This window comes from Nocardioides sp. JS614 (genome assembly GCF_000015265.1).
Classification (GTDB): domain Bacteria; phylum Actinomycetota; class Actinomycetes; order Propionibacteriales; family Nocardioidaceae; genus Nocardioides.
Map to the genome: position 1 here is coordinate 4,287,435 of NC_008699.1, position 56,458 is coordinate 4,343,892.

The following is a 56,458-nucleotide window of genomic DNA, read 5'->3' on the forward strand; positions in this document are numbered from 1 at the left end:
ATCAGCAACGGGACCGCGCGTGAGGACATCGTGCAACGCGCGGTGACGCTGGCGCCCCAGACCATCGACTGGCTCGAGGACCACGGCTTCGACTTCGCCCCAGAGACCCCTGTGCTGATGCACGAGCACGAGCCGTACTCCGTGCCGCGGACGTACTACGGCCGTGACGAGGGCCTCTCGATCCTGCGGGTCCTCACCAGGCTGCTCGACGAGGTCCCCGCCGACGCCGTCGAGCTACGCACGTCGACCGCCCTCACCGCTCTGCATGCTGACGACAGCGGTCGGGTCACCGGCGCCACGGTCACCGGTTTCAGCGGTGACCAACACGTGAGAACCGGGACGGTGGTCCTGGCTACCGGCGGCTTCGCCTCCGAGCCGGAGCTCTTCGAAGAGGTGGAGGGAGTGCCCCTGGTCAGCGCGGCCCGGCCGACGTCCACCGGAGACGGTCTGCTCATCGCACGGGAGTTGGGTGCGGGTTTGGCCGGTGTCGGCAGGTACCTGCCGACCTTCGGCGGCATGCCCGACGCGAGAAACCACCAGCGGACCAACCTGACCGAGCGGTCCAGCTTCTTCGTGAGCGAGCGGGCACCCTATGAGGTGTATGTCGACCGCGCCGGTAGGCGGTTCGTGGCAGAGGACCACCCCAGCATCGACGCCAAGGAGCGGGCCCTCCTGGCAACCGAGCAGATGACGTTCTGGATGGTGCTGGACGACGTCGCCCGACGCGAGTCGAACCCTCCTGTCGTCAGCGGCTGGTCTCCTGAGGATCTCAAGGACCGTGCGGGGAAGCACCCCGCCGTGCACTCCGCTGATGATCTCACCACGCTGGCCGAACTCGCCGGGATCGATCCCGAGGGACTCGAGGCCAGCGTCACTGAGTACAACGCGGCCCTCGCGGATGGCCGTCCGGACCCGCTCGGCAGGACCATCCGGCCGGCGCCGATCCAGGAGCCTCCGTTCTTCGCCTTGCGCAACCACGGCATCACGTTGCTCACCTTTGCCGGCTTGGCCGTCGACGCTGACCTGGCGGTGTGCCGACCGGATGGCCAGGTGATCCCGGGGCTGTACGCCGTCGGGGAGATCATCGGCAATGCCGCAACTGCCGGGAACTCGTTCTGCGGCGGCATGAGCGTCACCCCTGCCATCAGCCTGGGGCGCTGGCTGGGTCGCCGAGTGGGCGCGTTCACACATCCGGGCTAAGCCGTCTCACGCCCGACCGGCACGGGGCAGTCGTCTGGCGCCCTGACCCGATCTCACACGGTTCGTCGAACGTCCGGGTCAGAGGCGGCTCTGCACCCCGGCGAGGAGCTGGCGGGCCATCACGATCCGCTGGACCTGGTTGGTGCCCTCGTAGATCTGGGTGATCTTCGCGTCCCGCATCATCCGCTCGACCGGGTAGTCCCGGGTGTAGCCGTACCCGCCGAGGACCTGGACGGCGTTGGTGGTGACCTCCATGGCGACGTCGGAGGCGAAGCACTTCGCCGCGGCCCCGAAGAACGTCAGGTCGCTGTCGCCCCGCTCGGACTTCCCGGCCGCCGCGTAGGTCAGCTGCCGCGCCGCCTCGACCTTCATCCCCATGTCGGCCAGCAGGAACTGCAGCCCCTGGAAGTCGCTGATCGGCTTCCCGAACTGCTTGCGCTCCTGGGCGTAGCCCAGCGCGTAGTCCAACGCCCCCTGGGCGATGCCGACGGCCTGCGCCGCGATCGTGACCCGGGTGTGGTCCAGGGTGCGCATCGCGATCTCGAACCCGGCGCCCTCCGCCCCGATCATCCGGTCCGCACCGATGCGGACGTTGTCCAGGTAGACCTCCCGGGTCGGAGAGCCCTTGATGCCGAGCTTCTTCTCCGGGGCACCGAAGGAGACACCCTCGTCGCTCTTCTCCACCACGAACGCGCTGATCCCCCGGGAGCGCTTCTCGGGGTCCGTCACCGCCATCACCGTGTAGTACTCCGACTCGCCCGCGTTGGTGATCCAGCGCTTGACGCCGTTGAGCACCCAGGTGTCCCCGTCGCGCACGGCTCGGGCCTTCATCCCCACCGCGTCCGAGCCCGCGTCCGGCTCGGAGAGGCAGTAGGAGAACCCGCCCTCACCGCGCGCCAGCGCACCCAGGTACTTCGCCTTCAGCTCCTCCGAGCCGGCCAACTGGATCGGCAGCGACCCCAGCTTGTTCACCGCCGGGATCAGGCTGCTCGAGGCACACGCCCGGGCGACCCCCTCGATGATGATCACGGTGGCGAGCGCGTCGGCGCCGGCACCGCCGTACTGCTCCGGGATGTGCGGGGCGTGGAAGTCGGCGGCCAACAAGGCCTCGGCCGCCTCCCGCGGGTAGCGGGCGTGCTCGTCGACGTCGGCGGCGAACGGTGCGACCTTCGCGTCGCACACGGCTCGGGCCGCCTCGCGGACGGCCTGGTGCTCCTCAGACAGCGCGAACAAAGGGAACTCGGACACGGGCTCGCTCCTTCGAGTGATCGGTGACGGCGGACGATGCTTGGTCGAGCGTCCGGTCAGGCCAGGTAGATGTCGCGCAGACGCCGCAGGTGCGCGCGCATCGTCTCGCGTGCGCCGTCGGGGTCACCCGCGATGATGCGCTCGGCGATGTCGGCATGGTCGGAATCGACCCGATGCCACACGTCCTCGCCCAGCCCCGGCCGGGTGAGACGCTCCTGCAGCACCCGGAAGACGGGTTCGGTCATCAGTCCGAGGAGTCCGTTCTGAGCGGTCTCCAGCACGACGACATGGAAGTGCCGGTGCTCGGTGAACAGCGGCCCGCGCTCACGGATCTCCCCCTCGGACTCCAGGGCCTCCTGGAGCCGCCGCACGTGCTGCTCGGTGCGCCGGTCCGCGGCGAGGCCGGCTGCAGGGACCTCGAGCAGCTCGCGCGCCTCGAGGATCTCCTCGACGCTGAGATGGTGCCCACTCATCAGGCCGATGCTCGCCTCGAGGTAGTCGGCCACGCTGCTCGGCCGCACATGGGCGACGAAGCTGCCCCCCGTGGACCCGCGGGTGGTGATCACGAGATCACGGGAGGACAACGCGCGCAACGCCTCCCGCACGGTGCTCCTGCTTACCCCGAACAGGTCCGAGAGCTCGGCCTCGGAGGGGAGCCGGTCGCCGGGCGCGAGCTGCCCCCCGACGATCAGCGAGCGCAGCTGGTCGGCGACCTGTCGATACGCGGGCTGGACCCGCTCCACGAGGAGCCGGCGTCGCTCGGCTGCCGCGTCCAGACCGGTCACGGCATCAGTCTGACATATGCGCCAGGCGAGATCGACGGCGCCCGGCGGCCGGCTGGTCCTCCGGATCCTTCCGTCCTAACATTATCGGAACGGTGTTTCATTTTGGTTGACAACCATACATCAGACATTTAGGTTGGCGATGCACTCGACGCGGAAATGGCACCGACGTCGCACCCCGGCACGAGGAGCATCCATGGGCATCAAGGCGGGCTGGCAGGGCCGGTTCTTCGAGGACTTCGAGGTCGGCGACCTGTACCGGCACCCGCTCGGTCGCACCGTCACCGAGAACGACAACACGTGGTTCGCGCTGCTGACGATGAACACGAACCAGATGCACTTCAACAGCGCCTACGCGGCACGATCGGAGTTCGAGAAGCCGCTGGTCGTGTCCACCCTGACGGTCGCGATCGCGGTGGGGCAGAGCGTCACCGACATCACCCAGAACGCCTTCGCGAACCTGGGGTGGGACGAGATCCGAATGACGCATCCGGTCTTCGCGGGTGACACCTTGTTCAGCGAGTCCCTGGTGCTGGAGAAGCGCGAGTCGGCGAGCCGTCCGCACGCCGGCATCGTCACCGTGCGCACGCGGACCCTGAATCAGGACGGCGACGAGGTGTGCTCCTTCAAGCGGACCTTCTACGTCTACAAGCGGGGCGCCGAGCAGCTCGAGGGCATCTTCCCGGAGGCCAAGCACCCGCTCTCGCTCGAGGACTGAACGATGCGGATCACCTACGCTCCGTGGGGCGAGACGCTCGACGAGCTCGCCGACGCGGCGGCTCGCGCGGAGCGCGCCGGCGCCGAGACTCTCTGGGTTCCCGAGCTGCACCGCAGCGCGACGCTGAGCGCCGCCGCGATGATCGGCTCGACCAGCAGGGCGCGCATCGGGACGGCGATCGCGCTCGCGTTCACCCGGAGCCCGATGATCACCGCTCTGGAGGCGCTCGACCTCGACGAGCTCTCCGGCGGGCGCTTCGTCCTCGGCCTCGGGACCGGCGTGCAGCGACTCAACGAGGACTGGCACAACGCGCGCTTCGGCAAGCCGGTGAGGCACCTGTCCGAGGTGGTGCGCAACGTACGCCACTTCTGGGCCGCCTGTGGAGCCGGCGAGGAGATCGACCTGCCCGGTGACTGGGAGCCGATGCGGATCCGCGGCTACCAGCGACCGTTCCCCCAGGTCCGGGAGCGGATCCCCATCTACCTGGCGGCCATGGGGCCGGCCATGACCCGGCTCGCCGGACGCATCGCCGAGGGCTGGATCAGCCATGAGCTCTGCTCCCCGGCCTACCTCCAGGACCGGATCCTCCCCGAGCTCGAGGCGGGCATCGCGGCGGTCGAGGGGCGCGCCCGCGGCGATCTCGACGTGGTCGTCTCCGCGTGCTGCTCGGTGGACCCGGATCCGAGGCGCGCCGCCCGCCGGGTGGCCGGCCTGGTCGGGTTCTACGCCAGCGTCCGCACCTACGCCGACTTCTTCGACTTCCACGGCCTGGCAGAGGACCAGCGGCGCATCATCGACGCGTTCCGATCGGGGCGCGGCGCCGACCACCTGGCCGATGCCGTCTCCGACGAGATGGTCGACGCCCTGACCCTGAACGGCGACCCCGACCGGGTCGCCGAGCAGCTCGGGGCCTATGAGGGGAAGGCCGACGCGGTGAAGCTGAGCCCACCGACACACGGTATCGACGCGGCCGAGACGCGCGCCGCCCAGGACTCGATCATCGCACTCATCGCCACGGTCACGGGAGGCCGCTTATGAGACCACTTGCGGACGTCCGGATCATCGCGATCGAGCAGTACGGCGCCGGCCCGTTCGGCAGCGTCCACCTCGCCGACCTCGGTGCCGAGGTGCTCAAGATCGAGGATCCTCGAGTGGGTGGGGACGTGGGCCGCTACGTGCCGCCGTACACGGAGGGCGAGGACTCGCTGTTCTTCGAGACCTTCAACCGGAACAAGCGAAGCCTGTCGCTCGACCTCTCGACAGAGGCGGGCCGCGAGGTCTTCCACGAGCTGGTCCGGGTCTCGGACGCGGTCTACTCGAACCTGCGCGGTGACGTGCCGAGCAAGATCGGCATCACCTACGACGACCTGAAGCACCTCAACCCTCGGATCGTGTGCTGCTCGCTCACCGGCTTCGGCATGACTGGTCCGCGCAGGTCCGAGCCGGGTTACGACTACGTCCTCCAGGGGCTGGCCGGATGGATGGACCTCACCGGCGAGCCCGACGGCCCGCCGACCAAGTCCGGCCTCTCCCTCGTGGACTTCTCCGGCGGCTTCGTCGCGGCGATCTCGATGTTGGCCGGCATCCACGCGGCCCGCCGCGACGGCGTCGGGATGGACTGCGACGTCAGCCTGTACGACACGGCGATGACCATGCTCACCTACCCGGCCACGTGGCATCTCAACGCCGGGTTCACGCCGGTGCGCACCCGGCACTCCGCCCACCCCTCGCTGGTACCGTTCCAGGCATTCGAGGCCTCGGACGGTTGGCTGGTCGTCGGCTGCGCCAAGGAGAAGTTCTGGGCGCGGCTGGCCGTCGTGGTGGGCCGGCCGGAGTGGGCCGAGGCCGGCTCGCCGTACGCCACGTTCTCCGGGCGCCGGGAGCACAGCGGGGAGCTGCTCGCCGAGCTGGAGAGGATCTTCCGGGGCCGCACCGTGGACGAGTGGCTCTCGGTGCTCTACCCGGCGTCGATCCCGTGCGGCCCGATCAACGACGTCGCGGCCGCCCTGCAGGAGGAGCACACGATCGCGCGGGAGCTGATCGTCGAGACCGAGCACCCGGTGTACGGCACGGTCAAGCAGCTCGCCTCGCCCGTGCGGGTCGGCAACGAGCGTCCCCAGTACCGCCGGGCACCGCGGAGGAACGAGGACTTCGACCACGTGCTGCGGGAGACGATCGGGTGGACCGACGACCGGGTCGCGGAGCTGATCCGCGCCGGCGCCTTCGGAACGGTCGCCGACCAGGAGCTGGCCGACCAGGCATGACTGCTCGAACCCTCGCCCGCTGGATCACCTCGGAGCTCGCCCTACCCGGAGAGGTCGAGGAGGCGGCCCTGCGCCACCTCCTCGACGGGCTGGGGACCGCGGTGGCCGCAGCCCGGACCGGCGCGGCCGACCCCGCGGTCGCCGTGGCCACGAGGCTCGCCGGACCTCCCGAGGCGACGATCCTCGGGGGCACCACCCAGGTGAGTGCTCCCGCCGCCGCGCTGGCGAACGGGACCCTCGTGCACGCCCTGGACTTCGACGACACCCACGCGGGCGGTCTGGTGCACGCGACGGCCGTGGTGCTGCCCGCCGCGCTCGCGGTCGGCGAAGAGGTCGGTGCCAGCGGGCGCCGGGTCCTCGACGCCGCGGTCGTCGGCTACGAGGTGGCCTGCCGGGTCGCCGCGGCCGCACCCCACGGCTTCCACGCCCGAGGACTGCACGCCACCATGGTGGCCGGCGTCTTCTCATCCGCGGCGACGGCTGCCCGTCTCTACCGTCTCGACGCGGACACCACGACCCAGGCACTCGGCATCGCCGGCAGCCAGGCCGGCGGGCTCCTGGCCTTCCTCGGCACCGGCGCCAGCACCAAGCAGCTGCACCCGGGCTTCGCCTCCCAGGCCGGGATCCTCGCCGCGCGGCTGGCGGCGGCCGGCGCGACCGGACCCGAGACCGTGTTCGACGGCCCGCACGGCATCTACGACGCACTGGCCACCGGTGACGTCGATCGCTCCGTCATCCTCGGTGGCCTGGGCCGGACCTGGGAGACCACCCGGATCGGCATCAAGCCCTGGCCGGCCTGCCAGCTCTCGCACGCGACCATGGCGGCCGCACGCGATGCCCTGTCGCGGGCCGGGGTGTCCGCGGACGCCGTCGTCTCGGTGCGTGCGCGGGTTCACCCGGACTCCGCCGCGGTCGTCTGCGCCGAGGACCGCGACCTGGCCCACCCGGCCAGCCCGTACGCCGCGAAGTTCTCCCTCCCCTGGACGGTGGCGGCCATGCTGCTCGACGGCCGGGTCGACGTCACCACCTACGCGCCGGGCCAGCTCGGCCGCCGCGACGTCTCGGAACTGGCGGCGCGGGTCGCGTGGGACGTGGTCGACCCCGGCGCCGTCGCGGCGGACAGTCCCGGCGACGTGGTCCTGACCCTGGTGGACGGTCGCGAGGTCGCCGGGCACGTCGACCGGAGCCCCGGAGGGGGGTCGGCACCGCTCGCCGACACCGACCTGATGGCCAAGCTGACCGGCAACGTCGGGCCGCTCGCGTCCCGGCTCACGGCCGCCGTGCGCCGGCTCCCCACTGCGACCGACCTGGCCGCCGTTCTGCACCTGGTCGCGGCGGCGTCCGCACCCGAGGGCGTCCGCGGTGCCGAACCGTCCCGACCGATCGAACCTCCGGAGGCCTGATCATGACCCTGTCCGCCATCAAGCCCGCGTCCTTCCCCTGGTTTCCCTACGAGGGCTTCACCTTCTGCCTGGGCCTGAGCGAGGGTGAGCACGCCTGGACCTCGGGACACACCGCAGCCAGCCTGGACGCCTCCCTGGGGAAGATGACGGTGGGCGGCACGATGCGCGAGCAGGCCCGCACGGCGTACGAGAAGGTGCTGACGATCGTCGAGGGCGCCGGGCTGTCCCTAGAAGACGTCACGCACATCACCGAGAACGTGACGCTGTCCGGTCTCGAGCACTACGAGGACGCGGTCGCGGTGCGTCGCGAGCTCTTTGGCGACCACGAACCGGCCATCACCACGATCATCGTCCAGCGTCTGGTGCGGTCCGCGGCGTTCCTCGAGGTGGAGCTGCGGGCCTCGCGCGGCGGCGGCACCGTGTTGCTGTCGAGCGAGGGACGGCGCCCTGGCACCTGGACGCCGTCGCCGGTCACACAGGGCCATGACGGCGCCGTGCACCTGCCGACGCTCGTGCCGATCGACGAGCACGGGGACCTGGTCGCGCCCGACGACCTGGTCGGCCAGTACCGGTACTGCCTCGAGCAGGCCGACGTGCTCCTCCGCCGGGCGGGCCTCTCGCTCGACAACGCCGTCACGACCTACGACTACTCGACTCCGCCGACTCGTCGCGACTACCGCCGTACCCACGAGGTCCGGCAGGAGCTGCTCGGCGGGGCCGGGGTCTACCCAGGGGCGGGCGGGATCCTGATGGGCCGCCTGCACCGCGAGGGACAGCTCGTGGCCATCGACGTCACCGCCTCGCGCCACCCGCTCGAGCTGGTCAACCCGGGCTGGTCGCGCTACGACAGCCTGACCTACTCACCGGGGGTGAAGGCGGGACGGACCCTCTACATGTCCGGCTTCGCGTCGCTGGACATGGAGACCCAAGAGGCCCTGCACCCCGGTGACCTGGGTGCGCAGGCGGAGGTCACCTACGGCGCGATCGGGCACCTGCTCGAGCACGCCGGGCTCAGGCCCTCCGACCTGCTCTCGACCGTCGAGTTCTGCGTGGAGCGGGAGCTGCCGAACTACCGGGTGGTCGCGGGTGTGCGCGAGCGCCTGCTGGCCCCGCCCTGGCCCGCGTCGACCGGCGCGATCTGCCTCGGCCTCCTCCGCCCGGAGTTCCTCATCGAGGTGTTCCCGACGGCGCTGTACCCCGCGTCGGAGGCCGACGCATGAGCCTGCTGACCCCCGAGATCGCCGCACTCGTCGGCACCACCCGGGTCTACGTCGCACCCGAGCCGGTCGGCGCGGCGGCCGGACGCTACTTCGGCCTGGCCATCGGGGACGACAACCCGCTGTACTTCGACGCGACGTTCGCTCGGGCACACGGCCTCGCCGGGGTGACTGCGCCACCGACCCTGATCTGCGAGACCAACCAGTACGCCGGTCTCCCGATGGACCGCGAGGGCTACGCCGGCCACACGTGGGGGCTCGACATCCCGGGCACCCGCCAGGTGCGCGGCGGCAACAGGTACACCTTCCACCGCCGGATCCGACCCGAGGACGTCGTCACGGCCACCTGGCGCATCGAGGATGCCACCGAGAAGGTGACCTCCTCCGGCAGCGAGATGCTGATCATCACCTCGCGCGCGACCTACACCGAGCAGAGCGGCGAGGTGCTCGCCGAGAACGAGGAGACGATCATCTTCGTGAGCCTGGAGAAGCCCGCATGACGGCCCCGGTCACACCACGCGTCGGCGACCCGGTCCCCGCACTGCAGCGCACGATCACGCTCACCGACATGGTGGCCTACGCCGGCGCGACCTGGGACTGGCACCGACTGCACTACGACCAGGACTACGCCGCCGAGAAGGGGCTGCCGGGGCCGGTCGTCGACGGTCAGGTCTTCGGCGCCCTGCTCGTCGAGCAGGTCCAGGACTGGTTGGGCCCGCGGTCCTTCGTCCGCCGTCTCGACTTCACCTTCCGCAACCTCGTGTTCGCCGGCGAGACGGTGCGCTGCGAGGGCACGGTCACGGAGGCGACCGGCGACCGGATCGAGCTCGCGCTGACGGTCGTCGTCGTGGGCCCGGACGGTGCGCCCGGCCGGCCCGCGGTCGCACCCGCCCACGCCAGCGTGCTCCTCGGGCAGCCCGACGGGCCGGGAGCACGATGACCACCGGCGCGGCGATCGTCGGGGCCGCGGAGTCCGACCTGGGCGTCACCGGCAAGTCCATCCTGACCCTGCAGGCCCAGGCCGTGTCCCGGGCACTGGCCGACGCCGGCCTCACCGTCGCCGACGTCGACGGGATCGCCACCACCGGCATCTCCCGCTTCTCCGCCACCCAGCTCGCCGACTACCTCAGTCTCCGGCCCACCTGGACCGACTCCACCTTCGCGGGAGGGTCGGCGTTCGAGATGTACGTCGCCCGGGCCGCGCAGGCGATCGCGGCCGGGCAAGCGACCACGGTCGTCATCTCGTTCGCATCCAACCAGCGGTCCGCGAGGTCCCGGAGGCTGGGCGGGGTGCACGAGCCCTGGATCCCCGAGGCCCAGTTCGAGGAGCCGTACGACCCGCTCTATCCCGTGTCGTACTACGCCATGGCCGCCCAGCAGTACTTCCATCGGTTCGGCGGCACCCGCGAGCAGCTCGCGGAGATCGCGGTCGCGGCACGTGACTGGGCGCTGCTGAACCCGCGGGCGTTCCGCTACGGCGCCGGCCGGCTCTCCGTCGAGGACGTGACCGGGTCGACGATGATCTCCAGCCCCCTCGGCGTCGCCGACTGCTGCCTGGTGACCGATGGCGGCGGTGCCGTCGTCCTGACCTCGCTGGAGCGCGCCCGGGACCTGGCCCGACCTCCCGTCGAGGTCCTCGGGTACGGCGAGCGGACCACCAACACCTCGTTCACCACTGTCCGCGACCTGACCGCCCCCGGCGCAGCGGAGTCGGCGGCGGACGCGTACGCGCGAGCCGGGATCACCGCGGCCGACGTGGACGTCGTCGAGGTGTACGACTCCTTCACCATCACCGCCGCGCTCAGCGTCGAGGCGCTCGGGTTCTGTGGACGCGGGGAGGTGCTCGACTTCATCCAGGACGGCCGGATCCGGCCCGGCGGGTCCCTGCCGCTCAACACCAACGGCGGCGGGCTCTCCTACTGCCACCCCGGCCAGTACGGCGTGCTGCTGCTCGTCGAGGCCGTCCGTCAGCTGCGGGGCGAGTGCGCGGAACGGCAGGTCGCGGGCGCCGAGGTCGCGGTCGCGCACGGCACCGGCGGGATCATGTCCACCCACGCGACCGTCGTCTTGGGAGTGGCCCGATGAGCGGCTTCGTACCGGGCGAGGTGCCCGCGGCCGACGAGGTCACCGGCGGATGGTGGGAGGCCACCCGCGAGCACCGCCTGACCGTGCAGTCCTGCACTGCCTGCGGGCACCTCCAGCACCCGCCTCGTGCGCTCTGCACGAGCTGCGGGTCGCTCGAGCACCTGGAGCTCGTCCCCGCCGCCGGCACCGGCACGGTGGACACCTTCACGACGGTCCACCGGGCGCTACGTCCGGGGGTCCCCACGCCGTACGTCCTCGCCCGGGTGCGTCTCGACGAGGGCCCGCTCCTGCTGACCCGGTTGACCGGCGAGCGGGACTGGGCCATCGGCGACCTCGTGAGCATCGGCTGGGTCGACCTGGCCGACGGCCGCGCCCTGCCCGTCTTCCACTCCACCAACACCGAGCCAACCGAGGAGACCCCATGAAGTTCGAGCTGGACGAGGACCAGCGCGAGTTCAAGTCGCTGCTGCGCACGTTCGTCGACAAGGAGATCGTGCCGGTCGCGCGGGACTGGGAGCAGTCCGGCCGCTACCCGACCGAGATCGTCGACGGCATGAAGGCGATGGGACTCTTCGGCATCACCGTCCCCGAGGAGTACGGCGGGCTCGACCTCGACCCGGTCGCCTTCGCGCTGGTCTTCGAGGAGATCGCGCGCGGCTGGATGGGCATCGCCGGAATCCTGGGCAGCCACTCGCTGGCCTGCCGGCTCATCGCGATGCACGGCACGGAGGAGCAGCGGCAGATGTACCTCCCCGACCTCGCGACCGGCGCGCGGCGCACCGGCATCGGCCTGACCGAGGCCGACGCGGGCACCGACCTGCAGGGCATCCGCACGACCGCCCGGCTCGATGGCGACCACTACGTGGTCAACGGGGCCAAGATGTGGATCACCAACGCCAGGTACGCCGACCCACTGCCGGTGCTGGTCAAGACCGACCCCTCCGCGTCGCCCGCGCACCGCGGGATGAGCGTGCTGCTGATCGAGGCCGACACCCCTGGCTACGAGGTCACCAAGGACATCCCGAAGCTCGGCTACAAGGGCACCGAGTCCTGCGAGATCCGCCTCGACGACGTCCGGGTGCCGGTGTCGCAGCTGGTGGGCGGCGTCGAGGGCAGGGGCATGCAGCAGGTCCTCTCCGCGTTGGAGTGGGGCCGGGTTAACATCGCGGCCCGTTCGGTCGGGATCGCCCAGCGCGCCCATGACGAAGCGCTGGCCTACGCGCAGCAGCGCAAGGCGTTCGGCAAGCCGATCGCGGACTTCCAGGCCATCCAGCTGAAGCTCGGCGAGCTCGGCACCCAGGTGCAGGCCGCGCGGTTGATGGCCTACTGGGCGGCGGACGCGGTCCGCCAGGGTCGCGCCGACGGGGCCACCGGTATGGCGAAGATCTTCTGCTCCGAGGTCGCGCTCAACGCCGCCATCGACGCGATGAAGGTGCACGGCGGATACGGCTACTCGACCGAGTTCGAGGTCGAGCGGCTGTACCGCGACGCGATCTTGATGAGCATCGGCGAGGGCACCAACGACGTCTTGCGGACCGTCGTGGCGAAGTCGCTGGTCAAGGGCGAGACGGTGGTCGGCTGATGTCGGCGCCGGCAGCACGGGTCGGCGTCGTCGGCGCCGGGCTGATGGGCTCGGGCATCGTCGAGGTGTCCGCCCGGAGCGGTTGTGCGGTCGTGTCCTACGAGATCGACCGTCGCGCGTCCGACGCCGGCAGGACACGTCTCGAATCCTCGCTGGACCGCGCCGTGGCACGCGGCAAGATCGATGCCGGGGCCCGTGACGCCACGCTCGGGCGCATCCGCTTCACCACCGACCTGTCCGAGCTGGCCGACCGGCAGTTCGTCTTCGAGGCCGTGATCGAGGACGAGGGCGTCAAGCTCGACCTGTTCGGGCGGCTCGATGCCCTCCTCGAGGACCCCGACGCCGTCCTGGCGACGAACACCTCCTCCATACCGGTGATGAAGCTGGCGATGGCCACGCAGGCTCCCGAGCGGGTGGTCGGGGTGCACTTCTTCAACCCTGCGCCGGTCCAGCGACTCGTGGAGCTGGTCCCTTCGCTGCTGACCTCGGACGCCACCGTCGAGCGGGCCCGAGGCTTCGCCACCGAGGTGCTCGGCAAGAGCGTGATCCGCTCGCAGGACCGCGCAGGATTCATCGTGAACTCCCTGCTGGTGCCCTACATCCTCTCGGCGATCCGGATGTTCGACTCCGGCTTCGCCTCCGCCGAGGACATCGACCGCGGCATGGAGCTGGGCTGTGCCCACCCGATGGGTCCGCTCCGGCTGGCCGACCTGATCGGGCTGGACACCCTCGGCGCGATCGCGGAGGCGATGTACGAGGAGTTCAAGGAGCAGCTCTACTTCGCCCCACCGGTGCTGCTGCGGATGGTCGAGGCCGGCCTCCTGGGCCGCAAGACCGGCCGCGGGTTCTACGAGTACGCCTGAGCCCGCGCCTGCGCGTCGGCGAGCCTGGCGCCGAGGAGCCGACCGAAGGTCAGCGCCGGCGTCACCAGCATGCCCGAGCAGAAGCTGTTGCCGCACGTGGCGCCGGCGCCGATCACCTCACCGACGGCGTACAGCCCGGCGATCACCTCGCCGGCCTCGTCCCGGACGCCGAACGAGGCGTCGATGTCGAGCCCCTGGAAGGTCACCAGGGTGATCGCGTGGTTGCGGATCGCGTAGAAGGGTGGCGCGGCGATCGGCGCGGGGAGGTACGTGCGTCCGAAGTCCGGATCGTGCCCCTCGGCCACGGCCCGGTTGTAGCCGGCCACGGTCTGAACCAGGCCGGCCTCGTCGATGCCCGCGGCCCGCGCGAGCTCCTCGAGGGTGGCCGCGGAGTGCAGTCCGGGGCGGGTGTCGACCATGGCACGGACGTCGTCGGGTTCCTGACCGACGACCATCTGGTTCATGCCACCGGTGGACAACGACAGGGCGGCATCGTCGAAGACGGTCCAGAAGGTCTGTTCGGCGATCCGGGTGAGGGCGCGCTCCTTCTCGTCGATGGACTCCTCGTCCTCGGCCACCCAGCGACGGCCGTGCCTGTCGACGTAGATCTCCCGGGGCGGACGCTCGCTGGTCAGCCGCTGCCGGTCCGACCAGTTGGCGCGGTTCGGGTTCCGCGGGTCGGGCAGGCCGCCGAAGGTCGGGAGGTGCGTTCCCGCGCCCTGGAGGCGAGCACCCGCGGCGAGCCCGAGATGCAGCCCGTCGCCGGTGGACGTGCGGGCGGCGGCCGACACGAGAGGCGCGTGCTCGAGCTCCTCGAAGAGCTCGGCGTCGGCGGCGTAGCCGCCGGTCGCCAGGACGACCGCGTCGGCGTCGACCTCGACCTCGCTCCCCGCCCGCAGCACCGAGACGCCGATCACCCCGCCGTCGTCACCGGTACGGAGCTCACCGACCACGGCGTCGGTCCAGACGGTGAGGTCGTAGCTCTCCTGGGTGCGCTCCAGCTCGGGCCGCAGGACCTCCAGGATGGAGAGTCCCTCGTCCTTGCCGTAGTAGGTGCGGGCGACGGTGTAGGGCTCGTGCCCGTAGACGATGCGCGGCGTCTCCGGAGCGAAGGCGAAGCCGCGCTCGGCCAGCCAGTCGACGGTGTCGGCGGCGTGCTCCGCGACGATCCGGATCAGGTCGTCGCGCGCCGTCCCCTGGCTGATCCGGCGGATGTCCTCGAGGTGGGCCTGCGGGCTGTCCTCGATGCCGTGCTCCGCCTGCCGCCGGGTGCCCGCCGCGGCCATGTGGCCGCCGGTCACGTGCAGGGTCCCGCCGATCTTGCTGTCCTTCTCCACGAGCAGGACCCGGGCTCCCCCCTGGGCGGCGTGCACCGCACAGGGGATCCCCGCCGTTCCGGCGCCGACGACCACGACGTCGTAGGTGGTGTCGCTCTGCATGCTGATGGCTGAACTCCTGACGGTGCGGGGTCGGTGTCCGGTCGCCCGGCGGCCGGGGTGGGTGGGTCGCGCGCGTCCCGAGCCGCGCGCACCGGGCGATCACATGCCGTCGCCGTCCCAGCGTCCGCGGGAGCGGCTGCGGACGGGGAGGCTGGACAGGATGGGGGCCGGGATGGGGTCGCCCTTCTTCCACTGTCGACCCGCACCCCAGCTGTGCGCGTGCTGGTCGGTGCGCTCGTCGGCGTGCTCGGTGTCCCGGCCGCTCCAGCCCCAGTCCAGGTTCGCGGGCTGGTGCACGTGCTCGTCCTCGTGGGTGTGGTCGTGGGTGTGGCCGCCGTGGCCACCCTGGAGGTTGAACGCGTCGAGGGCCTTGGCGATCGCGATGGCCGACCTGTCCGCACCCGACCCGTGGTGACGCACTGGCGCGTCGAACTGGCCCTGGTCCTTCTGGAACTGCCAGGACTTGGTCAGCTGACGCATGTCCTCGTCGGTCCGCCACGGCTGAGCCAGGTCGTGACTCGAGTGCGCCCAGCGCGCCGCGGGGTGCGGAGACTCGTCGAGCCCGTCCGGGCCGTAGTTGACGCCCTCGCCTCCCCACCGCACCCACTCGTTCTGGGTGTACCAGTTGGCGAGCTCACCGTCCGAGCGGAGCAACCACGTCGCCCCACCCTCCATGGTCGTGAAGTGGCCGTGCTTGACCCGGGCCGGCCGGAAGAAGTACGTGCCCAGGTCCAGGGTGCCGAAGTTGTACTCCATGTGGCCCTGGGTCGTGTAGGCCTCCTCGTAGCAGGGGTGATGCGCCAGCCGGTGATCGGCCCATCCCTCCTGCGCGTGCACCAGCCGGGTGTAGAAGCCCGTGACCGGGTCGACGTGCAGGTACTTGATGAACAGGCCGGGCATCGGGCCGGGGTTCGGGACCGCGTCCCACTGCATCGCCTCGGAGTCGATCACGATGATCTCCTCCCTCGCGTCGTCCCATGCCGCGGCGCCGGCGAGCGACTCCACCTGGTCGAACCCGGCGTCGCCGTACTCCCGGTAGTGCAGCAGCTGGGTGCCCTCGGCGATCTTGATGTAGTCCGCGGGCACACCCTTGGGGGCGTAGACGTAGCCACCCGTGCCGATCTTCCGGCCGCCGTAGTCGATCTCCCCGTCGAGCACGTAGTACTCGGTGTTCGCGTGATGGATGCCCGGACCACGACCCCAGTCGGTGTGGAACGCCATCTTCAGCGACGAGGAGCCGTCCTCCTCGTCCACGGAGAGCCGGCGCTCGCTCGCGCGGCCCTCACCACCCGGCAGCTCAGCCGTGTGCCAGACGTAGTCATCTTCCTGGATCAGCTCGACGTGCGGTCGCATGCGGTTCTCTTCTCTCTTGATGGAGGGATGGGGTGCCCGGTTCAACCGGCCTGGACGAAGGTCACGGGGAGGCCGTTCGGCGTGTCCATGAAGCAGACGCGGCGGCCGCCGAACAGCGCGTCGGGGCCTTCCCGGGGGGCCGTGAGGACCCGCCCGCCCCGCTCGGCGGCGCGGGCCACGGCCGCGCCGAGATCGTGGACCTCGACCAGCCAACCCGAGTGGCCGAGGTGCCGTGCCGTCCGTTGCGTCGCCCGCAGGTCCGTCCCGAGGGTGCGGTCCTCCATGCGGGTGATCTCGATGCGAGCGGTCGTCGGACCGGCCAGGAAGGTGAGCCGCATGACTGTCCCCTCGGGCAGCGCGGCCATCTTGTCCAGGCCGGGGTGGGAGAAGGTGACGTCGTACCAGCTGGACAGCCCGAGGCCGTCCGCTCCCCAGAACGCCGCCTCCGCCGGGAAGTCCTCGACGTGACAGACCACCGAGGTCAGCTCGGTGTAGTGCCGGTCCGGGTCTCGGTCCCAGGCAGCGGTGCCCCGCGCCTGTGCGGGCTCGACGAACACGATGTCCGTCGACTCGGGAGCCAGCGCGAATCCCTGGGTGACCGTCACGAGCTTCTCGCCGAGCGGCACCTCCCAGGTCGCCGGAGGCGTGGCCCAGGGCGTTCCGGCCGCGGTGAGCACCCGGTGCGAGACCTGGATGTCTCGGGTGTACATGTTGATGGCGATCAGTCCGGTGTCCGCCTGCCGCGGGTGCGGGCCCGGCTCCTGCGGGGGGACCTCGAGCAGGACGATGCGTCCGTGGTCGGCGCCGGCGGCGGTCAGCACGGTGTAGGCGGTGTCGCCGACGCCCGGTCCCCACAGGCCGGATGCCTCGGCCGCCGTCAACAGACCCTCCTCGGCGATCTCCCACCCGAGCTGCCCCTGGTACAGGTCCAGGTGCGGCTTGCGGTCGTTGACACCCACGAACGCCGCGTTGACGCCGCCGACCAGGTACGGGTCACTCATCCGAGGTGCTCCTTGGGTTGTTGTCCGGATCCGGCCCCCACGCGTTCGCCGAGCAGCCGCCCGAGCGTGAGCGCCGGCGTGATGCTCATGCCGCCGACGTAGTTGTCGCCCGCGAACTTGTTGTTGCCGAGCACCTCCCCGACGGCATAGAGGCCGGCGATCGGGGATCCCATCCGGTCCAGCACCCGCAGGTCGGTGTCGACGGCCAGCCCGTCGCGGGACAGGATCGAGGCAGCGACCGTGGTGATGGCGTAGAACGGCGGCTGGTCGAGCCGGCGGGGCAGGTTCGCGCGACCGATCGGGTCGTGCCCGGTCTCGATCGCGGTGTGGTAGTCGCCCACCGTCGCGACCAGCGCCCCGGGATCGATGCCGAGGGCCCGCGCCAGCGCTTCCAGCGAGTCCGCTCGCGTCACCCAGGGGCTGGTCCGGCAGACCTCCGCGAACCGCTCCGGCTCCCACGGCCCGGCCGGATTCCGGATCAGGCCGGTCGGCGCGGCCGCGAGGGCACCGGCGTCGAAGATGATGTGCATCGTGCTCGACGGCTGGGCCATCAGGGCGCGCTCGCGCAGCTCGGGGCTGCGGGTGTCCTCCGGCACGAAGCGGCGGCCGTCGAGGTTCACCCAGATCTCCAGGGGCTCCCGGTACGCCGGGGCCATCTCGATGTACGCCTCGCGGTAGTCGACGGCGTGCCCGGGACGCGCGGGGTCGGGGATCATGCCCATCACGGGCAGGAACACGCCGTCCGAGGAGACGGCGGCACCGGCATCCTCGGCCATCAGGAGGCCGTCCCCCGTGGCGTGGTCGAGACAGCCGACGAGCACCGCGCAGCAATGCTCGGGCAGGAAGCGGTTGCGCAGCTCGACGTTCGCGTCGTACCCGCCGGTCGCGAGGACGACGGCATCGGCGCGGATGGTGTGATCGCCCTCGCCGGACGACACCTCGACCCCGACCACCCGGCCGTCCTCGATCGCGAGGGACCGCACGGTCGTCGCCGTGTGCACCTGGGCTCGGCCGGCCCGGACGTGGGCGGTCAGCTCGCGCTCGAGCACCTCGAGGACGGACCGGCCGTGGTCCTGCCCCCAGTAGGTGCGGGGCACCTCGTAGACCTCGTGACCGTGGATCAGGCCCGGGCAGTCCTCGTGGAAGGCGAACCCGTGGTCGTCGAGCCAGTCGACGGTCTCACCCTGGTGGCGGACCGACAGCCACGCGAGGTCGGCGTCGACACGGTCGTGGGAGAGCCTGCGCACCTCCTCGAAATGGCGCTGGGGCGAGTCCTCGATGCCGCGGGCCGCCTGTCGGCGACTGCCGGCTCCCGAGAACTCGCCGCTGGCGATGTGCAGCATGCCACCGAGGGTGTCCTGCTTCTCGATGAGGCGCACGCGGGCACCCTGTGCGGCGGCGTGGACGGCGACCGACAGGCCCGCCGCGCCCGCACCGACGACGGCGACCTCGATCATCGGGGTCTCGGTCACGCGCTGACCACCTCGATCACGACGCCTTCCGGACCGCGCACGACGAGGTCGGCGAGGGGTTCGGCCCCCGCGGACAGCAGGGCGGCGTACGACTCCGCCGGGTCGTCGGCGACGAACACCAGGCGCTGGATGCCGAGGACGTCGCCGGAGCGGTCCGCTGAATCCACGCCGGTGAACGACATGATCTCCAGGCGAGCGGCCTCCTGGCCCGGCCCGACCAGGAACGCCAGGCGCAGCCCCGCGTCGGCGGGGATGCCGACGAGCTCGTCGAACGGCGGTCCCGACAGCTCTCCGTCGAACGCTGCCTTCAGCCCGGCGGCCTCGAAGAAGGCGACCGCGCCGTCGTGGTCGGCGGTGACGAGCACGGCGGTGTGGAGCTCGGAGTGCATCCGCCGCGGCTCGGCCGCGTAGGCGGCGCTGGGGCGATGGGCGCCGGGAACGGCCTGGGGGATCGTCCACCACACGCCGTCGGCCCCCAGCCCGACGAGCTCGGAGAGGGATGCGGTGCCGTACGGGTAGGTCACCGGTCGGCGGGGGGTGCCCCCCGCTGCGGCCATGGCAGCGGCGGTGTGGTCCAGGTCGTGGGAGTAGATCCCGAGCAGCCGGGCGCCGGTGTCCCACACGCGCGGCGGATCGGAGGGCGTCGCGCCGTCATCCGCGGCGACCAGGCGCAAGCGCCCGCCGGGACTTCCCGGCACGCCGAGCAGTACCTCCTGGGCGGATTCGATCCCGTCCACCACCTCGAGCCCGAAGGCGCTCTGGTGGAAGGTCGCGGCGGTGCGCACGTCGGCGCTCGCGACCACGACCTCTCGGATGTAACGCAGGCTCATTCGGTCCCTCTCGTCCTTCGTCGTCACGCCTGATCGTCAGCGGGCGAGCGCGACCGTCCGCCGCGCGTTGCGGACCACGGCCTCGTCGATCATCCGGCCGTCCTCCCCGAGGATCACGCCCACCCCCCGGGCCACCGCCTCGTCGAAGGCGGCGATCAGCGCCCGGGCATGACCGACGTCCTCGGGCCGCGGGGTGAAGACCTCGTTCGCGACCGCGACCTGGGCCGGATGGATGCACGCCCGACCCACGAAGCCCCGGGCGGCGAGCGCCCGCGTCGATGCAGCGAACCCGTCCAGGTCGCGGAAGTCGGTGGAGACGGGAGCGACCGGCGCCTCGATCCCGGCGGCCGCGCTCACGATCACCGTCTGCGTGCGGATGGTGTCCCACGGTGCCTGGTCGTCCTGCCGCGCGAACCCGAGGTCGGCCGCGAGGTCGGCCTCCCCGACCTGCAGCCGCACCACGCCGGGAACGGCCGCGATCTCGGTCGCGGCGAGCAGGGCGCGCGCGGACTCCAGGAGCGGCACCAGCCCGAAGGCGCCCCGAGGCAGCTCGAGGCGGTCCTCCGCGGCTGCCGCCTCGGCGGCGAGCACCCGCAGCCCCTCGGCGGACTCGGTCTTCGCCGCGACGAGACCGCGCACCCGGGGCGCGAGGACCGCTCGAGCGTCCTGGAGGCCGAGGTCACCGGGGTTCACCCGCACCCAGATCTCCACGTCCGTGGCGGGCAGGGTGCTCAGCCAGCCGGTCACCAGCGCGCGGGCTTCGTCCTTCTTCGCCGGGGCGACCGCGTCCTCCAGGTCGACGATCAGCGCGTCGGCGCCTCGCGAGGTCGCCTTCTCCAGCTTCGCGGCATCGTCGCCGGGAACGTAGAGGTACGACCGAGGGATCACATCATCTCCAAATTGGAACAGCGTTTCGGCTAATGTAACGGCAGGCCCCGCCGCCGTCAACGGGGTCTTCGGCCGAGCGACGACGTCCGGTCTCGGCCGAGAAGCGGGCACGTCGGGTCCGTTCGTGTCCGGCCGAAGGGGAGAGATGCACGCCAGCAGCAGTCGGCACGGGAACGTCCGGAGGCCCCTCCGCCCGGTGACAGTCGCCTCGATCTGCGCCATCGCGCTGGCGTGCATGATGTTCGACCAGACCTCGCTCGTGGTATCGATCCCGACCATCGGTCGCGATCTGGACGCGGGCATCGCCGGACTGCAGTGGCTGAGCGCGCTGATGCCGCTGGTCGCGGCCAGCGCGCTTCCTGCGAGCGGCGTGCTCGCCTCGCGCTACGGCGCACGAGCGGTCCTGCGCTGCGGCCTGGTCGCGTTCGCCGCCGGTGCGACGGTCGCTGCCGTCTCCCCCGATCTGGCGATGCTGCTGGCAGCGCGGGTGCTCCAGGGCCTCGGGATGGCGATGGTGCTGCCGAACTGTCCGACCTTGCTGGCGGGCAACGTCCCGGCCGGGCGCCGCCGTCAGCGTGCCATCGGCCAGCTCCTGATGATCGGTTGCGTGGGACTGCTGCTGGGGCCGGTCGTCGGCGGCGCGCTGGTCGAGGCGCTCGGCTGGCGCGTGACGTTCGTGGCACTGGCCCCGGTCGCACTGGCCGGCGCCGTGGCTGCTGGCCTGCTGGAGGAGACGGCGCGTGCGGAGCCGGGGCGCCTCGACCTCGCCGGGATGGCGCTCGCTGCGCTCGCGCTCGGCACCTTGTCGTGGGCGTTGATCGAGACCGGCCGCGGCCACGCGTCGCCGGTCATGGTGCTGACCGGCTTCGGCGTGAGCGCCGCCCTCGTCGTCGCCTTCGTCCGAACGGAGCGTCGGGTGGTGAACCCGGTGCTCGACGTCGACCTGCTGCGCGTGCCCGCCGTGCGCACGCTGCTCCCCGCGACGTTCGGCTACAACGCCATGATCAACGGCACGGCGTTCGTGATCTCCCTGCAGCTCCAGCAGGGTCGCGGGGTCTCCGCCTCGGTGACCGGGCTCTTCATGCTCGTGGGCAACCTCGGCATGCCGATCGCGGGCCCCCTGTGCGCCTACCTGCGCCCCTTCGTCCGGCCGAGCACCCTCATGCTCGCGAGCATGCTCATCCTGGCTGCCGCCCTCCTGCTGCTCGCGGCGGTGGCGCAGGCGTCCTTGTGGCTGAGCCTGGGGCCACTGGCGGTCTTCGGCCTGTGCGCCGGGATCCTCTACTCGATCGACACCATGACCATGGTCGACGCGATCGAGGGCCCGCTCGCGGCGCGTGCGATGTCGGCGCTGACCCTGATGCGCCAGATCGGGAGCGTCGTGGGCATCGCCGCGCTGGCCTCGGTCGGACAGCTGTCGATCACGCTCGGGATCGCGACCCGGGGCGAGACCACCGCACTGCTGGTCTCGGGCGTACTGCTGGTGCTGGTCGCCCTCAGCACAGGGCCCAGCCTGCGGCGTCTCAGCTGAGTCGGTCCGGGTCCGCGACATGCTCGCGGATCAGTCCCGCAACCTCAGCGGTCCGGGTGATCATCATCTGGTGGCTCCAGCCGGGCAACCGGAGGAAGCGACCGCGCCTCAGGAGCCTCTCGGCCCGCAGCGTCGGCCCCTCGAGGTCGTCCTGAGGGCACAGCAGGAGGACCGGTTGCTCCACGCACGGCAGCTTCTCGGCGTGCTGGTAGGCGAACGCGGCCAGGTAGCCCCAGTGGGCGCGGGAGCCTCCCCGCTGCTGCTCGCCGAACTCGCGTTGGATCAGCGACAGCGGTGTGTCCCGGGGGCTCCACCGCACCAGCTCCCTGAACTGCCGGACCAGGTGCGAGCCGTCCGGCTCGAGGGTGCGCGGCACGGCGAGGGCCGCCGCCTGCTGCGCGAGCTCCTCCTCGGTGTAGACCGGCGCGGAGACCAGGACGAGGCTGTGCACCCGCGTGGGTGCGACGAGCGCCAGCTCGACCGCGATCTTGCTCCCGGTGTGGTAGCCGAGGACGTCCACCTCATCGATCCTGTAGTGGTCGAGCACGGCCAGCATCGACCGCGCGAAGGTGGCGATGGTCGGGGGCGCCGCAGAGGGGTCGCTGGCTCCGAAGCCGGGCGTGTCGGGGGCGATCGCGAACCGGTCCGTCGCCATCTCGACGAGCAGCTCCTCGTACATGCGTCCGGAGCCCGGACTCAGGTGGAGGCACAGCAGGGGCCGCTCCCCGATCCCTGCGGCACCCGCCCGGCGGACATGGATCTGCCCCTCCGGCCCGTCGACGTACTCCCTGCGCAGTCCCGTCACGCTCTCTCCTGGCTCTCGGTGGCCGTCCGCCGGGCCACGCGCCGTAGTGGGCGCCGACCCGGGGACGGACCCGGGTGCCGGGATGGACGATCCCATCCCGACACCTGGCCCATGCTGGTCGTGCTCGCGCTACTTGACGTCGAGCACGGTGTTCAGCCACAGGAGCCCGGAGGGCTCGTAGCCCACCAGGTCCTTGGACCATGCCTCGCTGACCTGAGCCGCGACGAGCTGGATGTTGCCCTGCGTCGCGACGTCACGCTCCTGGACCGCCTTCCAGGCCGCGGCCTGCTCCTCCTCGGTCTGGGCCGTCATGGCCGTGTCGAGGAGCCGATCCATCTCCGGGTCGTTGAACTTCGCGAAGTTGTTCGCCGCCTTGCTGTTCAGGCCACCGTTGACGTAGTCGGGAGCGAAGCCCGCCGACGTCGACGCCGGGCTGTCGAAGGCGATCAGGTCGTACTCCCCGGAGATGAGCGCCGAGTAGAAGCCGGCCACCTCCTGCGACTCGACGGTGGCGGTCACGCCGATCGCCTTGAGGTTGGCCTGCAGGATCGTCATCGCTCTCACCACGCTCGGCTTGTTCACCGCGATGATCTTCAGGGTGCGGCTCGTGTCGTAGCCCGACGCCTCGAGGTGCTCCTTCGCGGCCTCGATGTCGGGCGTCGAACCGAAGGTCATCCCGACCTCCTCGTCGTGGTAGAGCGATCCGTAGGTCAGGTAGGTGCTGTTCGGACGGCCCGCGCCGCCGTACACCTGGTCCACGATCCGCTGCCGGTCGGCCGCATAGGCGATCGCAAGCCGGAAGTCGACGTTCGAGGTCGGCCGGTCGGGGTTCATCGACGGGTAGAGGAACAGGCGGACGACGTTCTTCTCGACGATCGCGGCGTTCGCGCCGCGGTCCTTGATCAGCTCGACCTGGTCGGTGGGTACGTTCGGCAGGATGTGGGACTCACCGTTGAGCAGGCGAGCGATCCGGGAGGCGTCCTCCGGAACGACCTTGAAGGTGATGGTCTCGAAGGGCGGCTGGTCGCCGAAGTAGTCTCCGAACCGCGCCATCTCGATGGAGTCGCCGCGGTTGAGCTTCTCCAGCACGTACGGACCACTGCCGTTCTCGGTTGTGGCATAGGTGTCGTTGGTCTTGTACGGCGTCTCGTCCGACAGGATCGGTATCATCGCGAGCCGGCTACCCATGTAGGCGTACGGCTCGGTCAGCTTCAGCTCGACCGTGGTGTCGTCGACGGCCTTGACGGATTCCATGTAGCTCAGCGAGGAGAGCCAGACGGCACCGTTCTCGGGGTTCGCCGCGGCCTCGAACGTGAAGACCACGTCGTCGGCCGTCAGCGGTGTGCCGTCATGGAAGGTGACTCCGTCGCGGAGCGTGATCGTCCACGTCTTGCCGCCGTCGGTCACCTCGGGCAGCTCCGCCGCCAGGTCAGGGGCGAGCGAACCGTCCTCGTTCCACTTCAGGATGCTGCTGTAGGCCAGGCGGTAGAAGCGTTGCGCCTCCGCGGTGTTGCGGTAGAAGGGGTCCAGGGAGTCGGGCTCCTGACCGCTGTCGACCACCAGGTCGGTGATCTTCGTGGTCTCCGGCCCGTCGCTCTGGTTGCCACCCGAGCCTCCCCCGCACGCGGCGAGGAGGAGGGCGGCCGCTGCGGCGACCGCTACGAGCCCGGCCCGGGCTCGTGCCGAGCGACTACGTGCTGTGCTTGTCATGTCCGGACTCCCATCCGATCGGACGGCGGCTTGGATGTGCGAGGCGACACCCCCGATTGCCGGGCTGTTCCACCTACCGAAACGCCGTTCCTCTGCTTGGCGCACAACGTAGTGAGCACCGGTGGGCCCGGTCAAGAGAAATCCCGTGGGATGTTTGACGAGGCAGACCGGTGCCGTGTTTACTCTGACGGAAAGTTGTTCCATGAGTTGGAACAGACGGAGGGAGCGGCTGGGATGACACAGGGACCTCTCGCAGGCATCCGGGTCCTCGACGTATCGACGATCCTGGCGGGCCCCCTGGCGTGCCAGATCCTGGGCGACTTCGGTGCCGAGGTCATCAAGATCGAGCATCCGGTCGCGGGCGACGGCATGCGCGGGCACGGACCCACCAAGAACGGCGCGCCCCTGTGGTGGAAGGAGATCTCGCGCAACAAGCGGACCGTCGGCCTGAACCTGTCCGCACCCGAGGGCGCGGACGTCTTCCGGGAGCTGGTCAAGACCGCCGACGTCGTGGTCGAGAACTTCCGCCCCGGGACCTTCGAGCGCTGGGGCCTGTCCCCGGAAGTGCTGACCGCCCTCAATCCGCGCCTGGTCCTGGCCCGGGTGACCGGATTCGGCCAGTACGGGCCCTATGCCTCCCGACCCGGCTTCGGCACGATCGCGGAGGCGATGAGCGGCTTCGCCCACCTCACCGGATCCGCCGATGGCCCCCCGTCGCTGCCGGCGTTCGGCCTCGCCGACTCCATCTGCGGCATCGCGACATCCTCGGCCGTCTCCATGGCCCTGCTGGCGCGTGAACGCAACGGCGGGCGCGGTCAGGTCATCGACATGAACCTGCTCGAACCGATCATGACCGCCGTCGGCCCCGGGCCCACGGTCTACCAGCAGCTCGGCGTCGTCGGCATGCGCCACGGCAACCGGTCGACGAACAATGCGCCCCGCAACACCTACCGCACCAAGGACGACCAGTGGGTGGCGGTCTCCACCAGTGCCCAGCGCATCGCCGAGAGGGTCCTGCGCCTGGTCGGGCACCCGGAGGTGATCGACGAGCCGTGGTTCGCCGCCGGGCACAGCCGGGCCGAGCACGCGGACCTGCTCGACGAGTACGTCGGCGGGTGGATCGCCGAGCGCACCCGCGACGAGGTGCTGACGGCGTTCACCGACGCAGGCGCCGCCGTGGCCGCGGTCAACACGGCGCGCGACATCGTCGAGGACATCCACATTCGCGAGACCGAAATGCTGGTCGAGGTCGACGACCCCGACTTCGGTGCTCTGTTGCAGCACAACGTGATGTGGCGGATGTCGCAGACGCCCGGCGACGTCCGCTTCACCGGCCGGCCGCCAGGCCACGATACCGACGACGTCCTGACCGAGATCGGCATCGTTCCAGACGTCGTCGCCGACCTGCGTGCCCGCCAGATCGTCCGCTGACCCGACCACAGGCGCGATCGACACCCGGTCGCCACCCGATCGTCCAACGAGGAGCCCATGTCCATCGAACCCATGCCGACGACCGAGCCCCTGCTCACCGCTGTGCGCGCAGGCGTCCGCGTCATCGATCTCGGACGCACGTTGACCGTCGGGATGCCCCAGTCGCCCAACCACCCGGCGTACTGGCACTCGATGCCGCGTCGGCACGGCGACATGGTCCGTGCCGACGGGGCCTCGGCCGCCAACGACATGATCACCATGGGCACCCACGTCGGCACCCACATCGACGCGCTCTCACACGTCTCCCAGGACGGCAAGCTCTTCGGTGGCCTGGACGCCGCCGAGGCCCTCGTGGGCGGACGCTACATCGAGCTCGGTGCCCACACCATCGAGCCGATGGTGCGCCGCGGCCTGCTTCTCGACGTGCCCGGCACGCTGGGTGTGGCCTGCCTCGAGGCCGGCCAGGAGATCACCGTGCCTGACCTCGAGGCGACGTTAGAACGCCAGGGCCTGACCATCGGCGCGGGCGACGTGGTGCTCGTGCGGAGCGGCTGGGGCCAGCACTTCGACGCGGGCGACAGCGACACCTTCCGCGGCCTGTCCATCGGCGTGCCCGGCATCGGTGAGGCCGGGGCGGCCTGGCTGGCGGCCCACGGCGTGCACGCCGTGGGCGCCGACACCATCGCGTTCGAGCGGCTCGCGCCCGGCGCCGGCCACGGTCTGCTGCCCGCCCATCGGGTGCTGCTGGTCGAGCGCGGCATCTACATCATCGAGACGATGGATCTCGAGGAGCTCGCCCGCGAGGCCCTCCACGAGTTCCTGTTCATCCTCTCCCCCCTGCCACTCTTCGGCGCCACCGGCTCCCCGGTGCGACCGCTCGCGGTGGTCACCCGTGGCTGAGCCCGCGAGCCAGACCCTCGGCGAGCGGATCGCCGAGTTCGCGACCGACGCCGCCGCGAACGGCGTACCGAACGACGTCGCCGCCAGCGTCCAGCAGCGGACACTTGACGTCCTCGGCCTGTGCGTCGCGGCCCACCGGCTGGATACCAGCGCCGCGATCATCGAGCACGTGCTCGACCAGGGCGGCCACGAGCAGGCCAGCCTCGTCGGTCGCCCCGAGCGGGTGACCGCGGCGCAGGCGGCGCTCGTCAACGGGGTGCTCGCGCACTCGCTCGACTACGACGACACCCACCTGCCGTCGATCCTGCACCCGAGCGCCAGCGTGGTGCCCGCCGCCCTGGCCGCGGCCGAGCACGCCGGAGCGAGCGGGGAGCTCACGGTCCGCGCGATCGCGGTCGGGCTGGAGGTCGCCGTACGCCTCGGCATGGCGGGGTACGACGAGAAGCTCGGGAACTCGGTGTTCTTCGAGCATGGACAGCACGCCACCTCGATCACGGGCGCCATGGGCTCGGCGGTCGCGGCGTCGCTGGTCTACGGCGCCGACCGCGGCGCGGTCCTGCACGCGCTCGGGCTGACCGCGTCCATGGCGTCCGGGGTGATCGAGGCCAACCGCTCCGGCGGCACGGTCAAGCGCCTGCATTGCGGCCTGGCCGCGCAAGCCGGTGTCACCGCCGCTCAGCTCGTGCGCCGGGGCTTCACCGGCCCGGCCACCGTCTTGGAGGGCCGCTTCGGCTTCTTCCAGGCCTGGTTGCACGGCCAGTTCTTCCCGGTCGCCGTCACCGAGGGACTCGGCGAGGAGTGGTCGGTGCCCGGCATCTTCTTCAAGCCCTACCCGGCCAACCACTTCACCCACACCACGGTCGACGCCGGACGCGCCTTCCGCGACCGGGGCGTGCGCCCCGAGGACATCGCGTCGGTCACGATCGGAGCGCCGACAGCGGTGATCCGCACGATCGGCCAGCCGATCGACGTCAAGCGCGCACCGCAGACCGGATACCAGGCCCAGTTCTCGGGACCGTACGCGTTCGTCGCCGGCCTCTTCGGCGGCTCCGGCTTGGGCACCGGCCTCGACGACTACACGGACGCCCTCGCCCAGGACCCCGCCCGCCGCGCGGTGATGGCCAAGGTCGACGTCGTCCCCGACGAGCGCTGCGACGGGATCTACCCCTTCCAGTTCCCGGCGGTCGTCACGCTCCGCACCACGTCGGGCGAGGAGCTGGTCGAGGAGGTCCTCTCGAACCGCGGCGGCCCGGCCCGCCCGTTGAGCGACGACGAGCTCGCCACGAAGTTCCGCGACAACGTCGCCGGTCGCCTCGGGGCGGCCGCTGCCGACGCCGTGCGTCGTAGCGCCCTCGACCTGCGTCATGCCAGTGGCGTCGCCGACCTGCTGACCCCCCTTTCGAACCTGGAGGAGAACCGATGAGCGAGCTGGATCTGATCATCACCAACGTGTCGGTGGTCGTCGACGACGGGGCGGAGCCGCACCCCGTGGACATCGGGATCAAGGACGGGAAGATCGCTCGGCTCGAGGCAGGGCTGTCGCGCCAGAGCGCTGGCCGGGTGATCGACGGGGCCGGAAAGGTCGCGTTCCCAGGGGTGGTCGACGCCCACCAGCACTGGGGCATCTACAACCCGCTTCCCGAGGACGCAGTCAGCGAGAGCCGCGCATCGGCCCAGGGCGGCGTCACCACGGCGATCACCTACATGCGCACCGGCCAGTACTACCTGAACAAGGGCGGCGCCTACCGCGACTTCTTCCCCGAGGTCCTCTCGCTGACCGAGGGCAGGTCGGTCGTCGACTACGCCTTCCACCTCGCCCCGATGAGCGCCGGCCACATCGCCGAGATCCCGGCTCTGGTCGAAGAGCACGGCGTGACGTCGTTCAAGATCTTCATGTTCTACGGCGGGCACGGGCTCCACGGCCGCAGCGCCGACCAGAGCTCGTTCCTGATGACACCCGAGGGTGAGCGATACGACTATGCACACTTCGAGTTCGTCATGCGCGGCATCGAGGACGCGCGCAGGAAGTTCCCCGAGATCGCTGACCAGATCTCGCTCTCGCTGCACTGCGAGACCGCCGAGATCATGACGGCGTACACGAAGCTCGTCGAGGAGGACGGCACGCTCGCCGGCCTCCCGGCATACAACGCCTCCCGCCCGCCGCACTCGGAGGGCCTGGCGGTCACGATCGCGTCGTACCTGGCCCACGAGACCGAGCTGCCCACGATCAACCTGCTGCACCTGACCTCGCGGAAGGCGGTCGAGGCCGCGCTGACGATGGCCGACGCGTTCCCGCACATCGACTTCCGTCGCGAGGTCACCGTCGGCCACCTCCTCGCCGACTGCGACACCGCCCACGGCGTCGGTGGCAAGGTCAACCCGCCGCTGCGCCCCCGCGAGGACGTCGAAGCCCTGTGGGGCTACCTGCTCGACGGCAAGATCGACTGGGTCGTCTCGGACCACGCCTGCTGCAAGGAGGAGCTCAAGTTCGGCGACCCCGAAGACGACGTCTTCTTGGCCAAGTCCGGCTTCGGCGGCGCCGAGTACCTCCTCGCCGGCATGATCACCGAAGGCCGCAAGCGCGGTCTCGGCCTCGGCCGGATCGCCGCGCTCACCGCTACCAACCCCGCCGAGCGCTATGGTCTCGGTGCCACCAAGGGCTCCCTCCAGGTCGGCAAGGACGCCGACATCGCGCTCGTCGACCTCGACCACACCTGGACGGTCCGCGCCGAAGACTCCCCGTCCGCCCAGGAGTACACGCCCTTCGAGGGTCAGGAGCTCACGGCCAAGGTGACCGACACGTTCGTCCGGGGCCACCACGTGATGGCCGACGGCGTCGTGGGCGACGAGCCGGTGGGTCGGTACCTCGCCCGGCCCACGGCCTGACCACGCCCTGGCCACCCGGCCCGCAGCCGACGGCGCCCGTCCCTCCCCGGAGGGGCGGGCGCCGTCGTGTCGGCGGTGGCTCGCCTCAGGCGGAGTCGGCCGCCTCGCGCACGACCCACGCCGCATCGCGTCCCGCGCGAGCGTCCAGCGTCACGAACCGGACGCCCGGGAGCGCACTCGCCTCCCGGCTGCCGGCGAACAGCATGTCGGTGGGCTCGGCGCACGCGACGGTGGGAACACTCACCTGTCCGAGCCGGTCGAGCGAGGGATACCGGATCGCCGCCGCGTACGACGCACGGTAGGTGTTCCCGCTCTTGATGAACTCGACGACCAGCCGGTGCAGCGTCTCGGGGTCGGAGGGCCCGGTGGGGCGCCGGTGCTCGGCGTCCTGCCGGTACCAGGGCCACCACAGCTGGACGTCACGGATGGTGTGCCAGGCGCGCAGCAGGTGCTCGCCGTGGCGCTCCGGGGAGAGCGAGACGAAGTAGTTCTCGAGCAGGTCGGCCTGCTCCGCCTCTTCGAAGACGGGGAGGCCGTCTGCCACCACGGTCGCGACCAGGTCCGGCCGGCGGACGGCCAGCTCCAGGACGATGCAGGCACCCGTGTGGCTCCCGTAGGCGGTCACCGGCCCGAGTCCGAGCTGGGCGAGCACCTCGGCGACGGCGTCCGCGAACACGTCGATGCCGGGGTCCGTCCCGGGCGCCGGCTCGGAATAGCCGTTGCCTAGCGTGTCGGGTGCCACCACGAGATGGTCGCGCGACAGGTCGCGGATGAGCGGGTCGGAGCTGTCCGCCGATCCCGGTGACCCATGCACGAACAGCAGCGGAGGCGCACCGGGGTCGCCGTCGACGCGGACATGGACCTCGCCCGACGACGTCCGGACGTAGCGCCGGGTGGTCCCGCCCCCGTGCCGGGCCGGCCGCGGCGCTGGCGCGTCCGGGAGGCCGCAGGCACGGTCGAAGGCGGCCAGGACCGAGCTCAGGTGGTCCTCGTTGGCGACGCTCCGCACCTGCAGCATCGGCGTGTCCAGGCCCAGCCGCTCGAGGTGCTCGTGCAGTGGGTCGGCCTCCTTGGCGATCAACACGGCCGGGGAGGACAGGCGCGCGAGCGCTCGTCGCCCGTCGTACTGGAACGCGGCGCGGTAGGCCAGTCCCCAGTCGGGACGCGCACGGAGGGAGTCGAAGGCCATCTGCTGCAGGATGTCGAGGTCGGGGATGGCGTCGGCCAGCCGGCACTCCGCCTCCTGCCGATACCAAGGCCAGAACGTCCACATGTTGCGCAGCCGGTGCCAGACCTCGGTCAGGTGCCCACCGTGCCACACCGGCACGATGGGAGGTGTGTAGTGCTCGAGCTGGTCGCTCATCTCCTCCGGGGTGTACAGACCGAGCCCGTCCATCACGAGCTGGGCGACGCGCGCGGGCGCCTGGACCGCGGCCTCCAGCGCCACCTTGGCGCCGGTGTGGGTGCCGCCCAGGAGGAAGCGGTCCAGGCCGACGGCGTCGGCGAACTCCAGCACGCGGCGGCCATAGTCAGAGACCGCCGGCGCGTCACCGCCGTACGGAAGTGGGTCGGACTGCCCGAACCCGGCGGTGTCCGGCGCGTAGACCGTGAAGTCGCCGGCCAGCCCGCGGACCCAGTCGAGCATCGATCGGGAGGACATGGGCGAGGCGTGCAGCACCACGACGGGCGTGCCCCGTCCGGCTCGCAGGTAGTGCATCGAGCCCGACTCCAGGCTCACGTAGTGCCGTTCGATCACGAGGCGCTCCTCAATGCGATGTCGAAACGTTGTTTCTAGTATCGGAACAGTATGTTGCCGCGCCGGACGCCCGGCAAGCCCCGCCGCGGGTCACTCTTGACACCCCGGCGCCCGATCTACAGGATCTGTGGAAACAATGTTCCAATTAATGGAACAGATGGGAGTGGCAGATGATCACGGAGATTCGGATCGCGACCCTGGGGGTCCGCGACCTCGCCGCTTCTCGGCGGTTCTACGAGGTCGTGTTCGACTACGTCGTCCAGGCGAGCGGCAAGGTCTCCGGGCCGGCGTTCCAGCAGCTCTGGCAGCTGCCGGAGGGCGTCTCCGGTGAGGTTCTCGTGATGGGCCCGGAGTCCGCTACGTCCGGCCTGGTCCGGCTCGTCGAGTTCGACCAGCCGGGCGAGCTGTACTGGGGCTCCTACGCCGCGATGCAGGACTACGGGCACTACGCGCTCAACATGCGCGTTCCCGAGATCCGGGCCGCGATGGCCGCCATCCGTGGCAACGGCGGCAAAGCGAAGTCCGAGCCGACACATTGGACCGTCATGCCGACGCTGTCCGCGTGGGACTCCCTCTCCTACGACGTCGATGACATCATCCTCGACGTCTTCCAGCTCGAGCCGGCCCCGGGGTCGGTGCTCAGCGACTACGACGGTCGGCCGAGCTCCCTCCAGACCGTCGCGATCCACACGAGCGACGCGCGCCGCTCGGCCAGCTTCTACGCGGCGCTGGGGTTCCGGCCGCTCTACGACAAGATGCTGGAGAACATGGAGTCCTTCTTCCAACTGCCACCCGGCACCAACCTGCACAACATCAACATGATGATGCCGTCGGCGCCGGAGGTGGGCCGCCTCGAGATCGCCCAGTACGTCGGGTGGCCGGGCAGCTCGCAGCGGGCCCGTGCCGTGCCGCCGGCCCTGGGGATCTTGAGCATCTCGCTCGAGACCGACGACTTGGAGGCGACCGACGCGCTGCTCCACAGCATCGGCGGGGAGCCCGTCGGCGACCGGGTCGAGGTGGAGGTCCCGGGGCTCGGGGCAGTGGCAGCTCGCAGCTACTTCGGCCCCGACGATGAGGCCATCGAAGTCTTCCAACGCGCATGAGCGAGCGCGGGGACGCACTGGTCACCGGCGCCGGATCGGGCATCGGGCGGGCGGTGGCGCTCGCGCTGGCCGCCCGAGGCCACCGCGTGATCGCCACCGGGCGGCGTTCCCAGCCGCTCGAGGAGACCGTCGCGCTGATCCGCGCCGCCGGCGGCCGCGCGCAGGCGCACCAGCTCGACGTCACCGACGGCGACGGGCTGGACCGGCTCCTGGCCGGCCTCGGCACTGAGCGCCTGGACGTCGCGGTCGCCAACGCGGGCACCTTCGTCCGGGGCTCGGTCGCCGAGCTCACCGCGCAGGACTGGAGCCATCAGGTCGACGTCAACCTCAACGGGGCCTTCCTCACGCTGCGCGGCGCCGTTCGGCGCATGTCCGGCCAGCAGCCCCGCAACGGGTCGCGCGGCCACCTGTTCACGGTCAACTCAGGGGCCGGGGTGGCGGGCTTCCCGGCCGGGTCCGCCTACGCGGCAGCCAAGCACGGGCTGCGCGGGCTGGTCGAGAGCCTTCGGCCCGAGGTCGCCTCGCTCGGGATCAAGGTCACCGATCTGGTCGTCTCCGCGACGGTGGAGAGTGACATGAGCCGAGGGCGCGACGTGCCCATGATCTCGGCGGCGACGGTCGGTCACACGGTCGTCTCCTGCCTGGACCTCGCCGGTGCCGCGAACTGGGATCGCGTGGACCTCGGCCAGCTCCGTCCCTGAGCCCCAGCCGTTCGGCGCGGGGGCTGAGGGTGACGATCCGCAGGCCGACCGCATCGACCAGGTGGCCCGCCTCGTGACCGAGGATCCCCAGCGTGCGCTGAGCGGTCGGTGACCCGCTGGCACCCGAGCTAGCGGTCGACGACCGGCAACGCTGTCGCGCCTGCCGATGGTGGAGCCGCCGGGATCGCATGGCAGGCAGCCTGCTGGCCCGTCGCCTTGCGCTCCAGCGTCGGGTACTCGACCTTGCAGATGTCCATCGCGATCGGGCACCGCGGGTGGTAGTGGCAGCCCGAGGGCCGGTTGATCGCACTGGGCACCTCACCCAGGGGAGCCGCCACAGTCTTGCGCTGACGAGGGTCCGGCTTGGGAGCCGCGGTGAACAGCGCCTTGGTGTACGGGTGCTGTGGCGACCGCTCGAGCTCGATCCTGGTTCCCACCTCGACGATGCGGCCGAGGTACATGACCGCGACGTGGTCGGCGATGTAGGAGACGACCGAGAGGTCGTGGCTGATGAACATCAGCGTCAGGCCGAGCTCGTCCTTGAGGTCGGTGAGCAGGTTCATCACCTGGGCGCGGACACTCACGTCCAGGCTCGCGGTCGGCTCGTCAGCGACCAGGAACTCGGGACCGGTCGCGAGCGCTCGCGCGACGCCGACGCGCTGCAGCTGGCCGCCGCTCACCTCGTGGGGGAAGCGGTAGAGGAAGTCGCGGTTCAGGCCCACGAGCTCGAGCAGCTCGGTCGCGCGGGTCCGGCGCGACGCCGCGTCCCCGATGTCGTGGACCCGCAGCGGCTCGGCGATGATGTCGATGAGCCGGTTGCGCCGGTTCACCGAGGAGTACGGGTTCTGGAAGATCATCTGCATGTGGCGGCGCTGGCGGCGCAACTCCTCGCCGGACATGGACGTGACGTCCTTGCCCGCGAGCGAGATCGTGCCGGAGGTCGGCTCCTCGAGCCGAAGGATCGTCCGGCCCATGGTCGACTTGCCCGACCCGCTCTCACCGATGACGGCCAGCGTCTCCCGCGGCAGGATGTCGAGGGTCACGCCGTCGAGGGCGTGGACGACCTCGCCCTTGCCCCGCAAGCGCTTGACCAGTCCTCCGCCCACCGGGAAGTGGGTCTTCAGCTCCGTCACCGACACGATCGGCGTCGGCGTCGGTCTGGCGCCGCGGTCCGTCGCGGCGGGGCCGCGGGTGGGACTGCTCATACCGATGCCCTCCTAGCGAGCGCGGGTTCGGCGACGAGGTGGCAGGCGGCCACACCCCCACCGTCGGTGGTGGTGGGCGCCAGCGTCGGCTTGACGGTGTCGCAGACCTCGCCCAGATAGCGGTCGCAGCGGGCTGCGAACGCGCAGCCGGGGACCTTCTCGTCCAGGCCCGGGACCGCACCCCGCATGGCGTAGAGCCGCTGGCCATCGTGCGGGAAGTGGGGGATCGCCTTGAGCAGCTGCTCGGTGTAGGGATGCTGCGGCGACTCGAACAGCTGGTACACGTCCGCGACCTCGACCACCCGACCGGCGTACATGACGACCACCTTGTCGCACATCTCGGCAACCACCGAGAGGTCGTGGGTGACGAGCACCAGCGCCAGGTTCCGCTCGGCCCGCAGCCGGCGTAGCAGCTCGAGGACCTGCGCCTCGATCGTGACGTCGAGGCTCGTGGTGGGCTCGTCGGCGAGCAGCACCTTGAGGTCCTTGCTCGCACACGCGACCGCGATCATGATCCGCTGCAGCTGGCCCTGGCTGAACTGGAACGGGTAGGACTTCAGCTTGCCCCGCCCGTCTATCCCGACCCCGGCGAGCAGCCGGATGATCTCGTCGTCGTAGTCGTTGCGATTCAGGTCGGGCCGGTGGAGGCCGAGGACGCGCCGGAACTGGCTTCCGATCGTCCACGACGGATTGAACGAGTTGATCGGGTCCTGGAAGATCATCGACATCTCGCCGCCCCGGATCCGACGGTTCTCCTCCGCGCTCAGGGCGCGCAGGTCGCGACCGCAGAGCGCGATCTCGTCCGCGGCCACCTCCGCGGGCGGGCGCAGCATGCCGAGGATCGACTTCAGCGCGGTGCTCTTGCCCGATCCGCTCTCCCCCACCAGCCCGACCACCTCGCCGGGCCGCACGGAGAGCGAGAGGTCCTGGACCGCCGGGACCGGATGCCCGCGGAACTGGTAGGTCGTGTTCAGGCCGGAGATCCGGAGGACCTCCTCGTGCTCAGGCGTGCTCATCGGTGTCGTCCTCCTCGACCTGCGACCGCTCCTCCGACGCCTTGCCACGCGACCGGCGTCTCCGTCCAGCTGCCGCGGTCCTGGCGCGCGGGTCCAGCTCGTCACGCAGCTGGTCGCCCAGCAGGTTGAAGACGAGCACGAACAGGGCGATGGCCACGGACGGGAACAGCACGAGCCACCACGCACCGAGCGTGACGTACTGACGGGCGTCAGCGAGCATCGTCCCCCAGCTCGCCCCCGGCGGCTGGACGCCGAGACCCAGGAACGACACCGCTGCCTCGACGGTGACCGCCATCGCCAGGCCGAACGCCGCCTGCACGACCAGCGGGGCCGCGATGTTGGGCAGCAGGTTGCGGAACAAGACGTCACGGCCGCGGCCTCCGAACGAGCGGACGGCGAGCACGTAGTCCTCACGCATCTCGGCCAGGACGCTGGCTCGGGCGATGCGGGCGAAGACCGGGATCAGCACGACGCCGATCGCCGCGGACACCAGTGCCTCCGGCCCGATCGGGATCGGCCCGAGCGACAGGTCGCGTTGACCGATCACGCCTGTGATCACCGGGACGAGGACCAGCAGCGGGAAGGCCAAGATCACGTCCATCAACCGCATGATGATGCTGTCGCGGGCCTTTCCGGAGCGCATGCCGGCCAGCATGCCGAGCAACGTGCCGAGCGCCATCGCCACGAGGACCGCCACGAAGCCGACCAGGATGGAGATCCGCGACCCGTAGAGGAACCGGGAGAAGACGTCGCGGCCGACCGAGTCCGTCCCCATCCAGTGGTCCACGCTCGGCGGAGCGAGCGCGTCGTCGCCGAGCTCACCGAGCCCATGGGGAGCGAAGAAGGGACCGATCAGCGCGAGCAGCAGGAAGAAGGCGACACCGACGAGACTCAGCAGCGACAGCCGGCGCGACGCGAGCCGCCGGAGCAGCCCCACCTCACCCACGCGGTGGACGGACGCGGCGGCGACGAGTGCACCGGGGGCCTGGTCGACCGCCGGCGCAGCAGGGACCTGGGTCATCCTCATTCCTTCCCGGAGCCGTAGGCGACCCGGATCCGTGGGTTGATCACCCCGTAGAGGAGGTCGACGATGATGTTGATGAAGACGAAGACAGCCGCGATGAACATCATCACGCCGATCGTCACCGGGTAGTCGCGGATGGTGAAGGACTCGACGAGCAGCCGACCGAGGCCGGGAATGCCGAAGACGGTCTCCACGACCACCGAGCCTCCGAGCAGGAACCCCGCTTGCACGCCGAGCACGGTGACGACCGGGAGCAGCGCGTTGCGGAGGGTGTCCTTCCAGATGATCACCCGCTCGCGCACGCCCATCGCACGCGCCGCGGACACGTAGTCCTGGCCGAGCACCTCGAGCATGCTCGACCGCGCCAGGCGGGCGACGAGCCCGATCTGGGGAGCGGCGAGCGCGACCGCCGGAAGCACGGTGTACTTCAGGCTCTCCACCGGATCTTCGCCGAGACTCACGAAGCCCTGGTACGGCATGATCCCCGGGAACCACCAGCCGAACGAGAGCACCAAGAAGAGCGCGACCACGAAGTTCGGCACCGAGATGCCCGCCAGCGAGCCCACCCGGATCAGCTGGTCGGTGAACCGGTTGGCACGCAGGGCCGAGACGACGCCGAGGGGCAGGCCGATCGCGACGATGAACAGCAGCGCCACCGCGGCCAGCTGCAGGGTGGTCGGCAGCCGATGGGCGATCACCTCGGTGACCGGCGACTTGTCGGTGTAGGAGGTGCCGAAGTCGAACCGGACGACGTCGGTGACCCACGCCCAGTACTGGGCCCAGACGGGGTCGTCCAGCCGCATCTCCTGCCGGGCGCGCTCCAGCGCCTCGGGCGGAGCCTCGAGACCGACCGACAGCAGGGCCGGGTCACCCGGGGCGAGTCGGAGGAGCGTGAAGGCCACGATCGAGATCAGGATCAGGACCGGGATCGAGGACAGGAGCCGCGACGTCGCCATCCTCAGCATGTGCCCACCCGCTCCACCGCGTCGGCGCTGGCTGTCGTCTTCATTCCGCCTCCGGGGTCACGCAGGTCCACCGACGACCTGCGTCGCAAGACTGCTCACGAGGTGCATTCCACAGTGAGAAACGTCGTTTCAGTTTCTCTATCGTGCTTGCCGCGAGCGCTCAGGTCAAGCGATTCCGAGGATTCGTCGCTCAGTCGCCGGGTCCCGGCCTGTTCCCGGCCTGCTCCGGTACCGGCTCCTGGGCGGCCACCTCCACGACCAGGTGCGGGATCTGGTGGGGAGGGTGGATCAGGACAGCACGAGCCCCGGCGAACGGCGACAGATCGAGGCCCGTGGTGCCGACGACGGACTCCCCGGCACGGGCACGGACCGCGTCGAGGTCGTCCGCGAGGACGACGGCGCCGAGGAGCCCACGCCGCGGCGGGGCGGGGCGGCCGAGCAGCGAGCCACCGACGTCGGCCGGGAGCCCGTAGTCGATCAGGCCGAGGTACGGCTCCCGCGTCGACGGGCCGACGTTGCGCGAGCGGAGCTGAAGCGGCGCGTCGACCCCCAGCAGGTCCGCGAACGACGGGTCGTGGATAGCGTACTCGTAGACGACGTCCCAGCCGAAGACCTCGGCATAGAACCGCACGGCGGGTTCGGCGTCGCTGAGTGGAGCCGAGATGCTCTGCACCTCGCTCACCCGTCGGTCGGTGACCTGGGCGAAGTCGCGGAAGAACCCGGCCGGTCCGCCGAGGAACGCCGTCACGACGTTGTCCGGGCCCCACAGGTGCGCCTCCCGGAACCTGCCCTCGGGCAGGTCGTACTCCGCCTCGGCCTCAACGACCTCATAGCCGAGCCCCCGGGCGTGCTCGAGCGCCGCCTCGTAGTCGGGTGCGTAGAAGTCGATCACCTTGAGGGCGTCGCGGTCGACCCGGGTCGCGTACGAGCGGACCGTCTCCTCGCAGACCGGGTCGAAGCGGCACAGGACGACACCGGACGCAGTGGCCGGGGTCTGCAACGCGACCAGATCCACCCGGTCGAGGGCGACGCCGAAGAGCGCCTCGGCGCGGCCGCCATCCAGGGTGTGGCGGCCGGCCACCTCCATGCCGAACACGTCGCAGAAGAGGCGTTCGTGCGCCTCGACGTCACCGGTCGAGATCAGCGGCCCGAACACCCGGTGGGCGTGGGCCCCAGGGGCGGCAGAGCGGGAATGGGATGTCGGCATGAACCGTCCTCCTTGACGTGCGGCCGTGGCGGCCGGTCGGGCGGGCAGGGCGATCGATCGGTCCTCGCGCACGGTGAGCACCTGCACCCCGTGACGAGGCGCAGGTCAGCGGCCGTTCGGCGCGGTTGCCACCCCGGCGACCGCGCCCGGTGCGGCGACCCCGGTCGCTACCCGTCGAACCCGAACTGACGCGACAGCGTTCGGGTGGCGTGCAGCAGCGCGTCACGGCAGCCCTCGAACTCCGCGGAGAAGCGCTCGAGCGGCCCACACACGCTGACCACGGCCACGGCGTAGCCGTCGTGTCCTCGAACGGGTGCGGCGACAGAGGCCGCGCCGTTCTTCCGCTCGGCGGATGACCGGGCCCAGCCCTGCTCTCGGACCGCGGCCAGATCCTCGCGCAGCATGCCCGGATCGATGATGGTGGAAGCGGTCATCGACTGCAGCGGGCCGGAGGAGATGTACGCCTCGATCTTGTCCTCCGGCAAGAACGCCAGGAGGGCTCGCGACGACGCGCCGGCGTGCAGCGGATACGGCTCACCGAGAGTGACGGCCATGATCACCTCACGCTCGGGGGTGATCTGGTCGACGTAGACCCGGGAGCGGTCACCCACCCGCACCGAGAGCGTCGCCGTCTCGTCGGTGCGCGCAGTGAGCTCCTGCAGGTAGGGGCGACCCACCCTCCGGACGTCGATGCGCTCGAGATAGGTCAGCCCGAGCTTCATCGCCGAGACGCCCAGCGAGTACCGGCGGGTTCGCTCGTCGAGCTCAACGAGCCCACGGCTGCGCAGCGAGGCCAGCACCCGGTGCACGGCGGCCTTGGAGAGACCGAGCTCCTCGGCGATCTCGGTCACGCCGAAGTCGGTTTGAGGCGTCGAGGCGAAGTGCATCAAGATGTCGGCCGCGCGCTCGACCGTGGCGATCGTGGCGCTCCCGCTCTCCGCTCCGTCGACAAGGGTGGATCGGGACCTGGGGGACATTGCTCACTTCCTCTGAGTCGCCTTCATCGAACGGCGGCGTCGCGACATCGGTGACCCGATTCCGCCTGCGGCGGACGACCCGGGACGATGTTAGTCGCCGGGGTCGGGTCGATACAGCGTTCCAACAAGATCGGTTGTCCCACGATTCCCACTCCGCACGCAAGCCGGGGCACGAGCGACGAGCCGCGAGGCAAGGCAGGCCGCCGCGCCTCGAGCCACGGCCCGCGGCGCATCCGGCGCTTCCCTGGACACGGTACCGAAAATATGGAACGTTGTTCCAATAAACGGAATCGAGGTTCGTATGCCGATCTCACCCGGTGGGGCACAGCTCAACATCGCCAACGGGGTGCGAGAGTTCGCCCGCGGAACACCGCGTCAGCCCGCCGTCATCGACGGCGAGCGCATGCTCACCTACGCCCAGCTGGGAGACCGTGCGGCCCGCTTGGCCAACGCGCTCGTCGCGCGCGGCGTGCGCCCCGGCGAGCACGTCGCGGTCTGCGTCGGCAACCGCCTCGAGCATCCCGAGATCGCCTGTGGGATCGCCATGGCGGGGCTGGTGATCGTGCCGCTGAACCCGCGGTACACCGAGCCCGAAGCCCGCTACATCATCGAACACTCCGGCGCGCGTGCGGTGATCACCGAGGCACACCTGGCCAGCGTGGTCACCCCTGCCGCTGCCGACCAGGGGGCGTTCGTCGTGGTCCTCGGCACGAGTCCGGACTTCGAGTCCTACGACGAGGTCCTGGCGGCGTCCTCGCCCGAGGACCCCGAGTACCCGGTGGACGAGACAGAGCCGTTCTGCATCGCGTACACCTCCGGGACCACCGGCCGCCCCAAGGGGGTGATGATCAGTCACCGCTCCCGCGCGCTGACGTTCTACCAGGCCGCCACCGAGTGGGGCCTGGGCACCGGGCGGACCTCGCTGGCCGTAGCGCCGATGTACCACGGCGCCGGGTTCGCCTTCGGCTACGCCCCGGTGTTCACCGGAGGCACCGTCGTGATGCTGCCCAAATGGTCGCCCGAGCAGATGCTCGAGCTCGCCGAGCGCCACCGCGTGCAGTCGATCTTCCTCGTGCCCGCCCACGCCCAGATGCTCCGGCGCCTGGGAGGCGAGGCGATCGCGACACGAGACCTCTCCAGTCTCGACACGCTGTACTTCAACGCCGCCGCCCTGCCCTTCGAGCTGAAGAAGTGGGTGATCGAGTCCTTCCCGGGTGCCGGCGTCCACGAGCTCTACGGCTCGACCGAGAGCGGCATCATCACCAACCTGCGCCCGGTGGACATGCTGCGCAAGCCCGGGTCCGTCGGCCAGCCATGGTTCATGACCGAGATCCGGGTGGTCGACCTGGACGGCGCGCCCGTCGGACCCGGCGGCATGGGCGAGCTCTACAGCCGGTCGCCGTACCTCATGCTCGGCTACTACAACGACCCCGACGCGACGGCGAGGTGCACGAGCGAGGACGGCTTCGTCACCTGTGGGGACCTGGTCCGCCTGGACGACGAGGGGTATGTCCACATCGTCGGCCGCAGCAGCGACATGATCGTGTCGGGCGGGATCAACATCTACCCGCGCGAGGTCGAGGACGTGCTCGCGCGCCACCCGAGCGTCACCGACGTGGCCGTGGTCGGACGGTCGTCCGAAGAATGGGGCGAGGAGGTCACCGCGTACGTCGTGCTCGCGTCCGGGGTCACGCTCGACGTCGAGAGCCTGGAGGCGCACTGCCGGGAGTCGCTGGCCGGCTACAAGATCCCCCGCAGGTGGCACGTCATCGGCGAGCTGCCGCGCAACGCCGCCGGCAAGGTCGTCAAACGCGATATCCCGGACTGAGCAACCCGAACGGAGAACCATGGACGTGGCCACTGTGATCGAGCCGGCCGTCGGCTTCGACCTGCACAGCTTCGCGATCTTCCTGCACATCATGCTGCTCACCTACTGGCTGGGCAGCGACATCGGCGTGTTCTACTCGAGCAGGTTCGTGGTGGATCCCCAGGTCTCGGGCCAGGGGCGCGCGATCGCGATGAAGATCATGCACATGGTGGATCTCGCGCCACGGATCTGCCTCATCCTGATGCTGCCCAGCGGTGTCACGCTGATGGCGGCGACCCCGCTCGGTGAGGACATCTTCTACGGCTGGCCGCTCGCGCTCGCCTGGGTCGGCGGCCTCCTCTGGCTGGCCATCATGCTGGCCGCGTTCTTCCGCTCCCCCGCCCGGCACGCCGACCTGACCGCCCGGACCGACCTGATCGTGCGATCACTGGTCGCCGTCGGACTTCTCGTCGCCGCCGGCTACGCGTTCCTCGTCTCCGAGCCGTTCGGGGTGGAGACCAACCCCAAGTGGCTCGCGGGCAAGGTTGCCGCGTACGCCCTCTGCATCGTCTCGGGCGTCATGATCCGGGTCTCGCTCAAGCCCTTCGCGCCGGCCTTCGGGCAGCTGATGAGCAGCGGCTCCACCCCCGAGGTCGAGGCGGCCATCAGCGGCTCGATGCGGCGGGCCATCCCGTGGGTGCTCGCGATCTGGTTCTTCGTGGCCCTCGCCGCATTCCTCGGCGTGGTCAAGCCCGGCACACTGGCCGGGTAGCCGCGAGTCCGGCCCCGCGGCGCGGGCGGGTCAGGCCCAGGTGCGCAGGTGCACGATCGCCGCGTCGAGCGTCGGCGCCCGGCCGGCCGGCACCCATTCCCAGAGCCGCGCAGCTGGGTCGAGCACGTCGGCACCGAGACCGCCGGCAGGGTGCGGCGCGCCGATCTCGTACGCACCGGGGACCTCCGGCGCCGCCTGGCGCAGCACGCCGGCACCCTGCCGGTGCACCGGCAGTTGCGGCGACCGCTCCGCGGGGCGGCCGCGGTGCCACACCGGCGCGGCGGAGAACCAGGCCAGGACCAGCGCGCCGGTCTCGCTGGAGCTCTCGGCGCGCAGCGTCCGCGGCGGCAGGTAGGCGTAGTCGCCTTCTCCGAACCGGTCGCCCACGACGATGCTCCCGTGGAGCACGACGAACTCCTCCGCAGCCGCATAGTGACCCACGACGGGGCGCGACCAGCCCGGCGGGAACCGCACGAGCGACACCGACGCTCCGTCCGCCCCGGAGTGCAGCCGGCTCAGCCGCACGGGCGGCTCCGCCCCGGGGATCGCCACCTCGATCCAGTCCTTCACGTCATCGAGTCGTACGGCCATCCGAGACCTCTCCTCCACGCTCGTCCCTTGCGATCGGCGCCGGCGCGAAGAGGTGCCTCACCCGACCACATTCGGCTATTCTGGAATACCGTTCCGCACAACGCAACAGGAGGGACTCGGTGTTGACGCCTCCCCGCCACACCCGGGCCGTGGTGCTGCAGCGCCGCCCGCAGGGCCCCCCGCGGCCTGATGACTTCGCGCTCGTCCAGCAGCCGCTCCCCCGGCCACATCGCGGCGCTGTCGTGGTCGGGGTCGCGGACCTCTCGCTGGACCCGTACCTGCGCTCGGTGCTGGGCGCCGGGCACCTGGCTCAGGCCGCTCTCGCGCTGGGCAGCGCGGTGGTCCCGGGTACGGCGGTGGCCATCGTCCTCGAGTCCGAGCATCCGTCGTTCGCCCCCGGCGACTGGGTGGTCGGCGACATCGGATGGCGCGAGCACGGGATCGTGGACGGTGACGCGCTCCGGCCGGTCCCGGTCATCGACGGGCTACCGCGATCCGCCGTCCTCGGCGCCGCCGGGATGCCGGGACTGACGGCCTACGCTGCGCTGGAGCGCCACCTGCGTCCCCAACACGGGGAGACCGTGGCCATCTCGTCCGCCACCGGTGGCGTCGGCGCCACCGCCGGACAGCTCGCGGCCGCCCGTGGTGCACGGACGGTCGCCATCGTCGGCTCGGCGGAGAAGGCGGCGGACGCGCTGGAGCTGGGCTATGAGGCGGCCGTAGTCCGGACGACGTCGGACTGGGCCACCGACCTCGCGCGAGCCTGTCCCGACGGGATCGACGGCTACCTCCACATGGGGGACCAGCAAACGCTCGACTGCGTCCTGGACCGGCTGAGCGTCGGCGCTCGGATCTCCCTCTGCGGCCTCATGGACCAGTACAACGACGGCCCCCGCACGGTCCTCGACGCCGGCAAGGTCATGTCGGCCCGCGCGAGCGTGCACGGCATGGTGGTCTACGACCACCAGGACCTGGCGACGGTGCATCGTGAGGCGGTGGCGAGCCTGGTCGCGGCCGACCAGCTACGGCTCCACGAGCACCGCACGATCGGGCTGGCCAGCGCGCCCGCCGCCTTCTGTGAGCTGATGTCGGGCGCCAACCGCGGCAAGGCCGTCGTCGAGGTCGCCAGCTTCTCCTGACGCTTCGGCACACGCCCCGCTCAGGAGGCCGGCTGACCGCCTCGCTCGCCCACCCAGCGCCAGCGGCTCCGCTGCCGGTAGGCCCGGGCCAGACCGGTGTGGGCGTCCATCTCGAGGGCCATCCGGTTGCCGTGCGCGATGACGTCGTCGTGCTCCCACGCGACGACTCGACCGTCGTCGACCACCACGCGCCCGTCGACCAGCACGGTCCGCACCGCGCTCGGGCTGAAGGAGTAGACCAGGTTCGACGGCCAGGTGGCGTGCGGGACCAGCTCCGGCTTGTTCAACGTGGCCACCACGATGTCGGCACGCTTGCCGGCTCCGAGCGAGCCGATGCGGTCCTCCATGCCGATGGCCCGCGCTCCACCGAGAGTGGCCAGCTCCAGGGCGAGCTCGGCCGATCCCCACCCGGCGCCGAAGCGCGACTTCTGCAGGAACATGGCGGTCTTCATGACCTCCCACATGTTCTGGCCGTTGTTGGTGGACGCCCCGTCGGTGCCGAGTCCCACTCGCACGCCTGCTTCGAGCATCTCCGAGAGGGGTGCCAGACCCGAGGCGTACATCAGGTTCGCCACGGGATTGTGGGAGACCCCGGTCCTGCTCTCGGCGAGCAGTGCACGCTCGCGGTCGTCGTTCCACACGCAGTGGGCGACCAACAGGTGCGGCCCGAGGACACCCAGGTCGTGCAGGCGCTCGACGGACCCTTTGCCGAAGCGGTACTGCGCCTCGTCGCGCTCGTCGGGAGAGCTCGCGACGTGCATCGTCATCCGGGTGCCCCGGTCCCGGGCGTAGCGAGCGAACTCCGTGACCATGTCCGCCGAGCAGCGAAGCACGCCGAGGGCTTCAGGGACCACCTCGAGGAGGTCCGAGCCGTAGCCGGATCGCAGCCGGTCCACCTCGGCCAACGCCGCGTCGATGTCCTCGCGAACGTCAGGGGGGACGGCCTGACTGGAGTCGTGGTCGTCGGCGGAGTCCACCGAGATGCGGGCCACGACCGAGCGCGAACCGGACTCGGTGACGGCCGCCAACACCCCGTCGAGCGTGTCGCGGGCGGGGACGCCGAACTCACCCACGACCGTGGTCGTCACGCCGCCGAGCAGGTTCTCGGCCAGGGCGACCCGCGCCCCGTGGTACGTCGCCTCCCGGGTGTTGGCGCGCAACGAGGGCCACATCCCCTTCTCCACCCAGTCGGCGAGGGGCAACTCGTCGAAGAGGCCTCGGGAGATGCCGTTCGACAGGTGCGTGTGGCAGTTGACCAGCCCCGGCAACACCACGTGTCCATCGAGGTCGCGGACCTCCCGAGCGCGGGGCACGTCGCCGTCGTCGGCCCCGACCGAGAGGATCTCCTGGCCGCGCACGGCGACGTAGCCCCTCTCGTAGACCGTGCGGTCCGCGTCCATCGTGACGACCGTGGCACCGCGTAGGAGCAGGTCAGCGGTCTCGACCTCCGGGCCGGCCGGCTGGTCCGTCACGATCCGGCCGTGGGCAGAGGCGTCGCACCTTCGGGCCACCAGTCGCCGGATCCATAGGGGTCGACGAGCGGCTGCGAGCCGTGCTCGTGGACGATCCGCCAGCGGCCGTCCTCAGGCCGGAGCAACCAGGTCATCCGCAGCCGCAACGGAGCGTGCTCCGCCGGCTGGGAGCCCTCGGCCGACCGGACCTGGTAGTCCACGACCCCCAGGACCGCCGACAGTGCGGGCGTCTCGATCACCTGCGGACCCTCCACCCAGCTGAAGGAGTCGATGCCGATCCCGGTGTCGAAGTACGCGCGCCAGCCCTGGGCGACGTTGTCGCCACCGCGCGTGGTCCAGCGCGGCCCCTCGACGTACATATAGGCGTCGGCAGCGCTCGTGAACGAGTCGAGCACGGCGTCGAGGTCGCGGTCGATGACGCCTCGGAGCATTCCTTCGGCGGCGGCCAGTGGGGTGTTTCCGGACAAGACGTCTCCCTCCATCGGGGGCTGCTGATCGGGTTGCGGTGTGTCGCGAAGTGGGAAGCTGCGCTCGGCGCCGGTCACGAGGTGGCCAGCCCCCCGAAGTACACGCTGCGCACCTGGTCGTCCTCTCGCAGCGCCTCAGCGGGACCGCTGGCGACGACCCGCCCCTGGCTCAGGAGATAGGCGTCGTCGGCGAACCGGAGGGCACGGTCGGCCGCCTGCTCGACCAGGAGGATCGACAGCTGTTGCTGGTCTCGGATCGTGCCCAAGAAGTCGTACAGCTCGTCGACGATCTTGGGTGCCAGGCCCAGGCTCGGCTCGTCGAGGATGAGCAGGCTGGGACGCGTCATCATCGCGCGACCCACGGCCAGCATCTGTGCCTCGCCCCCGGACAGGCTGCCCGCGAGTTGGTCGAGCCGGTCGGCCAGACGAGGGAACAGCTCGAGAACCGAGGCGAGCGTCTCGTCGAAGACCGGGCGCTGACGCCGCCAGATGAAGCCCCCCAGCTCGAGGTTCTCCTTGACGGTGTGCGCCGGGAAGATCCGGCGGCCCTCCGGCACCAAGCCCACCCCCAGCTTGGTGACGCGCGAGGCCACGACACCGTTGGTGCGGCGGCCGTTGATCCTGATCTCACCGCGCGCGGGCCTCAAGAGGCCGCAGATGGCCTTGAGCGTGGTGGTCTTGCCCGCCCCGTTGGGACCGAGCAGGGTGACCACACGGCTTCGCCCCACCGCCAGGCTGACGTCGCGGACCGCGTCGACGTGACCGAACCTGACGCGGAGGTTCGACACCTCCAGCAGGGCCGGGTCCGAGCTCGCGGTCGTCATACGGTCGCGCCTCCCAGGTAGGCCTCCCGGACGACGGGAGAGTCGACGATCTCTTGCGGCGTGCCGTGGGCGATCACCTCACCGAAGTTCAGAACCGTGACCCGGTCGGACAGCGGGAGGACGAAGCCCATGTTGTGCTCGATCAGGAGGAGCGCGATCCCGAACTGCCTGAGCGTGCGCAGCAGGCTGTCCAGTTGCGCGAGGTCACCCGGCGTCAGTCCCGTCGCGGGCTCGTCCAGGATGAGGACGGTCGGACGGGTCGCGACGGCGCGGACGACCTCGACCAGCCGCTTCTGGCCATGCGACAACGACGACGCGGACAGGTGGACCAGGCTCTCGAGCCCGACCGCGCGCAAGAGGAGCCGGACCTGCTGGCGACGCTCGCGCTCGGCACGCAGATACCCGGGAGTCCGCACGATGGCTGGCAGCCAGCCCGATCGGCCCCAGCCGTACATGCCGGTGAGGACGTTGTCCTCCACGGTTCCGCCCTCGAAGAGGTGCGGCTCCTGGAAGACGCGGGTCACCCCACGCTTGGCCACCGCGTGCGGGCGCTTGGGCAACGGCCTCCCACCGACCACCACGGTGCCGGAGTCACGTTGGATGTGGGCGGTGATGCAGCCGGCCATGGTCGACTTGCCAGCGCCGTTGGGTCCGATGAGCGCGTGGATCTCGCCCGGGTAAAGCTCCAGGTCGACACCGCCCAGGGCGCGCACTCCGCCATACATCTTGCCGACGTCCTGGCACCTCATCACCGGCTCGGCGCCACTCGTGCTGTTCTGCAGGAGCGCCAGGGACTCGGACTCGTCCGGTGGCGGCACCGCTGGATGCGCGGCGACACTGACCCAACGTCCGAACCTGGTCGACATCCAGGTGCCGACGATGCCCTTGGGGAGGATGAGAATGCAGGCCAACAAGAAGAGTCCCAGGATCAGCTGCGCGTTCTCACCCGAGCCACGCAGCTCGTGCTGAACGGCGGTGACGACGACCATGCCGAGCACGGGACCCAGCAGGGTCCCGAACCCTCCGAGGAAGATCGCGATGAACAGTGGCAGCTGGGGCCCCTGGTCGGCGACCTCGGGACTGATGAAGTTCAGGTGCATCGCGAACAGCGCGCCCGAGAAGCCTGCCAGGGCGCCGGCGATGGCGAAGGCGAGCAGCCGTGCGGCGGGAACGTTGATGCCCAGGCTGGAAGCGGTCTCCGGAGACTGACGGAGCGCGTGGAACCCTCGTCCGGCCGGCGACTTCACCAGGTTCCTCGTGACCAGGTAGCAGCCGATCGCCATCACCAGGCACAGGTAGTAGAACGACTGGGTATCGAGAGGGGCACCGTTCAGCTGCGGGCGCGGGACGCCGGGCAGGCCGTTGAAGCCGCCGGTCACCGACCCCCACTGCTCGATCACCTGGATGAGCACCAGGTCGAAGCTCAACGTGATCAGGCCCCAGTAGATGTTGGTGGCGCGAGCCGATACCAGGCTGATCAGGATGCAGAACAGGACAGTGACGACGACACCCAGCAGGATCCCGAGCCAGGGGTTGACTCCCCATCGAAGCGCCGAGATGCCCAGGGTGTAGCCGGCGACGGCCAGCAACCCTGTGTGGACGAACGAGAGCAGCCCGGCGATGCCCATCGCCAGGTTGAGCGAGATGGCCAGCATGGTCAGGATCAGGGCGGTCGTGGCCAGGTCGACGTAGTAGGACTGCTGGGGGCCGAACCCCACCGCGATCTGGGGCCAGAGTGCCAGCACGCCCAGGCACGCGACGGCCGCGAGCGCGCTGACGATCCGGGCGGAGCTGCGAGAGCGCAGGTCGAAGGACGCCATCTCAGTGCGCCGCCGCTGGGGATGCGAAGAGGCCCGTGGGCCGGACCAGCAAGATGACGGCGAGCACGCAGACCACGGTGATCTGACCGTAGTTGGGACCGATGAGGTTGACGACCAGCGCATTGAGGATCCCGACGATGAATCCTCCGGCGATGGCACCCCGAACCGATCCCAGACCGCCGATGACCATGGCGACGAAGCCGTTGGTCGTGTAGGCCAGGCCAACTGTGGGCTCGACGAAGAGAACCGGGGAGACGAGCATTCCGGCGACTGCCGTGATCATCGCGCTCACCACGAAGCTGACCACCACGATCCCACGGACGCTGATGCCGAAGGTCGAGGTCGTGTCGGGGTCGTGTGCGGTCGCCCGCACGGCGGCGCCGTACGACGTCCGACGAAGCATCTGGTCGTAGGCGACCATGATGACGACCGCTGCGCCGATCACGATGAAGATCTGGTACGCGACCTTGCCACCGAGCACGTCGACCGCGCCCGCGACGAGGGGCGGCGGCCGAAGCAGCGCGCCTTCGAAGACCTTGGAGTACACGCTCTGCATCGTCAGAGCCACCGCGAGCGTCGAGATGATCCACGCGTAATGGATGCCTGAGCGGTGGATGGGCAGCATGATCGCGCGCTCGCTGACCAGTCCGAACGCGGCGGCTCCGGCCAACACCACGAGCAGGGCGACCCATGCGGGCTGCCCGTGCACCGACTGCATGTAGTAGGCGACCCCGGCGCCGAAGACGAAGTACTCGCCCTGAGCGAAGTTGACCACCCTGGTCGACGAGTAACTGATCGTCAAGCCGAGCGCGATGAGCGCGAAGACACCCCCGAGGTAGAGGGCCTGGCTGACGATCAGGATCTGCGTTCCCACGAGTGGATCACCACCTCTCTTTGCCAATCAGGACGTGACCGGCTGCCGGGTCCAGGTTCCGGAGGGACCTGGACCCGGCATGCCGACTCGACTTACTCGCTTGCGTCCGCCAACGTCTCCAGGTACCAGGAGTCTCCATCGTGCACCCACTGGTAGACGGCGAGCTGCTCCGGATCGTGGAAGAAGTCGTGGTTGTCCGCACTGAACTGGAGCGGGATGCCTGCCGGGTTCTCCGACGCGGGGACGGACAGTCCCTCCCACGCCTCGGCGACCTTCGTGTCGTCGAACGTGCCGGCCTCCTCGACGGCCTTGGCCCAGGCCACGACACACGCCGTCGCCAGTGGGGTCGCCTTGAGCTGGGTGACCCCGCTCTTCGGGCCGGTCTGGACGCCGTAGTCCGAAGTGGCCTTCTTGATGAACGCGGCGTAGGCGGTCGGCCACTCGCTGTCAGGGATCTTCGTCATGTTCAGCAGCGGCTCGGACGAGAACACCGTGCCCTCCGCAGCATCACCCGCGCCGTCGACGAACGCATAGCTCTGCAGGCCATCGCCGCCCACGAGGATGCCGTCGTAGCCCACGTCGCCGGCCGAGATGGCGGATTGGGCCGCGGCGGCTGCGTCAGCGCTGATGTAGATGGCGTCTGCATCCTTGAGCTTGTTGAACTGCGCGAGCTGGTTCGAGGCGTCGGCGTTGTAGAGCTCGGCACCGAGGTAGTCGATCCCGTACTCCGGAGCGAGCTCAGCGAACTCCTTGTCGGTGGCCTGGCCGGTGTCGTCGTTGGCGTACACGACCCCGACCGACTTGACGGTGCCTGAGTCCTGGAAGTACTTCAGCAGGGCCGTGATGAACAGGTTGTTGAACGGGCCCGCGCGGAACGTGTACTTCGCGCCGGCTACCGAGTCTGACGAGTCGACCGAGAGCGGGCAGTTGAGCTGCTGCTTCGCGTCGTAGATCGGGCGAGCGGCGTTGTAGAGGAAGCTGAAAGAGGGGCCGACGATGAGCCCGACCGACGGGTCGTCGCTCAACTCACGGACCGCCGTCACGGTCGGCTGCGCCTGGATCTGGTCGTCACGCGTGATGACCTCGAGCTGCCGGCCGAGGAGTCCCCCGTCCGCGTTGATCTTGTCCACCTGGTATTGCAGGGAGTTCTTGAGGAAGTCACCGAAGTACCCGAAGTCGCCGCTGAACGGCTCGACGATGGCGATCTTGACGGGGCCCGAGTCCGAACCGTCGTTTCCGTCGGAGCCGCCCGAGCCGCAGGCGGCCAGCGCGAGCCCCAGCACGAGAAGGCATACAAGTCCTGACATTCGTTTCATGTCCGCCCCACCTCGAAGTCGATTGTTCCGTGTAACGGAACCTTGTTTCAGTGAGAGAACTTTCGCACCGCCGGGCCGACGTGTCAACACACTCCGACCGCGAAGCTCCGCGGCGCGATCGGGCGCGTCTCGACCGGGTAGGCGGCGGCACTCAGCGCACCCAGCGGAACCGCGACTTGGCCATGACGTCACGACCGAATCCACTGGCGTCCATCACCGTCGCCGAAGCCGACGTGGCCCGGGCCGCGAGCTCCTCCACGTCGTACCCGAGCAGCTCCCCGTCACGAACTCGCTCCTCGCCTGCGACATACACGTGTCGGACGGCCGAGCGGTCATTGGCATAGACCAGGTTGGACAAGATCGTTCCCCGCGGGGCGAGGCTGGGGCGGTCGATGTCGAGGCAGATGACGTCCGCGGCCCGGCCCGGAACCAGCGCACCCAGCCGGTGTTCCTGGTAGAGCGCCCGGGCGCCGTGCAGCGTCAGCAGCTCCAGGCCGAGCTCAGCCGAACCGTAGAGACCGTCTCGCTCCCGGGTCTTCTGCTGGTAGACCGCGAGCTTGGCGGTCTCCCACAGATTCTGGGAGTTGCCCGTGTTGGCGCCGTCACTGCCGAGCCCGACCCGTAGCCCCGCCGCGAGCCAGGACGCCACCCGGCTGATCGGGTCGCCCTCGTGGGCGTTGCTTTCCGGACAGTGGGCGACCGCGACGTCGTGCTGGGCGAGCAAGGGGATCTCGCTCTCCTCGGTCCAGGTCGCGTGCGCGAGCAGCACTTGGGACTCGAGAGCACCGATGTCCGCCATGTACTCGACGAGCAGTTTGCCGTAGCGCCGCTGGGATTCCGCCTGCTCGTCCCGATCCGCTCCCATATGGAGCATGAGCATGAGCCGCTCCGCGGCGGCGTACTCGCTCAGCGCGCGCATCATCTCGGTCGAGACGCGCATGGTGGAGACCGCGGACGGATGCACCGCGATGAGTGGGGAGTCGTAGTCACGTCTGAGCTCCTCGACGCGGGCGATGGCGTCCTCGGGCGCCTCCCGGAAGTCGAGCGGGATGGTCTGCGAGTTCACGGTCTCGTCCGTGCTATCCATCGTGGCGCGCCCGAAGAGGGTGCAGATGCCCATCTCCCGGCACGCCTGCAGCACACCTGCTGGCCGGTCCCGGTGACCGAACTCGTCGCAGGCGGTCGTGGTGACACCCGCGAGCAGCAGCTCGGCGATCGAGCACCGTGCCCCGTCGTAGGAGGCGGGACCGTCGATGACCCGGAGGGCGTCGAACATCTTCGTGCCCATCTCGAGCCGGTCGAGCTCGTCCAGGCCCCCGCGGACGACGCTCAGGCTCAAGTGGTCGTGCGTGTTGACCAGGCCGGGCATGACGACGTGCCGCCCACCGAGATCGCGGACCTGTGTCCAGGGGCGGCCCGTCGGCGCCTCGGACGCGGGCCCGACGTCCCGGACGAGCCCGTCCTCCATCTGAACGTAGCCGTCGGAGAAGACCCGGCGGTCTGCGTCCATAGTGATGACCACGGCATGGGTGAGAAGGGTGCTGGGCATGGCTGTCGGCTCCTGAGGCGGCGGGCGAGCAGACGAGGTTCTGTTCCACTCATCGCAACACTGTTTACCGCAACGAGCCGAGCGGGGTCACGGACCTGGGCCATCGGGCTGGGCGGATACGGCCCGAACCGGTGGGCGACACGATTCGGGCCACCCCGGACCTCCGCCCCAGCACGGGGACGCTCGGTGCCCGAGCGGTTCCCGCGACGACCTCGGTCCCGCGAGCGGCGCCACCCGACCTGCCCGCCATGATCGCGCCACGAGCCACGCTCGTCAGGCCCACGGGCGCCGCCTCGGGCACCGAAAGGCGCCGGACACGCAGAGGGGCGACCGCCGCGCCGGCGCTGTGCGCGACTCGTCGAGCGGCTCCGCGACCGCCCGGGCGGTGCCCGGGCCGTCAGGCCGCGCCGGCCACAGCCGGCCGGCTCACGTCGCCGGGGCGCCCGGGCCCCGGCTCAGTCACCGACAAAGACCGGCTCCCGGCGCTCGAGGAACGCCGTGGCCGCCTCCACACAGTCCGAGGACGCGGTGGCGGCGGCCTGGCGGGCGGCCTCGCGGTCGAGCAGCTCGCCGAAGCCGACCAGCTCGGCGTCGTTCAGGTTCGCCTTCATGCCTGCCATCGCGATCGGCGCCTGGGCGGCGAGCTGCGTGGCGACCTCCAGCACCCGGTCGCGGAAGAGCTCATCGGGCATCACCTCGGAGACCAACCCGATCCGGAGGGCCTCCGCGGCGTCGAACTTCCGGTTGAGCAGACACAGCTCGCGGGCCATACCCGCGCCGACGATCCGCGGCAGGGTCCAGCTGGAGCCGAAGTCTCCGGTCAGTCCGGCCGACACGAACGACGACCGGAACACCGCCGAGCTCGCGGCCAGGCGCAGGTCGCAGGCGCAGGCCCACGAGAGGCCGGCGCCGGCGCACGGCCCGTTCACCGCGGCGATCGTGGGCTTCCCCATCTCGTGCAGCAGCTGGCTCGAGCGGTGCAGCCGGCGCAGGTCGGCTTCCTCGCGCGCCACGTCGACGCCCACGGCGAGGTCGCCGATCTCGCCGAGGTCACCGCCGGCGCAGAAACCGCGCCCCACCCCGGTGAGCACCACGCAGCGGACCGCTGGATCGGCGGCCGCCGTCTCGAGGACCGGCAACAGCTCGTCGACCAGCCCCTTGGTCATCGCGTTGAGCCGGTCGGGCCGGTTCAGCGAGATCACCTGCACGGCACCAACGACGTCATTGAGCACCATCGGCTCGCTCATCGTCCATCCCTCTTCATCGTCACGGTGCCAGCACCACCAGCACGTCCCCCGCCGCGACCTGGTCGCCTGGCGCCACCCGGACCTCCGCGACCAGCGCGGCGGTCTCGGCGTGGACGGGGATCTCCATCTTCATGGTCTCCATGACCAGCAGGCAGTGCCCCGGCTCGACCCTGGCGCCCGGCTCCACCTCGATCTTCCAGATGTTGCCGGGCAGCTCGGCCACGACCTCGTGCCTCACGGCTGCGCGGTCCTGACTCGCCGGACTGTCTCGGTCATGGCCCGAGCGTAGGCTGAATTGACACTGACGTCAAGTTCATTAGTGGCGGCTGACCAGCAGCGGGATCGATCCCGACTGAACCACCTCGGCGCGCTGGTTGATCAGCTCGAAGCGCCGCTCGAGCACGCCGCTGTCTCCGGCGGTGGTCACCCGGGTCCCGAGGATCGTGACCCGCACCCGGACCGTGTCCCCCACGACCACCGGCGCGTGGAACCGCCAGTCGTCCACACCGAGGAGCGCGATCGAGCAGCTCTCGAAGACGCCCAGCCGCGAAGCCAGGCCCATCGCGACCGACATGCCGAGCAGGCCGTGGGCGATGCGCTCGCCGAACCGCGAGGACGCCATGTGCACCGCGTCGGTGTGCGGTGGGTTCGTGTCCCACGACCAGCTGGCGAACCAGACGAGGTCGGACTCGGTGATCGTGCGGCCCTGGCCGGTGAACACCTGGCCCGCCTCGAAGTCGTCGAAGGACCAGGCGTGCGGCGGCTCCATCCGGGATCAGTGGCCGGTGAACGTCGGCGTCCGCTTGGCGACGAAGGCCTCGACGCCCTCGCGCACGTCGTCGCTGCGGTTGACGATCTCGACGGCGTACTCCGCCTCGACGAGGGACTCCTCGAAGGTCTGCTCACGGGAGCGCCGCATCATCCGCTTGGCCATCCGCACCGCGAGCGGCGCCTTCGCGGCGATCTGCGCCGCAAGCTCCGCGCCCCGCTCCTGGAGCCGGTCGTCGGGGACCACCTCGGTGACCAGCCCCAGCCGGTGCGCCTCCGCCGCGTCGTAGACCTCGCCGAGCAGCGTCATTCGCAGCGCCGCGTCGTGGCCCATCGCCCGCGGGAACAACCAGGCGCCTCCCTCGTCGGGGAGCAGTCCGACCCGACCGCTCGTGTCGCCGAGGCGCGCACTCTGCGCGGCGATCCGGAAGTCACAGAGCAGCGCCAACGAGAGGCCGCCCGCGACCGCATGGCCGTGGATCAGCGCGATCACCGGCTTGTCCAGGGCGTGCAGCAGGCGGTGCACCGAGTGCATGCCCTCGCGCATCACCATGCCGTGCCCGAGCTGGCGCTCCTCCCCCTCGACCGCCTCGGCCTCGCTGCGGACGTCGCCGCCGACGCAGAACGCGCGGCCGGCACCGGAGAGCACCAGCACCCGGTCCTCGTCGCAGCGCTGGAAGTCCAGCAAGGCCGCGCCGAGTTGCTGGCACAAGGCGGTGTCGTAGGCGTTGAGCACCTCGGGGCGGTTCAAGATCACCCGCCGGACACCGTCGCGGCGCTCCACCAACACGACGTCATGAGGCATGCTGAGACCCTCCCGTGGACATGACGGGAAGCATAATTGACTTTGACGTCACCTTCAAGCGACGTCTAGGCTCGGGCACGCTCAGTGCCGGCCAGGATCCGAGGGAGGTCCCATGACCGATGTCGATGGCGCGGCCGTCGCGGTGCTCACGCCGCGCGCCCAGCGCACCCGCGCTGCCCTGCTCGCCTCGGCCCGCAAGGTGTTCGAGCGCGACGGCTTCCACAACGCGCGGATCACCGACATCGCCGACGGCGCGAAGGTCGCGCACGGCACGTTCTACACGTACTTCGACTCCAAGGAGACGATCTTCCTCGCGCTGGTCGACGACATGATCGCCGACCTCTTCCACGAGAACGAGGACCCAGGCACCGCGCGCCAGCAGAGCGGGCTGGAGCCGATCGAGCGCCTGGAGCGCAGCAACCGCGAGTACCTCAAGGTCTACCGCGACAACGGCCGCCTGATCGCCCTGTGGGAGGAGCTCGCCACCCACCACGAGGGCGCCAAGGCCCGCCTCGACCAGGGTCTGCAGAAGTACGTCGAGCGCAGCGAGCGCCAGATCGTCCGGCTCCAGGCCGAGGGACGCGCCGACCGCGAGCTCGACCCGCACTACGCGGCCCGGGCGCTGACCGGCATGGTCTACCGGTTCGCCTACTCCTGGTTCGGCCAGGGGCACGACTACGACCTGGACAAGGCCGTCGACAGCCTCACCCGGCTCTGGGCCAACGCGCTCCGGATGGACCAGGACTGAGTCGGACCCCGGCCCGCCGGGCCGGCCGACCCTCGGGCCCGGCGGGCGACCTCAGCCCTGGAAGACCGAGATCTCGGCGAGGTCGGCCTGGCTCAGGTCGTCCCGGTCGATCCGGCCGAGCTTCGCGACCATGCCCCGATCGGCCAGGCGGGCGGCGAAGGCGGTGTTCTGCTCGAGGAGCAGGATGCTCAGGTCGGTCTCCGCGCGCAGCTCGTCGAGGAACCGGGTGACGGTCCCGATCGCCATCGGCGAGAGCCCGAGCGACGGCTCGTCGAGGACCAGCAGCCGCGGCCGGGCCATCAACGCACGGGCGATCGCGAGCAGCTGCTGCTCACCGCCGCTCAGCAGCCCGGCACGGAGGGAGGACCGGTCCGCCAGCCGGGGCACCAGCGCATACATCGCGTCACGCTGCTCTCGCCAGTCGTCCCGGCGCCGGCGGACGAACCCGCCCACCTTGAGGTTCTCCTCGACGGTGAGCTGCGGGAAGACCATCCGGCCCTCGGGCACGTAGACGATCCCGGCGCGCACGGCGTCGCGGCCGACCGGTCGACCGCCGTACTCGACGGCCCCGCCGGCCAGCGGGACCAGGCCGGACACGGCCTTGCCCAGGGTGCTCTTCCCGGCGCCGTTGGCACCGACCACGGCCAGGCACTCCCCGGTGCCGACCGTGAGGGAGATGTGCTCGACGGCGACCGCG

The 56,458-nt window shown here is 70.5% G+C and carries 53 protein-coding genes (2 of these 53 only partly in view); 23 read left to right on the top strand and 30 right to left on the bottom strand.

Annotation, left to right across the window (positions count from 1 at the left end; translation table 11 throughout):
- A protein-coding gene (locus NOCA_RS22015) for an FAD-dependent oxidoreductase (RefSeq protein WP_011757487.1) crosses the window boundary here: on the top strand, positions 1-1,200 show its 3' portion. The gene continues 231 nt to the left of window position 1, outside the view; only the last 1,200 of its 1,431 coding nucleotides appear in the window; its start codon lies off the left edge, out of view; its stop codon occupies positions 1,198-1,200.
- A gap of 78 nt (positions 1,201-1,278) precedes the next feature.
- On the opposite strand, the gene NOCA_RS22020 is transcribed toward NOCA_RS22015, so the two are convergent.
- Complete coding sequence (locus NOCA_RS22020; RefSeq protein WP_011757488.1) at positions 1,279-2,448, bottom strand: acyl-CoA dehydrogenase family protein; 1,170 nt, start codon at positions 2,446-2,448, stop codon at positions 1,279-1,281.
- A 56-nt stretch (positions 2,449-2,504) separates the two neighbouring features.
- On the bottom strand, positions 2,505-3,233 hold the full coding sequence (locus NOCA_RS22025) for a FadR/GntR family transcriptional regulator (RefSeq protein ID WP_011757489.1): 729 nt from the start codon (positions 3,231-3,233) through the stop codon (positions 2,505-2,507).
- Between the two features lie 193 nt (positions 3,234-3,426).
- Between NOCA_RS22025 and NOCA_RS22030 the strand changes: the two genes are divergently transcribed.
- Genes NOCA_RS22030 through NOCA_RS22080 form a run of 11 tightly spaced genes read left to right on the top strand, consistent with a single transcriptional unit; the run spans position 3,427 to position 13,362 of the window.
- On the top strand, positions 3,427-3,948 hold the full coding sequence (locus tag NOCA_RS22030; RefSeq protein ID WP_011757490.1) for a MaoC family dehydratase: 522 nt from the start codon (positions 3,427-3,429) through the stop codon (positions 3,946-3,948).
- A 3-nt stretch (positions 3,949-3,951) separates the two neighbouring features.
- Positions 3,952-4,986, top strand: coding sequence for an LLM class flavin-dependent oxidoreductase (locus NOCA_RS22035; protein ID WP_011757491.1), 1,035 nt, complete (start codon positions 3,952-3,954; stop codon positions 4,984-4,986).
- Entirely contained in the window at positions 4,983-6,212 is a 1,230-nt protein-coding gene (locus NOCA_RS22040; RefSeq protein WP_011757492.1) for a CaiB/BaiF CoA transferase family protein, read from the top strand. The genes NOCA_RS22035 and NOCA_RS22040 overlap by 4 nt, the downstream gene beginning before the upstream one ends.
- Complete coding sequence (locus NOCA_RS22045; protein WP_011757493.1) at positions 6,209-7,615, top strand: MmgE/PrpD family protein; 1,407 nt, start codon at positions 6,209-6,211, stop codon at positions 7,613-7,615. The genes NOCA_RS22040 and NOCA_RS22045 overlap by 4 nt, the downstream gene beginning before the upstream one ends.
- Before the next feature lie 2 nt (positions 7,616-7,617).
- Entirely contained in the window at positions 7,618-8,835 is a 1,218-nt protein-coding gene (locus tag NOCA_RS22050) for a Rid family hydrolase (protein ID WP_011757494.1), read from the top strand.
- A complete protein-coding gene (locus NOCA_RS22055) occupies positions 8,832-9,332 on the top strand; it encodes an FAS1-like dehydratase domain-containing protein (RefSeq protein ID WP_011757495.1) in 501 nt (166 codons plus the stop codon). Before NOCA_RS22050 ends, NOCA_RS22055 begins: the two co-directional genes overlap by 4 nt.
- Positions 9,329-9,772: a MaoC/PaaZ C-terminal domain-containing protein gene (locus tag NOCA_RS22060; protein WP_011757496.1), complete on the top strand. Its 444-nt coding sequence runs from the start codon at positions 9,329-9,331 to the stop codon at positions 9,770-9,772. Before NOCA_RS22055 ends, NOCA_RS22060 begins: the two co-directional genes overlap by 4 nt.
- Positions 9,769-10,917: an acetyl-CoA acetyltransferase gene (locus NOCA_RS22065; RefSeq protein WP_011757497.1), complete on the top strand. Its 1,149-nt coding sequence runs from the start codon at positions 9,769-9,771 to the stop codon at positions 10,915-10,917. Before NOCA_RS22060 ends, NOCA_RS22065 begins: the two co-directional genes overlap by 4 nt.
- Positions 10,914-11,342 carry a Zn-ribbon domain-containing OB-fold protein gene (locus NOCA_RS22070; RefSeq protein ID WP_011757498.1) on the top strand — a complete coding sequence of 143 codons (429 nt, stop codon included), beginning with the start codon at positions 10,914-10,916 and terminating at the stop codon, positions 11,340-11,342. Before NOCA_RS22065 ends, NOCA_RS22070 begins: the two co-directional genes overlap by 4 nt.
- Complete coding sequence (locus NOCA_RS22075; protein WP_011757499.1) at positions 11,339-12,499, top strand: acyl-CoA dehydrogenase family protein; 1,161 nt, start codon at positions 11,339-11,341, stop codon at positions 12,497-12,499. The genes NOCA_RS22070 and NOCA_RS22075 overlap by 4 nt, the downstream gene beginning before the upstream one ends.
- Complete coding sequence (locus tag NOCA_RS22080; RefSeq protein ID WP_011757500.1) at positions 12,499-13,362, top strand: 3-hydroxybutyryl-CoA dehydrogenase; 864 nt, start codon at positions 12,499-12,501, stop codon at positions 13,360-13,362. Before NOCA_RS22075 ends, NOCA_RS22080 begins: the two co-directional genes overlap by 1 nt.
- On the opposite strand, the gene NOCA_RS22085 is transcribed toward NOCA_RS22080, so the two are convergent.
- From NOCA_RS22085 to NOCA_RS22110, 6 genes are all read right to left on the bottom strand, one after another.
- Positions 13,347-14,801 carry an FAD-dependent oxidoreductase gene (locus NOCA_RS22085; RefSeq protein WP_011757501.1) on the bottom strand — a complete coding sequence of 485 codons (1,455 nt, stop codon included), beginning with the start codon at positions 14,799-14,801 and terminating at the stop codon, positions 13,347-13,349. The genes NOCA_RS22080 and NOCA_RS22085 overlap by 16 nt on opposite strands.
- Positions 14,802-14,900: 99 nt before the next feature.
- Positions 14,901-16,154, bottom strand: a complete 1,254-nt coding sequence (locus NOCA_RS26110) for a DUF4437 domain-containing protein (protein ID WP_049774438.1) — start codon at positions 16,152-16,154, stop codon at positions 14,901-14,903.
- Between the two features lie 41 nt (positions 16,155-16,195).
- Positions 16,196-17,155, bottom strand: a complete 960-nt coding sequence (locus tag NOCA_RS22095) for a VOC family protein (protein ID WP_041546812.1) — start codon at positions 17,153-17,155, stop codon at positions 16,196-16,198.
- The gene (locus tag NOCA_RS22100) at positions 17,152-18,627 is read right to left on the bottom strand and encodes an FAD-dependent oxidoreductase (RefSeq protein ID WP_011757503.1); all 1,476 of its coding nucleotides are present in this window, start codon (positions 18,625-18,627) and stop codon (positions 17,152-17,154) included. The genes NOCA_RS22095 and NOCA_RS22100 overlap by 4 nt, the downstream gene beginning before the upstream one ends.
- Positions 18,624-19,457, bottom strand: coding sequence for a VOC family protein (locus NOCA_RS22105; protein ID WP_011757504.1), 834 nt, complete (start codon positions 19,455-19,457; stop codon positions 18,624-18,626). The genes NOCA_RS22100 and NOCA_RS22105 overlap by 4 nt, the downstream gene beginning before the upstream one ends.
- Positions 19,458-19,493: 36 nt before the next feature.
- Positions 19,494-20,345: an HpcH/HpaI aldolase/citrate lyase family protein gene (locus tag NOCA_RS22110; RefSeq protein WP_011757505.1), complete on the bottom strand. Its 852-nt coding sequence runs from the start codon at positions 20,343-20,345 to the stop codon at positions 19,494-19,496.
- 196 nt (positions 20,346-20,541) lie between these two features.
- On the opposite strand from NOCA_RS22110, the gene NOCA_RS22115 reads away from it, so the two are divergent.
- The gene (locus NOCA_RS22115) at positions 20,542-21,876 is read left to right on the top strand and encodes an MFS transporter (RefSeq protein WP_041546814.1); all 1,335 of its coding nucleotides are present in this window, start codon (positions 20,542-20,544) and stop codon (positions 21,874-21,876) included.
- Here NOCA_RS22115 and NOCA_RS22120 read toward each other — a convergent pair.
- On the bottom strand, positions 21,869-22,681 hold the full coding sequence (locus NOCA_RS22120) for an alpha/beta fold hydrolase (RefSeq protein ID WP_041546815.1): 813 nt from the start codon (positions 22,679-22,681) through the stop codon (positions 21,869-21,871). The genes NOCA_RS22115 and NOCA_RS22120 overlap by 8 nt on opposite strands.
- Before the next feature lie 129 nt (positions 22,682-22,810).
- A complete protein-coding gene (locus tag NOCA_RS22125) occupies positions 22,811-24,391 on the bottom strand; it encodes an ABC transporter substrate-binding protein (protein ID WP_011757508.1) in 1,581 nt (526 codons plus the stop codon).
- A 234-nt stretch (positions 24,392-24,625) separates the two neighbouring features.
- On the opposite strand from NOCA_RS22125, the gene NOCA_RS22130 reads away from it, so the two are divergent.
- From NOCA_RS22130 to NOCA_RS22145, 4 genes are read left to right on the top strand one after another with little or no spacing between them, the layout of a single operon-like run.
- Positions 24,626-25,822, top strand: a complete 1,197-nt coding sequence (locus NOCA_RS22130) for a CaiB/BaiF CoA transferase family protein (RefSeq protein WP_011757509.1) — start codon at positions 24,626-24,628, stop codon at positions 25,820-25,822.
- A 57-nt stretch (positions 25,823-25,879) separates the two neighbouring features.
- On the top strand, positions 25,880-26,722 hold the full coding sequence (locus tag NOCA_RS22135) for a cyclase family protein (RefSeq protein ID WP_011757510.1): 843 nt from the start codon (positions 25,880-25,882) through the stop codon (positions 26,720-26,722).
- Positions 26,715-28,145 (top strand): MmgE/PrpD family protein, encoded by a 1,431-nt coding sequence (locus NOCA_RS22140; RefSeq protein WP_011757511.1) that lies wholly within the window; start codon positions 26,715-26,717, stop codon positions 28,143-28,145. Before NOCA_RS22135 ends, NOCA_RS22140 begins: the two co-directional genes overlap by 8 nt.
- Positions 28,142-29,608: a dihydroorotase gene (locus NOCA_RS22145; RefSeq protein ID WP_011757512.1), complete on the top strand. Its 1,467-nt coding sequence runs from the start codon at positions 28,142-28,144 to the stop codon at positions 29,606-29,608. The genes NOCA_RS22140 and NOCA_RS22145 overlap by 4 nt, the downstream gene beginning before the upstream one ends.
- A gap of 85 nt (positions 29,609-29,693) precedes the next feature.
- Here the strand turns inward: NOCA_RS22145 and NOCA_RS22150 are convergent, their stop codons facing one another.
- Positions 29,694-31,364, bottom strand: coding sequence for an alpha/beta hydrolase (locus tag NOCA_RS22150; protein WP_011757513.1), 1,671 nt, complete (start codon positions 31,362-31,364; stop codon positions 29,694-29,696).
- Positions 31,365-31,534: 170 nt separating this feature from the next.
- Between NOCA_RS22150 and NOCA_RS22155 the strand changes: the two genes are divergently transcribed.
- Both NOCA_RS22155 and NOCA_RS22160 read left to right on the top strand, forming a co-directional pair.
- On the top strand, positions 31,535-32,467 hold the full coding sequence (locus NOCA_RS22155; RefSeq protein ID WP_011757514.1) for a VOC family protein: 933 nt from the start codon (positions 31,535-31,537) through the stop codon (positions 32,465-32,467).
- Positions 32,464-33,168 (top strand): SDR family oxidoreductase, encoded by a 705-nt coding sequence (locus NOCA_RS22160; protein WP_011757515.1) that lies wholly within the window; start codon positions 32,464-32,466, stop codon positions 33,166-33,168. Before NOCA_RS22155 ends, NOCA_RS22160 begins: the two co-directional genes overlap by 4 nt.
- Before the next feature lie 128 nt (positions 33,169-33,296).
- On the opposite strand, the gene NOCA_RS22165 is transcribed toward NOCA_RS22160, so the two are convergent.
- The 6 genes from NOCA_RS22165 to NOCA_RS22190 form a co-directional block, all read right to left on the bottom strand.
- A complete protein-coding gene (locus tag NOCA_RS22165; protein ID WP_011757516.1) occupies positions 33,297-34,373 on the bottom strand; it encodes an ABC transporter ATP-binding protein in 1,077 nt (358 codons plus the stop codon).
- Positions 34,370-35,389 carry an ABC transporter ATP-binding protein gene (locus NOCA_RS22170; RefSeq protein WP_011757517.1) on the bottom strand — a complete coding sequence of 340 codons (1,020 nt, stop codon included), beginning with the start codon at positions 35,387-35,389 and terminating at the stop codon, positions 34,370-34,372. The genes NOCA_RS22165 and NOCA_RS22170 overlap by 4 nt, the downstream gene beginning before the upstream one ends.
- On the bottom strand, positions 35,376-36,410 hold the full coding sequence (locus tag NOCA_RS22175; RefSeq protein WP_049774440.1) for an ABC transporter permease: 1,035 nt from the start codon (positions 36,408-36,410) through the stop codon (positions 35,376-35,378). Before NOCA_RS22175 ends, NOCA_RS22170 begins: the two co-directional genes overlap by 14 nt.
- Before the next feature lie 2 nt (positions 36,411-36,412).
- Positions 36,413-37,378, bottom strand: coding sequence for an ABC transporter permease (locus tag NOCA_RS22180; RefSeq protein WP_011757519.1), 966 nt, complete (start codon positions 37,376-37,378; stop codon positions 36,413-36,415).
- Positions 37,379-37,568: 190 nt separating this feature from the next.
- Complete coding sequence (locus NOCA_RS22185; protein WP_011757520.1) at positions 37,569-38,585, bottom strand: hypothetical protein; 1,017 nt, start codon at positions 38,583-38,585, stop codon at positions 37,569-37,571.
- Between the two features lie 167 nt (positions 38,586-38,752).
- The gene (locus NOCA_RS22190) at positions 38,753-39,562 is read right to left on the bottom strand and encodes an IclR family transcriptional regulator (protein WP_011757521.1); all 810 of its coding nucleotides are present in this window, start codon (positions 39,560-39,562) and stop codon (positions 38,753-38,755) included.
- 301 nt (positions 39,563-39,863) lie between these two features.
- On the opposite strand from NOCA_RS22190, the gene NOCA_RS22195 reads away from it, so the two are divergent.
- Entirely contained in the window at positions 39,864-41,390 is a 1,527-nt protein-coding gene (locus NOCA_RS22195; protein ID WP_011757522.1) for a class I adenylate-forming enzyme family protein, read from the top strand.
- A 25-nt stretch (positions 41,391-41,415) separates the two neighbouring features.
- Positions 41,416-42,141, top strand: coding sequence for a hypothetical protein (locus NOCA_RS27245; RefSeq protein ID WP_140404022.1), 726 nt, complete (start codon positions 41,416-41,418; stop codon positions 42,139-42,141).
- A 30-nt stretch (positions 42,142-42,171) separates the two neighbouring features.
- Here the strand turns inward: NOCA_RS27245 and NOCA_RS27250 are convergent, their stop codons facing one another.
- Entirely contained in the window at positions 42,172-42,732 is a 561-nt protein-coding gene (locus NOCA_RS27250) for a hypothetical protein (protein WP_011757524.1), read from the bottom strand.
- A 119-nt stretch (positions 42,733-42,851) separates the two neighbouring features.
- On the opposite strand from NOCA_RS27250, the gene NOCA_RS27255 reads away from it, so the two are divergent.
- Positions 42,852-43,871: an MDR family NADP-dependent oxidoreductase gene (locus NOCA_RS27255; protein WP_011757525.1), complete on the top strand. Its 1,020-nt coding sequence runs from the start codon at positions 42,852-42,854 to the stop codon at positions 43,869-43,871.
- 20 nt (positions 43,872-43,891) lie between these two features.
- Here NOCA_RS27255 and NOCA_RS22215 read toward each other — a convergent pair whose 3' ends face one another.
- The 11 genes from NOCA_RS22215 to NOCA_RS22265 all read right to left on the bottom strand — a co-directional run bounded on the left by NOCA_RS22215 (position 43,892) and on the right by NOCA_RS22265 (position 55,013).
- Positions 43,892-45,343 carry an amidohydrolase family protein gene (locus NOCA_RS22215; protein ID WP_011757526.1) on the bottom strand — a complete coding sequence of 484 codons (1,452 nt, stop codon included), beginning with the start codon at positions 45,341-45,343 and terminating at the stop codon, positions 43,892-43,894.
- Positions 45,340-45,825, bottom strand: coding sequence for a YybH family protein (locus NOCA_RS22220; protein WP_083768225.1), 486 nt, complete (start codon positions 45,823-45,825; stop codon positions 45,340-45,342). Before NOCA_RS22220 ends, NOCA_RS22215 begins: the two co-directional genes overlap by 4 nt.
- A 59-nt stretch (positions 45,826-45,884) precedes the next feature.
- Positions 45,885-46,634 (bottom strand): ABC transporter ATP-binding protein, encoded by a 750-nt coding sequence (locus NOCA_RS22225; protein ID WP_011757528.1) that lies wholly within the window; start codon positions 46,632-46,634, stop codon positions 45,885-45,887.
- Complete coding sequence (locus tag NOCA_RS22230) at positions 46,631-48,454, bottom strand: branched-chain amino acid ABC transporter ATP-binding protein/permease (RefSeq protein ID WP_041546820.1); 1,824 nt, start codon at positions 48,452-48,454, stop codon at positions 46,631-46,633. Before NOCA_RS22230 ends, NOCA_RS22225 begins: the two co-directional genes overlap by 4 nt.
- Before the next feature lies 1 nt (position 48,455).
- Entirely contained in the window at positions 48,456-49,328 is an 873-nt protein-coding gene (locus tag NOCA_RS26115; protein ID WP_011757530.1) for a branched-chain amino acid ABC transporter permease, read from the bottom strand.
- 92 nt (positions 49,329-49,420) lie between these two features.
- Positions 49,421-50,644, bottom strand: a complete 1,224-nt coding sequence (locus NOCA_RS22240) for an ABC transporter substrate-binding protein (RefSeq protein WP_011757531.1) — start codon at positions 50,642-50,644, stop codon at positions 49,421-49,423.
- A 151-nt stretch (positions 50,645-50,795) separates the two neighbouring features.
- On the bottom strand, positions 50,796-52,193 hold the full coding sequence (locus NOCA_RS26120) for an amidohydrolase family protein (RefSeq protein ID WP_011757532.1): 1,398 nt from the start codon (positions 52,191-52,193) through the stop codon (positions 50,796-50,798).
- A gap of 455 nt (positions 52,194-52,648) precedes the next feature.
- Positions 52,649-53,440, bottom strand: coding sequence for an enoyl-CoA hydratase/isomerase family protein (locus NOCA_RS22250; protein WP_011757533.1), 792 nt, complete (start codon positions 53,438-53,440; stop codon positions 52,649-52,651).
- A gap of 19 nt (positions 53,441-53,459) precedes the next feature.
- The gene (locus tag NOCA_RS22255) at positions 53,460-53,678 is read right to left on the bottom strand and encodes a biotin/lipoyl-binding carrier protein (RefSeq protein ID WP_011757534.1); all 219 of its coding nucleotides are present in this window, start codon (positions 53,676-53,678) and stop codon (positions 53,460-53,462) included.
- Between the two features lie 78 nt (positions 53,679-53,756).
- A complete protein-coding gene (locus NOCA_RS22260) occupies positions 53,757-54,209 on the bottom strand; it encodes a MaoC family dehydratase (RefSeq protein WP_011757535.1) in 453 nt (150 codons plus the stop codon).
- Between the two features lie 6 nt (positions 54,210-54,215).
- Positions 54,216-55,013 carry an enoyl-CoA hydratase/isomerase family protein gene (locus tag NOCA_RS22265; RefSeq protein ID WP_011757536.1) on the bottom strand — a complete coding sequence of 266 codons (798 nt, stop codon included), beginning with the start codon at positions 55,011-55,013 and terminating at the stop codon, positions 54,216-54,218.
- Positions 55,014-55,125: 112 nt separating this feature from the next.
- Here NOCA_RS22265 and NOCA_RS22270 point away from each other — a divergent pair, with 112 nt between their 5' ends.
- On the top strand, positions 55,126-55,761 hold the full coding sequence (locus tag NOCA_RS22270; RefSeq protein WP_011757537.1) for a TetR/AcrR family transcriptional regulator: 636 nt from the start codon (positions 55,126-55,128) through the stop codon (positions 55,759-55,761).
- Between the two features lie 51 nt (positions 55,762-55,812).
- On the opposite strand, the gene NOCA_RS22275 is transcribed toward NOCA_RS22270, so the two are convergent.
- Positions 55,813-56,458: the 3' portion of an ABC transporter ATP-binding protein gene (locus NOCA_RS22275; RefSeq protein ID WP_011757538.1), read on the bottom strand. The gene runs 80 nt beyond the window's last position; the window shows 646 of its 726 coding nt (coding positions 81-726); the start codon falls outside the window, past its right edge — the gene reads right to left on this strand; the stop codon is at positions 55,813-55,815.

Coding starts and splice junctions, on each gene's coding strand:
- NOCA_RS22040 (WP_011757492.1), top strand. CDS start 4,983: ATGAGACCACTTGCGGACGTCCGGATCATCGCGATCGAGCAGTACGGC.
- NOCA_RS22075 (WP_011757499.1), top strand. CDS start 11,339: ATGAAGTTCGAGCTGGACGAGGACCAGCGCGAGTTCAAGTCGCTGCTG.
- NOCA_RS22240 (WP_011757531.1), bottom strand. CDS start 50,644: ATGAAACGAATGTCAGGACTTGTATGCCTTCTCGTGCTGGGGCTCGCG.
- NOCA_RS22055 (WP_011757495.1), top strand. CDS start 8,832: ATGAGCCTGCTGACCCCCGAGATCGCCGCACTCGTCGGCACCACCCGG.
- NOCA_RS22085 (WP_011757501.1), bottom strand. CDS start 14,801: ATGCAGAGCGACACCACCTACGACGTCGTGGTCGTCGGCGCCGGAACG.
- NOCA_RS22155 (WP_011757514.1), top strand. CDS start 31,535: ATGATCACGGAGATTCGGATCGCGACCCTGGGGGTCCGCGACCTCGCC.
- NOCA_RS22095 (WP_041546812.1), bottom strand. CDS start 17,155: ATGAGTGACCCGTACCTGGTCGGCGGCGTCAACGCGGCGTTCGTGGGT.
- NOCA_RS27250 (WP_011757524.1), bottom strand. CDS start 42,732: ATGGCCGTACGACTCGATGACGTGAAGGACTGGATCGAGGTGGCGATC.
- NOCA_RS22060 (WP_011757496.1), top strand. CDS start 9,329: ATGACGGCCCCGGTCACACCACGCGTCGGCGACCCGGTCCCCGCACTG.
- NOCA_RS22165 (WP_011757516.1), bottom strand. CDS start 34,373: ATGAGCAGTCCCACCCGCGGCCCCGCCGCGACGGACCGCGGCGCCAGA.
- NOCA_RS22080 (WP_011757500.1), top strand. CDS start 12,499: ATGTCGGCGCCGGCAGCACGGGTCGGCGTCGTCGGCGCCGGGCTGATG.
- NOCA_RS22170 (WP_011757517.1), bottom strand. CDS start 35,389: ATGAGCACGCCTGAGCACGAGGAGGTCCTCCGGATCTCCGGCCTGAAC.
- NOCA_RS26120 (WP_011757532.1), bottom strand. CDS start 52,193: ATGCCCAGCACCCTTCTCACCCATGCCGTGGTCATCACTATGGACGCA.
- NOCA_RS22145 (WP_011757512.1), top strand. CDS start 28,142: ATGAGCGAGCTGGATCTGATCATCACCAACGTGTCGGTGGTCGTCGAC.
- NOCA_RS22250 (WP_011757533.1), bottom strand. CDS start 53,440: ATGAGCGAGCCGATGGTGCTCAATGACGTCGTTGGTGCCGTGCAGGTG.
- NOCA_RS22225 (WP_011757528.1), bottom strand. CDS start 46,634: ATGACGACCGCGAGCTCGGACCCGGCCCTGCTGGAGGTGTCGAACCTC.
- NOCA_RS26110 (WP_049774438.1), bottom strand. CDS start 16,154: ATGCGACCGCACGTCGAGCTGATCCAGGAAGATGACTACGTCTGGCAC.
- NOCA_RS22135 (WP_011757510.1), top strand. CDS start 25,880: ATGTCCATCGAACCCATGCCGACGACCGAGCCCCTGCTCACCGCTGTG.
- NOCA_RS22035 (WP_011757491.1), top strand. CDS start 3,952: ATGCGGATCACCTACGCTCCGTGGGGCGAGACGCTCGACGAGCTCGCC.
- NOCA_RS22030 (WP_011757490.1), top strand. CDS start 3,427: ATGGGCATCAAGGCGGGCTGGCAGGGCCGGTTCTTCGAGGACTTCGAG.
- NOCA_RS22130 (WP_011757509.1), top strand. CDS start 24,626: ATGACACAGGGACCTCTCGCAGGCATCCGGGTCCTCGACGTATCGACG.
- NOCA_RS22065 (WP_011757497.1), top strand. CDS start 9,769: ATGACCACCGGCGCGGCGATCGTCGGGGCCGCGGAGTCCGACCTGGGC.
- NOCA_RS22045 (WP_011757493.1), top strand. CDS start 6,209: ATGACTGCTCGAACCCTCGCCCGCTGGATCACCTCGGAGCTCGCCCTA.
- NOCA_RS22220 (WP_083768225.1), bottom strand. CDS start 45,825: ATGGAGGGAGACGTCTTGTCCGGAAACACCCCACTGGCCGCCGCCGAA.
- NOCA_RS22270 (WP_011757537.1), top strand. CDS start 55,126: ATGACCGATGTCGATGGCGCGGCCGTCGCGGTGCTCACGCCGCGCGCC.
- NOCA_RS22105 (WP_011757504.1), bottom strand. CDS start 19,457: ATGAGCCTGCGTTACATCCGAGAGGTCGTGGTCGCGAGCGCCGACGTG.
- NOCA_RS22175 (WP_049774440.1), bottom strand. CDS start 36,410: ATGACCCAGGTCCCTGCTGCGCCGGCGGTCGACCAGGCCCCCGGTGCA.
- NOCA_RS22125 (WP_011757508.1), bottom strand. CDS start 24,391: ATGACAAGCACAGCACGTAGTCGCTCGGCACGAGCCCGGGCCGGGCTC.
- NOCA_RS22180 (WP_011757519.1), bottom strand. CDS start 37,378: ATGCTGAGGATGGCGACGTCGCGGCTCCTGTCCTCGATCCCGGTCCTG.
- NOCA_RS22260 (WP_011757535.1), bottom strand. CDS start 54,209: ATGGAGCCGCCGCACGCCTGGTCCTTCGACGACTTCGAGGCGGGCCAG.
- NOCA_RS22265 (WP_011757536.1), bottom strand. CDS start 55,013: ATGCCTCATGACGTCGTGTTGGTGGAGCGCCGCGACGGTGTCCGGCGG.
- NOCA_RS22195 (WP_011757522.1), top strand. CDS start 39,864: ATGCCGATCTCACCCGGTGGGGCACAGCTCAACATCGCCAACGGGGTG.
- NOCA_RS22190 (WP_011757521.1), bottom strand. CDS start 39,562: ATGTCCCCCAGGTCCCGATCCACCCTTGTCGACGGAGCGGAGAGCGGG.
- NOCA_RS22070 (WP_011757498.1), top strand. CDS start 10,914: ATGAGCGGCTTCGTACCGGGCGAGGTGCCCGCGGCCGACGAGGTCACC.
- NOCA_RS22185 (WP_011757520.1), bottom strand. CDS start 38,585: ATGCCGACATCCCATTCCCGCTCTGCCGCCCCTGGGGCCCACGCCCAC.
- NOCA_RS22230 (WP_041546820.1), bottom strand. CDS start 48,454: ATGGCGTCCTTCGACCTGCGCTCTCGCAGCTCCGCCCGGATCGTCAGC.
- NOCA_RS22160 (WP_011757515.1), top strand. CDS start 32,464: ATGAGCGAGCGCGGGGACGCACTGGTCACCGGCGCCGGATCGGGCATC.
- NOCA_RS22050 (WP_011757494.1), top strand. CDS start 7,618: ATGACCCTGTCCGCCATCAAGCCCGCGTCCTTCCCCTGGTTTCCCTAC.